Source organism: Pseudomonas proteolytica, assembly GCF_007858275.1.
In the GTDB taxonomy this organism is placed as follows: domain Bacteria; phylum Pseudomonadota; class Gammaproteobacteria; order Pseudomonadales; family Pseudomonadaceae; genus Aquipseudomonas; species Aquipseudomonas proteolytica.
On sequence record NZ_VFEV01000008.1, the window covers coordinates 57,452 to 112,956 of the forward strand.

The following is a 55,505-nucleotide window of genomic DNA, read 5'->3' on the forward strand; positions in this document are numbered from 1 at the left end:
TCCAGCATGAGCGTTGCGCAGTTCTGGGATGGACGCGCGGCGACCCTGCAAGAGCAGGCCGGCGGCCCGATCTCCAACCCGGGCGAAATGGGCTTCACCCACGATCTGGCCGTGGACGTGCTGCGCTCGATCCCGCAATACCAGGCCTCGTTCAAGAAAGTGTATGGCGATGACGGCATCAAGTTCGACGATGTGACCAACGCCATCGCGGCCTTCGAAGAAACCCTGGTCACCCCCAACGCCCCGTTCGACCGCTGGCTGCTGGGCGATAAAAAAGCCATCAGCGCCACGGCAGCGCAGGGCTACCAGTTGTTCAAGAGCATCGGCTGCGTGGCCTGCCATAACGGCGAGGCGGTCGGTGGCAGCACCTTCCAGAAAATGGGCATGGTCGAACCCTATGCCACCAAGAACCCGGCCCAAGGCGTGGCAGGCCTGACCGGCAAGGATCAGGACCGGATGATGTTCAAGGTGCCGACCTTGCGCAACGTCGCCCTGACTTACCCCTACTTCCACGACGGTGCCTACTGGAACCTGAGCGAAGCGGTAGACGTCATGGCCCGCCTGCAATTGGGGCGCAAGTTGAGCACCGATGAGGTCAGCCAGATTGTCGCGTTCCTCGACACCCTGACCGGCGACCAGCCGGACTTCAAGCTGCCGATCCTCCCGCCGTCCTCGGCCAAGACCCCGCGTCCTGCGCCGTTCAACTAAGCCAGTAGCGGGCCGGTCGTCATAAATCCGTCATTGCGACGACACAATGGCGACATGGCCCGCGCCGACACTGGCTGCATGACGACAGCTTTCCTGAATATCACCCTGATTACCGAAACCTTCCCACCGGAAATCAACGGCGTGGCCAACACCCTTGGCCGCCTGTGTGACGGCCTGCGCGCACGTGGACATCAGGTGGAACTGGTGCGCCCGCGCCAGACTGGCGACTTGAGTCGCCAGAGCGACGACGGCCTGCTGCTGTGTCGCGGCTGGCCTCTACCGGGTTATCCCGGCCTGCAATGGGGCCAGTCCTCCATGCACAAACTGCTGCGGCGCTGGAAACGCCAGCGTCCAGACGTGCTGTACATCGCTACCGAAGGCCCGCTGGGCTTGTCGGCTTTGCGGGCGGCACGGCGCCTGGGGATCAGCGTGGTCAGCGGTTTCCACACCAACTTCCAGCAGTATTCCAGCCAATACGGCCTGGGCATGCTCAGCCGCATCCTGACCCACTACCTGCGCTGGTTCCATAACCGCTCCAGCCTGACCCTGGTGCCCAGCGTCAGCCAGCGCCTGGAACTGGAACGCCGCCACTTCGAACGCCTGGACCTGTTATCGCGCGGCGTCGACAGCCAGCTGTTCCACCCAGCCAGACGTGACAACGTCCTACGTGAACAGTGGGGGCTGGGCACTGAGGACATTGCCGTCATGCATGTAGGCCGCCTGGCACCGGAGAAAAACCTCGGTGTGCTCAAACGCTGCCTCGAGGCCTTGCAGGCGACTTATCCACAGCGCCGACTGACGCTGATCGTCGTCGGCGATGGGCCGCAACGCGAGGCACTGGCCAAGGCCCTCCCCGGCGCAATTTTCTGCGGCACACAACGCGGTGAGGAACTGGCGCGCCACTATGCCTCGGGGGACCTGTTTCTGTTCCCCAGCCTCACCGAGACCTTTGGCAATGTGGTGCTCGAAGCGATGGCATCGGGATTGGGCGTGGTGGCCTACGACCAGGCGGCCGCCACCCAGCACATCCGCCATGGCTACAGTGGTGCCGTGGCGATGCCGGGGGATGAGGATGCGTTTTGCGATGCCGCCTGTTGGTTGCTGGAAGAACCCGAGAGCTTGCGTCGGGTGCGCCTGAACGCGCGCCAGCACGCCAGTCGCCAGGGCTGGCCGGCGATTATCGAGCGGTTTGAACAGCAATTGCGCGGGGCGTGTGGTGAGGATGTGATGGAGACGGGCGGTTCGAAGCTGACCTGACGAGCCCGCTCCCACATTGGAATGCAATCAACCTGTGGGAGCGGGCTTGCCCGCGATGGCGCCCGCCAATTCCCCCCTAAACCAGAGTGGTCAGCGCCTCGCGACTGAAGGGCAAGATATCCCCCTCACGGCCTTCACGCACCTTCACTGCCCAGTCCGGGTCGACCAGCAGCGCACGGCCCACGGCCACCAGATCGAACTCATCGTTGTTCAAGCGCTCCAGCAGTTTTTCCAGGCTCGCTGGCTGAGCGATTTTGTCGGTATTGACCATGAACTGCAGGAACTCACCATCCAGGCCCACACTGCCAACGGTGATGGTCGGCTTGCCCGTGAGCTTACGGGTCCAACCGGCCAGGTTCAGCTCGGAACCTTCGAACTCCGGCTCCCAGAAACGACGGGTAGAGCAGTGAAAAATATCCACACCGGCGTCGGCCAACGGCTTGAGGAACTCCCCCAGGGCTTCGGGGGTTTGCACCAGACGTGCGGTGTAATCCTGCTGTTTCCACTGGGAGAAACGGAAAATAATCGGAAACTCGGGGCCTGTGGCAGCCCGCACGGCCTGGATCAATTCAATGGCAAAACGCGAACGGTTGGCCAGGCTGCCGCCGTATTCGTCTGTACGCTGGTTGCTGCCTTCCCAGAAGAACTGGTCGACCAGGTAGCCGTGGGCGCCATGGATTTCCACACCGTCCATGCCAATGTCCTGGGCATCCTTGGCCGCCTGGGCGAAGGCGGCAATCACCTCCTGGATATCCTGGACCGTCATGCCGTGGACCAGCACGGTGCCATCCTTGAGTTTTTCCATCGGGCCGTAGGCCGGCACGCTAGCGTCCGGCTCGGTGCCGATACGCCGTACGCTGCCGACGTGCCACAACTGCGGGACGATCTTGCCGCCTTCGGCATGCACCGCATCGACCACTTTTTTCCAGCCAGCCAATGCAGCCGTACCGTAGAAATGCGGGACATTCGGGTAACCGTTGGAAGCCTGATGGCCCACTACCGTGCCTTCGGTGATGATCAGGCCTACGCCGGCCCCGGCGCGGCGACGGTAGTACTCGATCACTTTGGAATTGGGTACGCCGCCCGGGGAAAACGACCGGGTCATCGGCGCCATGACCACACGGGACGGCAGTTGCAGGGCACCGAGCTGGAAAGGTTTGAACAAGGCTTGGACAGGCATGGGAGCACTCCGCACGAGAGGGATTTTATGATGCGGATAATATGGAGTGCGGGCGGTGCTGGGTAGCACTATTGATTTCAGTGATTAACATTCAAAAGCCGCAAGCTACACAACACATTGCAGGACCCGGCAAGCCGGCTCCTACATGGGTCAGGCCAGGGCTTTTTCGATGGCTTGGACGATCGCGGTGTCTTCTGGCGCAGTGCGCGGGGAGAAACGCGCCAAAACCCGCCCATCCTTGCCCAGCAGGAACTTCTCGAAATTCCAGGTGATATCCCCGGGAAACTCGGCGCCCTCGCCCGCGAGCAAGCGATATAACTGATGGCGCTCGGGGCCGTTCACATCCAGCTTGCTGCCCAATGGAAAGGTCACCCCGTAGTTGAGGCTGCAAAATTCGCGGATTTCTTCCTCCGTTCCCGGCTCCTGGCCTGCAAACTGATTGCACGGCAGGCCCAGCACGGTAAACCCCTGATCCTTGTATAGCTGGTAGAGGTTTTCCAGCGCCGCATATTGCGGGGTCAGCCCACATTTGGAGGCGACATTGACCACCAGCACGACTTGCCCTTTATAGGGCGCCAGAGGCAGCTCCTGACCATCCAGGGCTTTGAGTTTAAGGTCGTGGAAAGCACTCATGACACACTCCAGGTTTCCCATATTCTGGTTAACGGCATTTCGAGATTACAGCCGCCAAGTCGGCAAGAATAGCCGCCAATCAAAAAAGGCGCCCGAAGGCGCCTTTCTTTTCAACTGACCGGCCGTAGCCCGTCAATCAATGGTGGTGACCACCTTCGCCGTGCACGTGGCCGTGAGCCACTTCTTCCTGGGATGCGTCGCGGATGGCAACGATCTTGACCTGGAAGTTCAGGCGCTGGCCGGCCAGCGGGTGGTTGCCGTCGACGGTGACGTCGTCGCCATCCAGGTCGCGGATGGTCACGATCTGCATCTGGCCGTCCGGCGCGGAGGCGTGGAACTGCATGCCCACTTCCAGTTCGTCGACGCCTTCGAACATGCTGCGGCTCAGGGTGCTGACCAGTTCGGCCGAGTACTCGCCATAGGCATCTTCAGGTTCGATGGCAACGGTCAGCTCATCACCAACCTCTTTGCCTTCCAGGGCCTTTTCCAGGCCCGGGATGATGTTACCTGCGCCTTGCAGGTAGACCAGCGGCGCGCCGCCGGCGGAGCTGTCGATGACCTCACCAGCGTCGTTGGTCAGGGTATAGTCAATGGAGACAGCCTTGTTGGCGGCGATCGGCATGGGGCGAGACCTTTTGCATAAGAATGAAGAACGGACAAGTCTAAACAAGGATTTGCCCGAAAGCGAACACAACCCGGACAGACGGAGTCGATCCAGTGACTCGACGGTCGTCGGATTTCATCAGGACGCGGACGGCCACTGGGTCGCCACGCTGTCCTGCGGCCATACGCAGCACCTACGGCACCAACCGCCCTGGCAATCCCGGGGCTGGGTGCTGGATGCGGCGCAACGCCTGGCAAAAATAGGCCAACCCTTTGCCTGTGGCTGGTGTGCGCAGCGCCCGGATAACGATACCCTTGGCAGCTGATTCCCGGTCGACGCGCAGCCATAGCGCATCACCGAAGCCATGCACCTTCAGAGAATTCGCATGCAGACTTTTTTTATCGCGCCCACCGACTTTGGTGTGGGTCTGACCTCCATCAGCCTTGGGCTGGTGCGTACCCTTGAACGGGCCGGGCTGAAAGTCGGGTTTTTCAAGCCCATTGCCCAGCCCCATCCCGGCGACACGGGGCCTGAGCGCTCCACCGAGTTGGTGGCCCGTACCCATGGCCTGAAACCACCGCAGCCACTGGGCCTGGCCCATGTCGAGCGGATGCTCGGCGATGGCCAGCTGGATGAGTTGCTCGAAGAGATCATCACCCTTTACCAACAGGCCGCCGTGGGCAAGGACGTGCTGATTGTCGAGGGCATGGTGCCGACCCGCAGCGCCAGCTATGCGGCACGGGTCAACCTGCACCTGGCAAAAAGCCTGGATGCCGAAGTCATCCTGGTCTCGGCCCCGGAAAACGAAGTGCTGACCGAACTGTCCGGGCGTGTGGAATTGCAGGCGCAACTGTTCGGTGGCCCGAAAGACCCGAAAGTGCTCGGCGTGATTCTCAACAAAGTGCAGACCGACGAGAGCATGGAGGCCTTCGCCGCCCGTCTCAAGGAGCATTCGCCGCTGCTGCGCAGTGGCGATTTCCGCCTGCTCGGCTGCATCCCGTTCCAGCCCGAGCTCAACGCCCCGCGCACCCGTGACGTGGCCGACCTGATGGGCGCGCAAGTGCTCAACGCAGGCGACTATGAAACCCGGCGCATGAGCAAAATCATCATCTGCGCGCGCACCATGCGCAACACCGTGGAGCTGCTCAAGCCCGGCGTGCTGGTGGTGACACCGGGGGATCGCGACGACATCATCCTCGCCGTCAGCCTGGCGGCGATCAATGGCGTGCCCCTGGCCGGCCTGCTGCTGACCAGCGACACCCTGCCTGACCCACGGATCATGGAGCTGTGCCGTGGTGCATTCCAGGCCGGGTTGCCGGTGCTGTCGGTGAGCACCGGATCCTATGACACCGCCAACCAGCTCAACAGCCTGAACAAGGAAATCCCGATTGATGACCGCGAACGTGCGGAGATCATCACCGATTTCGTCGCCAGTCACCTGGATGCGCGCTGGCTGCACCAGCGTTGCGGTACACCACGGGAGATGCGCCTGTCGCCGGCGGTGTTCCGCTACCAGTTGATCCAGCGCGCCCAGGCCGCCAACAAGCGCATCGTGCTGCCCGAAGGCAGCGAGCCGTTGACCGTGCAAGCCGCCGCCATCTGCCAGGCCCGCGGCATTGCCCGTTGCGTGCTGCTGGCCAAGCCGGCCGACGTCGAGGCCGTGGCCCGCGCCCATGGCATCGAACTGCCCGAAGGCCTGGAAATTCTTGACCCGGACCTGATCCGCCAGCGCTACGTCGAGCCGATGGTGGCGCTGCGCAAGAGCAAAAGCCTCAACGCGCCGATGGCCGAGCAGCAACTGGAAGACACCGTGGTGATCGCTACCATGATGCTGGCGCTGGATGAGGTGGATGGGCTGGTGTCCGGGGTGATCCACTCCACCGCCAATACCATCCGCCCTGCATTGCAGCTGATTAAAACGGCGCCGGGTTGCACCCTGGTGTCGTCGGTGTTTTTCATGCTGTTTCCCGAGCAGGTGCTGGTCTACGGCGACTGCGTGATGAACCCGCACCCCAGCGCCGCGGAGCTGGCGGAAATCGCCCTGCAAAGCGCCGACTCGGCCGCCGCCTTCGGCATTACCCCGCGCGTGGCGATGATCAGCTATTCCAGCGGTGACTCGGCCAGTGGCGAGGAAGTGGAAAAAGTCCGCGAGGCCACCCTGTTGGCCCACGAACAGCAAAGCTCGCTGCTGATCGACGGCCCGTTGCAGTACGACGCAGCGGCCAACGAAAACGTCGCCCGGCAACTGGCGCCCAACAGCCTGGTGGCGGGCAAGGCCACGGTTTTTGTGTTCCCCGACCTCAATACCGGCAACACCACCCACAAGGCGGTGCAGCGCAGTGCCGATTGCGTCAGCCTCGGCCCGATGCTGCAAGGCCTGCGCAAACCCGTGAACGACCTGCCCCGTGGGGCCCAGGTAGATGACATCGTCTACACCATCGCCCTGACCGCGATTCAAGCCGCCAACCGACCTATGGATGCCTAAATGCTGGACTTTCTGCCTGCCCCCCTGCGTGGGGTGATCGCCTCGCTGCTGTTGGCGTTGAACACCATCCTGTTGTGTTCATTCCTGTTTATCGTCGCATTGTTCAAGGCGCTGCCGTTCGCCAAGCGCTTCAGCGAATGGCTGATGAACCAGACCCACGAAGCCTGGATCAGCAATAACAACACCTGGATGAACCTGGTGCGCCGCACACGCTGGCACATCAAGGGCCTGGAAGGCCTGGACTACCAGCACTCGTACCTAGTGACCAGCAACCACCAGAGCTGGGTCGATATCATGGTGTTGCAGTACGTGCTCAACCGGCGGATCCGCCCGCTGAAGTTTTTCCTCAAACAGGAACTGATCTGGGTGCCGGTGATTGGCCTGGCCTGGTGGGCGCTGGGCTTCCCCTTCATGAAGCGCTACACCAAGGCTTACCTGGAAAAACACCCGGAGAAGAAAGGCAAGGACCTGGCAACCACCCGCAAGACCTGTGCAAAGTTCCGTGACAACCCGGTGGGCATTTTCAACTTTGCCGAAGGCACACGCTTTACCCCAGGCAAACATGCGCAGCAGCAGTCGCCGTTTCGTTACCTGCTCAAGCCCAAGGCCGGTGGCATTGCGTTTGTGCTGGATGCCATGGGCGAGCAGTTGAAGTCATTGGTGAACGTGACGATCCACTACCCTGACGGGCGTCCGGGGTACTGGGACTTGCTGTGCGGCAATGTCAAAGACGTGGTTGTGCAGTTTGAAGAGGTGCAGATCCCGGCCGAGTTCATTGGCAAGAATTATGAGCAGGATGGGGAGTATCGGCTGGCGTTCCAGGGATGGATCAATAACCTGTGGACTGAAAAGGACGCCCTTTTAGACCAGCTTCACACGGATTACCCTGCCCGTCGCTGAGCAAAAATGTGGGAGCGGGCTTGCTCGCGAATGCGGAGCGTCAGTCACCTTATTTGTTGATTGATACACCGCTTTCGCGAGCAAGCCCGCTCCCACATTTGGCCGAGTTGTTTACAAGAGCCCATAAAAAGCCCGCCACCGAGTGATCGGTGGCGGGCTTTTTATGGCGGCGAGGTTTAGATCGCGCCGCGCTGACGCAACAGTTCCAGCACTTGCTTGACGCTGTCTTCCAACGACAGGGCCTGGGTGTCGATCACCAGGTCGGCATTCAACGGCACGTCGTAGGGGAACGACTCGCCAGGGATGTTATCCCCACCGGCGGCGTACAGGCCTTGCGGGTCACGCTCGGCACATACCAGCGGCGATGCCTGCACGTATACGGTGAGCAAACGATCACTGCCGATCAACGCCTTGGCCTGTTCACGGCCTTCGGCGTCCGGCGCCACAAAGGCCGCCAGGGTGAGCAAGCCGGCTTCGTTGAACTGACGCGCCACGTGGGCGGCACGACGCCAGTTCTCGGTACGCCCGGCACGATCCTGCGGCAGACCTTTATTGAGGTCATGGCGCAGGTTCTGCCCATCGAGCACAAACACCGCACGCCCCATATCGAACAACTTGCGCTCGACCGCATAGGCCAGGGTGGTCTTGCCAGCGCCCGACAGGCCACTGAACAACACGGTGGCTGGCTGCTGGCCGAAACGCTGGGCGCGTTCCTCGGTGGCCACGTGGGCCAACTTGCCGTGCTGCGCTGCGCTGCCATGGCTGACCGGCGGCGCGATAATCATGCCCGCCGCCACGGTGCCATTGGTCAACCGGTCAATCACAATGAAGGCGCCGGTGGTGCGGTTGCTGGCGTAACCGTCCAGGGCGATGGCCGCATCGAGGCTGACCTTGACCCGGCCGATCTCGTTCAACTGCAAGGCACTGGCCGGGCCTTCTTCGAGCGTGTTCACATCCACACGGTGCACGATGCTGGTGATGGAACCCGGCACGTAGCTGGTGGCGCGCTTGATGTCGTATTTCTTGCCCGGCAGCATCGGCTCCTCGGCCATCCACACCAGCATGGCGTCGAAGGCGTCGGTGACTTGCGGCACGTTGTCGGCATGCACCAGCAGGTCGCCACGGGAGATGTCGATCTCGTCTTCCATGGTCAGGGTCACGGCCTGGCCGGGGCCTGCGTGTTCCAGTTCACCTTCGAAGGTGACGATGGATTTGACGCGGCTGCTCTTGCCCGACGGCAGCACCACGACTTCGTCGCCCTTGTGCACGATGCCGCTGGCCAGGGTGCCGGCGAAACCACGGAAGTTCAGGTTCGGACGGTTGACGTACTGCACCGGGAACCGCAGGTCGGTGTAGTTGCGGTCGTTGGCAATCTCGACGGTTTCGAGGATCTCCATCAGCGACTGGCCGGTGTACCAGGGCGAACGCTCGCTCTTGTTCACCACGTTGTCGCCCTTGAGCGCCGACATCGGCACAAAGGCCATGGTGCTCGGCTTGAACGCGATGCCATCGGCAAACTTCAGGTAGTCGGCCTTGATCGATTCGAAAATGCTCTCGTCGAAACCGTTGAGGTCCATCTTGTTGATCGCGATGACGATGTGCTTGATGCCCAACAGCGAAGCAATAAAGCTGTGGCGACGGGTCTGGGTCTGCACGCCGTAGCGCGCATCTACCAGGATGATCGCCAGGTCACAGGTGGAAGCACCGGTGGCCATGTTGCGGGTGTACTGCTCATGGCCGGGGGTGTCGGCGATGATGAACTTGCGCTTGGCGGTGGAGAAATAGCGGTAGGCCACATCGATGGTGATGCCCTGCTCACGCTCGGCCTGCAGGCCGTCGACCAGCAATGCCAGGTCGATGTCGTCACCGGTGGTGCCGACTTTCTTCGAATCGCGGGTGATGGCTTCCAGATGATCTTCGTAGATCATCTTCGAGTCGTGCAGCAGGCGCCCGATCAGGGTGCTCTTGCCGTCATCGACGTTGCCACAGGTCAGAAAGCGCAGCATTTCCTTGCGTTCGTGCTGGCCCAGGTAAGCGAGGATGTCCTCGCTGATCAAATCAGATACGTGCGACATGACAACCCCTTAGAAATAACCCTGACGTTTTTTGTCTTCCATGGAGCCGGCGCCATCGTGGTCGATGACACGGCCCTGGCGCTCGGAAGTTCGCGTCAGGAGCATTTCCTGGATGATGTCCGTCAGCGTCTCGGCTTCGGACTCCACCGCGCCCGTCAACGGGTAGCAGCCAAGGGTACGGAAACGTACTTTCTTTTTGACGATACGGGCTTTGTCTTCGTCGGACAGGTGCTCGAGGATGCGCTCGTCGTCGATCATGATCAGCGTACCGTTCTTCTCGATCACTTCCCGTTCGGCGGCGAAGTACAGCGGCACGATCGGAATGCCTTCGAGGTAGATGTACTGCCAGATATCCAGTTCGGTCCAGTTGGACAGCGGGAACACACGGATCGACTCGCCCTTGTTGACGTTGCCGTTGTAGACGTTCCACAGCTCCGGACGCTGGTTTTTCGGGTCCCAGCGGTGCTTGCTGTCGCGGAACGAGTACACGCGCTCTTTGGCACGGGATTTCTCTTCATCGCGACGGGCGCCGCCGAATGCTGCGTCGAAACCATACTTGTCCAAGGCCTGCTTGAGGCCTTCGGTCTTCATGATATCGGTGTGCTTGGCGCTGCCGTGGGTGAACGGGTTGATGCCCTGCGCGACGCCATCCGGGTTGACGTGGGTGATCAGTTCCAGGCCCAGTTCCTCGACCATGCGGTCGCGGAATTTGTACATTTCCTGGAATTTCCACTGGGTGTCCACATGCATCACCGGAAACGGCAGCTTGCCCGGGAAGAATGCCTTGCGCGCCAGATGCAGCATCACGGCGGAGTCTTTGCCGATGGAGTAGAGCATTACCGGGTTGTCGAACTCGGCGGCAACCTCACGGATGATGTGGATGCTCTCCGCCTCCAGCTGTTTCAGATGCGTCAGTTTGTCGACCATGGCTACTCACGGAAAAACGATTCTTTTTGGACGGCCTGCGGGCCGTGTTCGAGCGGGGCATGCTAGCACAGCACCTTCTTCTATTCAGGGAGCCAGCTAGATCGAAACGGTATATGGATATACCGCCTCGTTTGGCCGTACATCGCTCCGTAGGAGCCGGCTTGCCGGCGATGGCGTCCTTTGAAATCAATGCATGACTCAAGGGCCTCATCGCCGGCAAGCCGGCTCCTACAGTGGACGCAATGGAGGCTTAGATCGGGTTGGGGCAGTCGATGAACAGGTGTTCCAGGGCAAAGCGCCGGGCCAGGTAGTCGCCCAGGGCCTGCACGCCGTAACGCTCGGTGGCGTGATGGCCGGCGGCGATGAAGCTGATGTCGTTTTCACGGGCGCTGTGGAACGTCTGCTCTGAAGCTTCGCCGCTCAGGTACAAGTCGACTCCGGCCGCCACGGCCTGGTCGATGTAGCCCTGGCCGCCGCCGGTGCACCAGCCCACGCGGCGGATCATCGCGCTGCCTTCGATCAGCAGCGGCTCGCGGCCCATGGCTTCCTGCACACGACGGGCGAAATCGCGCGCCGACAGCGGCTCGGCCAGGGAGCCCACGAGGCCCACAACCTTGAGGTTGTCCGGGTCCAGCGGGCCTTCGACGGTGATGTCCAACTGACGGGCCAATTGCACGTTGTTGCCCACTTCCGGGTGCAGGTCCAGCGGCAGGTGGTAGGCCAGCAGGCTGATGTCGTGCTTGAGCAGGGTCTTGAGGCGGCGCTGCTTCATGCCGGTGATGCATGGGCTTTCGCCTTTCCAGAAATAGCCGTGATGCACCAGCACCAGGTCGGCCTTGGCCTCGACGGCTGCATCGAGCAGCGCCTGGCTGGCAGTCACGCCACTGACAATACGCAACACCTGCGGCCGCCCTTCGACCTGCAGGCCATTGGGGCAGTAATCGGCAATTTTTGCGCTGTTCAAGTAGCGATCCGCTTCTTCAACCAGGGTGCTCAGGGCGACGGCCATAAAAGACTCCTAAATATCCCGTTCAGAGGCGCTCGCGGCCTCGTATAATGCGCGACATTATGGGCGCTCCCGCGCCCCCTGCAACCTGTCAGGACTTACTTGATGCTCAAGGCGCTGCGTTTTTTTGGATGGCCATTGTTGGCCGGCGTGCTGATCGCGATGCTGATCATTCAGCGTTATCCGCAATGGGTCGGCCTGCCAAGCCTGGACGTCAACCTGCAACAGGCACCGCAAACCAACGCGGTGCAACAGGGCCCGGTGACCTATGCCGATGCGGTAGTGGTCGCGGCGCCTGCGGTGGTCAACCTGTACACCACCAAAGTCATCAATAAACCGGCGCATCCGCTGTTTGAAGACCCACAGTTCCGGCGTTTTTTCGGTGACAACTCGCCCAAGCAGCGCCGCATGGAATCGAGCCTCGGCTCCGGGGTGATCATGAGCCCGGAAGGCTACATCCTGACCAACAACCATGTGAGCACCGGCGCCGACCAGATTGTGGTGGCCCTGCGCGATGGCCGCGAAACCCTGGCGCGGGTGGTGGGCAGCGACCCGGAAACCGACCTTGCGGTGCTGAAAATCGACCTGAAGAACCTGCCCTCCATTACCATCGGCCGCTCCGAAGGCCTGCGCGTCGGCGATGTGGCGCTGGCCATCGGCAACCCGTTCGGCGTCGGCCAGACCGTGACCATGGGCATCATCAGCGCCACCGGGCGTAATCAGTTGGGCCTCAACAGCTACGAAGACTTTATTCAGACCGACGCAGCAATCAACCCGGGTAACTCCGGCGGCGCGCTGGTGGATGCCAGCGGCAACCTGACGGGCATCAACACCGCGATTTTCTCCAAGTCCGGTGGCTCCCAAGGCATTGGTTTCGCGATCCCGGTAAAGCTGGCGATGGAAGTGATGAAGTCAATCATCGAGCACGGCCAGGTGATCCGTGGCTGGCTGGGGATTGAAGTGCAGCCGCTGACCAAGGAGCTGTCCGAATCCTTTGGCCTGACCGGGCGCCCCGGCATTGTCATTGCCGGCATCCTGCGCGGCGGTCCAGCGGAAAAAGCCGGGATGCAGGTGGGCGATGTGATCCTCAGCATCGACGGCGAACCGGCTGGCGATGGCCGTCGTTCGATGAACCAAGTGGCGCGGATCAAGCCAACGGAAAAGGTCGCGATCCAGGTCATGCGCAACGGCAAAGAGATCAAACTCCTGGCCGAAGTGGGGCTGCGGCCGCCGCCAGCACCGGTTAAAGAGCAAGAATAAAGGGCGTTCTTAAAGAGATACACTCTCAACAGTCATGTTATATTATTTCAATATTGATATTGGAATGTTAGACCATGACGTCTCGAAAGTTTGCGCCCCTGGCCGGTCTCGCCTTGGGATTGCTGGTGGACCCGGTGTTTGCAGAAGACACCAACACCCTTGAGTTGGGCACCACCAGCATCACCGGTGAGGCGTATGAATCTGCCACCGGCCCGGTCCAGGGCTACCGCGCGACCCGCTCGGCCAGCGCGACCAAGACCGACACGGCCCTGCGCGATATCCCACAATCGATCAGTGTGATTCCCGCCACAGTGCTCAAGGACCTGGGCAGCAACAACGTCGAGCGCGCCCTGGAGTTTGCCGGCGGCGTGTCCAAGCAGAACAACTTCGGCGGCCTGACCCTTTACGAGTACAGCATTCGCGGCTTCACCACGTCACAGTTCTACCAGGACGGTTTCAGCGCCAACCGCGGCTACCCCAGTACGCCGGACACGGCCAATATCGAACGCATCGAAGTGCTCAAGGGCCCCGCCGCCAGCCTGTATGGCCGTGGCGACCCCGGCGGTACCGTAAACATCGTCACCAAGAAGCCCCAAGCCGAAGCCTTCACCACCGTACAGACCAGCGCCGGCAGCTGGGATCGCTACCGCACCGCCGTCGATATCAACACCCCGCTGGACAGCGAAGGCCAGGTGTTATCGCGGGTCAACCTGGCGGTGGAAGACAACCACAGCTTCCGCGATCACGTGCAGAGCAAGCGGGTGTTTGTTGCGCCCTCCTTCAGCTGGCAACTGGACCCGGACACCAGCCTGCTGGTGGAGAGTGAGTTCGTGCGCCACAGCTCGACCTTCGACCGGGGCATCGTGGCCCCCAACAACCGTTGGAGCGGCATGTCGCGCTCGACCTTCCTCGGCGAGCCCAACGACGGCGATATCGACAACCACAACAACCGTCTGCAAGCCACCCTCGAGCATCACTTGAACGATGCCTGGAAGCTGCGCCTAGCCAGCCATTACAAACAGGGCAGCCTGTGGGGCGAAGCCTCGGAGAGCCGTGCGCTGAATGCCGATGGCCATACCGTCAACCGCCGCTACCGCCAACGCTCCATGGGGTGGCACGACAGCATCACCCAACTGGAACTGCGCGGCCTGTTCGAGGTGGGCAGTTGGCAGCATGAACTGCTGATCGGCACCGAGTACGAGGACTACCGCAAGAAAGAACGGGTGACCGCCATCGCCGGCAGTTACCCGATTGATATCTACCGGCCGGTCTATGGCCAGCCCAAGCCCAATGGCCAGCGCTCGGGCAGTGATTTTTTCACCCAGGTGAAAAGCCAGGCGCTGAACCTGCAAGACCAGATCGTCTTTACCGAGCGCCTGCGCGGTGTGGTTGGCATGCGCCTGGAGCACGTCGAGCAACGTTCAGAGGACTTCACCCGTAACGGGGCCAAGAGCCAGAAAACCCACGACGTCATGACGCAACGGGCCGGCCTGCTGTATCAACTGACCCCGCAAGTGGGCCTGTTTGCCAACGCCTCCACCTCGTTCAAACCACAAAGTGAGCTGGATGCTGCCGGCAATTTCCTCAAGCCCGAGGAAGGCGTCGGTTATGAAGTGGGCATCAAGAGCGAGCTGTTCGACGACCGCCTGAGCACCACCCTCGCCGCCTTCCATATCGAGAAGGAAAACACCCTGGCCACGGACCCGGCCACCGACACCAAGCGCGCCATCGGCAAGGCCCGCAGCCAGGGTTTCGACCTGCAATTGACCGGGCAACTGACTGACGCCGTACGGGTGATTGGCGCCTTGCCTACATCGACGCAGAAGTAACCAAGGGCGACCAAGACGTGCCCGCCGGCAGCCGCATTCTCGGCGTGGCCAAGCGCAGTGGCAGCCTGTTGGGCGTGTATGAGTTCCAGGATGGCGCCCTGCGCGGCTCTGACGTGGGCGCGGCGTTTACTTATGTCGGCGACCGTTCGGGCGAGGCTGGCAAAAGCTTCGAGTTGCCGGCGTACCACACCGTCGACCTGCTGGCCCATTACAAAGCCAGCGATAACGTCACCGTGGGCCTGAATCTCAACAACCTGTTCGACGAAAAGTACTACGAGCGCTCCTACAGCAACTACTGGGTCAACCCCGGAGAGCCGCGCAACTTTACCGTCAGCCTGACCCTCAACCTGTAAAAGGACGTCCCCATGCAAGCGCTCAAATCATTGGCCGTGCTCGGTCTGCTGTTCGCCACCCAGGTCTCGGCCCATGGCCTGTGGACCGAGCAACGCCGGGGCCATATCGAGGTGATCTATGGCCACGGTGCCGAAGACGAAGCCTTCAAGGCGAAGAAGGTCAGCGGTGCCTGGGCCTATGACCCCAGTGGCCGGATGATCCCCGTGACGGTGCAACGCCTGGACGACCAGGCGCGCCTGCAACCGCTCAAGCCGCCTGCGGTGCTGGCGGTGGCGTTTGATAATGGCTTGTGGTCGCAAACCCCGGACAAGAAGTGGGTGAACAAGGGCCGCAGCCAAGTACCCGGCGCCCTCGAAACCACCCAGGCCCTGAAGTACAGCCTGGCGATCTATCAGGCCGGGGCCAAGTTGCCCAAGCTGGATCAATTGAGGATGGTGATCGTGCCCGAGGTCGATCCGCTCACCGTTGGCCCTGGCAAATCCCTGCCGGTGCGGGTGTTGATCGATGGCAAGCCTGCTGCGGGGATCAAGTTGATTGGCGACTACCGCAGCGCGCCGAACACCTTGAGCACCGAGACCGACAAGGATGGCCGGGCCCAGGTACTGGTGCGCAACGAGGCGTTGAATGTGATTGCGGCGCAGGTGGAAGTACCGGTCCAAGGTGATAGCGAGATCCAGACCCGTGCGCTGTTCAGCTCACTGACCTTCCTCGGCCAACCGCACCACGAATAACCCCCAGTGAACCCATCTGGGAGCTGGCTTGTGCAGGGGCTGGCTTGGGTGGGAGCTGGCTCCCACACAAGCCAGCTTCCACATCAGCTCCCACACCAGCCCGCTGCCACGCTAAAGGCTGACAGGCGCTCTTTCGCACAAGGTGTTGAGCGCCACCGCCCATTGCGGATCATCATTGAGGCACGGCACCAACACCAACTCCTCGCCCCCGGCTTCGCGGAACTGCTCCAGCCCGCGATCACCGATCTCTTCCAGGGTCTCGATGCAATCGGCGACAAACGCCGGGCACATCACCAACAACTTCTTCACCCCTTGCTGGGCCAGTGCCTCCAGGCGTGCCTCGGTGTAGGGTTCGATCCACTTCGCCCGGCCCAGGCGCGACTGGAACGCCACCGACCATTTATCGTCCGGCAGGCCCATGCGCGCAGCAAAGTCACGGGCGACGCTGAAGCACTGCCCGCGATAACACGTCGTACGCACCTCGGGCGAGGCATTGGCGCAGCAGTCACCACTGCCTTCAAGCGAATGCCCAGGGTTGAGTTTGTTCAGGTGCCGTTCCGGCAGGCCATGGAAGCTGAACAGCAGGTGATCGTAATCCTGCTGCAAGTGCGGCCTGGCACTGGCCACCAGGGCGTCGAGGTATTCCGGCTGGTCGTAGAACGGTTGCAGGATCGAGAACTGCAGGTTGAGTTGCTTATCCCGCACCACCCGCCGCGCTTTTTCAATCACCGTGGTCACGGTGCTGTCGGCAAATTGCGGATACAGCGGCGCCAGCGTGACCTTGCTGATGCCCTGCCCGGCCAGGCGGGTGAGTACACTTTCGATCGAGGGTTCGCCATAGCGCATCGCCAGCTCCACCGGACCCTGGGTCCACTGGGCGGTCATCTGCTGCTGCAGGCGGCGACTGAGGACTACCAGCGGCGAGCCTTCGTCCCACCAGATCGAGGCGTAGGCATGGGCCGACTGCGCGGGGCGCTTGATCAGGATCAGCGACACCAGCAAGCGCCGGACCGGCCACGGCAGGTCAATCACATAGGGGTCCATCAAAAACTGATTGAGGTAGCTGCGCACATCGGCCACCGAAGTGGACGCCGGTGAACCCAGGTTGACCAGTAACAACGCGTGATCCGTCATGCAACATCCTATCTCTAGAGGCGGCTGGACAAGTCGTCCAGGGCCGCGTGCAAATCAGTGAACTGAAAAATGAAACCGGCAGCCAACAGCCGCTCGGGTACTGCCCTCTGCCCCCCCAGCAATAACCCGGACAACTCGCCCAACCCCAGCCGCAAGGCGAACGCCGGCATGGGCATGAACGCCGGGCGGTGCAGGACCTGGCCCAGGGTCTTGGCGAACTCGCGGTTACGCACCGGCTGTGGCGCGCAGGCATTATAAGGACCGCTGGCGTCAGGTTTATGCAGAAGAAAATCAATCAGGGCGATTTGATCCTTGATATGCACCCACGGCATCCACTGCCGACCATTGCCGATAGGCCCGCCCAGCGCCAGCTTGAAGGGCAGCAACAGCCGCGACAAAAAGCCGCCCTCAGCCGCTAGCACCAAGCCAGTACGCACCAGCACCACCCGCAGGCCAAAAGCTTCGGCGCGCTGGGCGGTTTCTTCCCAGGCGATGCATAACTGGCTGGGGAAATCGTCCTGCACCGGGCCGCTGGCTTCGGTCAGCTCACGCTCACCGCCATCGCCGTACCAACCCACCGCCGAGCCGCTGATCAATACCGCAGGTTTGACTGCCAGGCCCTCGAGCCAGGCCAGCAGGGTTTCCGTCAGGCTGATCCGGCTGCTCCACAGCAACGCCTTGCGTTTGTGGGTCCAGAGGCGGTCGGCAATCGGCGCGCCGGCCAGGTTGATCACCGCATCCACCGGCTGCGTTACATCCTGCAAACGGGCGACGCCCTGCACTTGCGCACCGCACAGCGTGGCGACCTGCGTGGGGTTGCGGCTCCAGACCGTCAACCGATGCCCCTGGGCGCTCCAGTGTTGGCAGAGCTGGCGGCCGATCAGACCCGTACCGCCGGTCAGCAAAATGTGCATGAGATCTTCCTCCTGTAACGTTGGCCGAGCGTCGCTGGTCTATTTTATAAGCAGGGATCTTTTTAATCGGCGCAACCTAGGTTTAACCATAGGTCACGCGACACATTCAGGCATGCCGAAACTTATACCAAAAAACAATATTGTACAGCTATTGGTGTCGGCGTAGTCTGTACCCAACGGTAAAACGAGGCCTCCCATGACTGTTCCTATCGCGATCATCGGTACCGGCATCGCCGGACTTTCGGCCGCCCGAGCGCTAAAAGATGCCGGGCACGTTGTACAACTCTTCGATAAAAGCCGCGGCAGTGGCGGGCGCATGTCCAGCAAGCGCAGCGAAGCCGGTGCACTGGACCTGGGCGCGCAGTATTTCACCGCGCGCGACCGACGTTTCGTCAATGAAGTCCAACGTTGGCAAGCCAATGGCTGGGCTGCCGAGTGGGAGCCGCAACTCTACAATTGCCAATCCGGCCAACTGAGCCCCTCCCCGGACGAACAGACCCGCTGGGTCGGCACCCCGCGCATGAGCGCCATCACCCGCGCCCTGCTCGATGACCTGCCGGTAGAGTTTGGCTGCCGTATCACCGAAGTGTTCCAGGGCCAGCAACACTGGAACCTGCTGGACGCCGATGGCGGCAACCACGGCCCCTTCAGCCACGTGATCATCGCCACCCCGGCGCACCAGGCCACTGCCCTGCTGGCGGCAGCGCCGAAACTGGCGAGCACTGCCGCCGGGGTGAAAATGGACCCGACCTGGGCCATCGCCCTGGCCTTCGACACGCCGCTGGATACCCCTATGGAAGGCTGCTTTGTACAGGACAGCCCCCTGGATTGGCTGGCCCGCAACCGCAGCAAACCCGGGCGCGATGCCACGCCCGACACCTGGATCCTGCATGCCAGCAGTGCCTGGAGCAAAAAGCACCTGGACCTGCCCAAGGAAGCCATTATCGAATTGCTGCACGGCGCCTTTGCCGAATTGCTGCACTGCAGCATGCCGGCGCCCTCCTTCAGCCTCGCCCACCGCTGGCTGTACGCCCGCCCGGCGGGCAGCCATGAATGGGGCGTGCTGGCGGACGCCGACCTGGGGTTGTACGTGTGTGGCGACTGGTGCCTGTCCGGCAGGGTCGAAGGCGCATGGCTCAGCGGCCAGGAAGCGGCGCGGCGCCTGCTCGAACACCTGCAATGAACCGCATCAACCCGGCGAAATTGCTGCTCTCGAAATGGACAGCCACCCAACCTCGGCACAAGGAAAAACATTTCCTGGTCACCGAATTGTTTCGCGATGACGAAGGCAGCGTGCTGGAGATTGAACTGCAAGCCGTCCTCACCCGCCGGTCAGAGCGCCTGGCCTGGCAAAGCCTGCAAGATGCCGAGCGCTGGAAAATCGGCTGGGCGTAAAAACCTGTACAAATAATTTGACTTGTACAGCTTCGGACCTATGATGAGATTTAGTTGTACAGAAATTAAATTCTGTACAGGAATCTTGTAGAGGTTTTGCCATGTCCACCCCAGTGTCCGCCACCGGCAAACCCAAGATCGCCATCAGCGCCTGCCTGCTTGGCGAAAACGTGCGCTTCAACGGCGGGCACAAGCAATCCCCCCTGTGCAGCCAGACACTCGGTGAATACTTTGACTTCGTGCCGCTGTGCCCCGAAGTCGCCATTGGCCTGGGCATCCCCCGCGAGCCGATTCGCCTGGTGGGCGATCCGCAGCAACCGCAGGCCGTGGGCACCGTGCACCGTGAATTGAATGTAACCGCGCCCCTGGACGCCTATGGTCAACAAATGGCCGCCGAGCATACCGACCTGTGCGGCTACATCTTCATGCAGAAGTCGCCGTCCTGTGGCCTGGAACGGGTCAAGGTCTACCGCGACAACGGCACCCCGGTGGACGGCGGCGGGCGCGGCATCTATGCCCAGGCCTTCTGTGCCCGCCACCCCAACCTGCCGGTGGAAGAAGACGGTCGCCTGCACGACCCGGTGCTGCGCGAAAATTTCCTGACGCGGGTGTTTGTGTATGCCACCTGGCAGCAACTGCTGGCAGAGGGCTTGACCCGTCATCGCCTGCTGGCCTTCCACTCGCGCTACAAATACCTGCTGATGGCCCACAGCCCGGCCCACTACAAGAGCCTGGGTCATCTGCTGGGCAGCATGGGCAAGGGCTGCGACCTGCAAGCCCTGGCCAGCGACTATTTCACTGAGCTGATGAGCGCACTGAAAAAGTGCGCGACCCGTGGCACCCATTCCAACGTGCTGCAACACATCAGCGGCTACCTCAAGCAAGCCCTCAGCGCCGACGACAAACAAGAAATGCAGACCCTGATCGGCCAATACCGTCACGGCATCGTGCCGCTGGTGGTGCCGCTGACCCTGCTCAAACATCACTTTCGCCAACACCCGGACCGCTACATCGCGCAACAGGCGTACTTGCAGCCCCATCCGGAAAATCTCAGCCTGCGTAATGCGATCTAACCCATGAATGTTTCCCTGCAACACCCAACCCTACCCGTCGAAGACGTGGCCCAGGCCCTGGAACAAGGCTGGCTGCCGATTCGCGAAGTGGCGCGCCAGACCGGGGTCAACGCGGTGACTTTGCGCGCGTGGGAGCGGCGCTATGGCTTGATCGTGCCCCAGCGCACCCCCAAGGGCCACCGGCTGTTCAACGCCGAACATGTGCAGCGCATCCAGACCATCCTGACCTGGCTCAACCGTGGCGTGCCGGTCAGCCAGGTCAAGCAGTTGATCGACAACGCCCAGCCGGTGGACGACAGCATCGAAAACGAATGGCAGAGCCTGCGCCAGACGCTGGTGCAGGCCATCGCTCAACTGGCCGAACGCCGGGTGGACGATGTGTTCAACCAGGCCATGGCCCTCTACCCACCGCGCACTCTGTGCGAGCAGCTGTTGTTGCCGCTGCTCAAGGAACTGGAACAGCGCTGGCAGGGCCAGTTCGGCGCACAGATGGAGCGGGTGTTTTTCCACTCCTGGCTGCGCAGCAAATTTGGCGCGCGGATGTATCACAACAATCGCCAGCTCAATGGCCCGCCGCTGCTGTTGATCAATCATTCCGACCTGCCGCTGGAGCCACACCTGTGGCTGAGCGCCTGGCTGGCCAGCAGTGCCGATTGCCCGGTGGAGGTCTTCGACTGGCCGTTGCCCAACGGCGAACTGGCCTTGGCCGTTGAGCATTTGCAACCGCGCGCCGTGCTGCTGTACTCAAGCAAGGCCATCCATCTGGCGGCCCTGCCGAAACTCTTGAGCGGCACCAACTGCCCGACCCTTATCGCCGGACCAACGGTGTGCATCCACCAGGCCGAGTTGGCGGTATTAACCCAAGACATTCCTCAGTTGTTGCTGGCCGAAGACCCGTTGTCGGCTCATCAACTCCTGATCCAGCGTGGGCTTCTTTAAATGCACCTGATCTGGCTGCGCAGCGATCTGCGCCTGCATGACAACACCGCCCTCGCGGCCGCCTGCCAGCGTGGCCCGACGGCGGCGGTGTACTTGATCACGCCCGGGCAATGGCTGGCCCATGACGACGCACCGTGCAAAGTCGACTTCTGGCTGCGCAACCTCAAGTGCCTGGGCCAGGCCCTGGGTGAGCTGAACATCCCATTGCTGATCCGCCACGCGGATACGTGGGACCAAGCCCCACAGGTATTGCTGCAGTTGTGCCAGGAGTTGTCGGTCCAGACCGTGCACGTCAACGAAGAGTACGGGATCCACGAGAGCCGGCGTGACGCTGCAGTGGCCCAGGCCCTGGAAGCCCAAGGCCTGGGTTTTTACCGCTACCTGGACCAATTGCTGTTCCAGCCCGGCAGCGTGCTGACCAAGACGGGCACCTACTTCCAAGTGTTCAGCCAGTTTCGCAAGGTCTGCTACAACCGCCTGCACAGCGCCCTGCCACGTCGAGTGCCAACCCCCAAGGCCCAGGCCGCGCTGCCATTGGCCAGTGATGCGGTTCCCGAGCAGGTCAAGGGGTTTGCCCCGCCCAGCGACGCCCTGCGCGCACTTTGGCCGGCCGGTGAAGACGAGGCACAGCGGCGCCTTGCGCAGTTTGCCGACGCTCAGATCAGCTACTACAAGGACGAGCGTGACTACCCGGCCAAGCCCGGCACCAGCCAACTGTCGGCGTACCTCGCAGCCGGCGTGGTTTCGCCGCGCCAGTGCCTGCATGCGGCGCTGCAAAGCAACCAGGGTGAATTCGAAAGCGGCGATATCGGCGCCATCACCTGGATCAACGAGTTGCTGTGGCGCGAGTTCTACAAACATATCCTGGTGGGCTACCCACGGGTGTCGCGCCACCGTGCGTTTCGCCCGGAAACCGAAGCCGTGGCCTGGCGCCATGCCCCCGCTGACCTTGCAGCCTGGCAAGAGGCGCGCACCGGCCTGCCGATCATCGACGCCGCGATGCGCCAACTGCTGGAAACCGGCTGGATGCATAACCGCCTGCGCATGGTGGTGGCGATGTTCCTGACCAAGAACCTGCTGATCGACTGGCGCGAAGGCGAGCGCTTTTTTATGCGGCACTTGATCGACGGTGATCTGGCGGCCAACAACGGCGGCTGGCAGTGGAGTTCGTCCACCGGCACTGATTCGGCACCGTACTTCCGCATTTTCAGCCCGCTGAGCCAGTCCGAGAAATTCGACGGCGAAGGGCGCTTTATCAAACAGTGGCTGCCGCAACTGGCGAGCTTGAACAAGAAGGAAGTGCACAACCCCGACGCCGTTGGCGGGCTGTTTGGCGTGGCCGACTACCCGCGCCCCATCGTCGACCTCAAGCATTCCCGTGAGCGCGCGTTGGCGGCCTTTCGTGCCCTGCCCTCACGCCAGGCGGTGGGAGGCGTGTATGAGTGACTTCCTGCGCCAGTTCGCCCAGTCCTTCGCCCGCCTGGACAAGCACAACCTGCACCTGCTCGACAGCCTGTACAGCCAGGACATATCGTTTACCGACCCACTGCATCAGGTCCACGGTATCAGCGCGCTGCAAGCGTACTTCGCCGAGCTTTATAGCAACGTCGAGCAACTGCGTTTTGACTTCCACGCCTTCGACCACGTGGCCGATGGCGAGGGTTATCTGCGCTGGACCATGAGTTTCTGCCACCCACGCCTGGCGGGTGGCCGACAGATTCAGGTCGAGGGCTGCTCCCATCTGCTATGGCACGACAAGGTTTACCGGCACCGCGATTACTTTGATGCTGGCGCGCTGCTTTACGAACACCTACCGGTCCTTGGCCGGCTGGTCCGTTGGTTGAAAGGGAGAATGGCATGAGCCTGAAATCGCCACGGCGTTATTGGCTGACAGGGGCAAGCAGTGGCATCGGTGCCGCATTGGCCGAAGAGCTGCTCGGCAGTGGTGCGCAGGTGGCGCTGAGTGCGCGCTCCAAGGCGCCACTGGAACAACTGGCCCAACGCTACCCCGGGCAAGTGCTGGTGGTCGCCGGCGACTTGACCAACAGCCAGGTGGTACGGGAAATCGGCGAACAGATCGCGCAAACCTGGGGCGCCCTGGACACCGTGATCCTCAATGCCGGCACCTGCGAATATGTGGATGCCAAGCAGTTCGATGCCTCGATTATCGAACACGTGGTGCGCACCAACCTGCTGGCCAGCAGTTATTGCATCGAAGCCGCGCTGCCGCTGCTGCGTGCCGGGCAAACCCCGCATTTGGTGGGGGTCGCCAGTGCCGTCACCTACCTGCCGATGCCCCGCGCAGAAGCCTATGGCGCGTCCAAGGCCGGCCTGCGCTACTTGTTCGAATCCCTGCGCATCGACCTGTCGCCCGAAGGCATCGACGTCACGGTAGTGAGCCCCGGTTTCGTCGACACCCCACTGACCGAACGCAACGATTTCCCTATGCCTCTGAGCTGGCCGGCCGACAAAGCCGCACGGCATATCTTCGGCAAACTTGAAAAACGCCCACTGGAGATCGCCTTCCCGGCCCTGTTCATCGCCACCCTGTGGCCGCTGTCGAAACTGCCGAACCGCGCGCAACTGATTATCGGCAAACGCATGCTGCGCAGCCCGCCGCCGCACAAGGACAACCTGTGAAAGTCGCGATTATCGGCAGCGGAATTTCCGGGCTGACCAGCGCCTATCTGCTCAGCCGCCGCCATGACATCACGCTGTTCGAAGCCGCTGACCGGATTGGCGGCCATACCCACACGGTAGACGTGACCGTCGACGGCGCACAGTACGCGCTGGACACCGGCTTTATCGTGTTCAACGACTGGACCTACCCCAACTTCATCCGCCTGCTGCAGCAAATTGGCGTGCCGTTCAAGCCGACCCAAATGAGCTTCTCGGTCTGCGCCCCGGAGGAAAACGTCGAGTACAACGGCAATAACCTCAACAGCCTGTTCGCCCAGCGCAGCAATATCCTGTCTCCGGGTTTCTGGGGCATGTTGCGCGACATTCTGCGTTTCAATCGCCAGGCGCCCCTGGATTTGCAGGAACAACGCATCAGCGCGCAGATGACCCTGGGTGAATACTTGCAGGCGGGCAATTATGGCCCGCGGTTTATCCGCCACTACATCGTGCCCATGGGCGCGGCGATCTGGTCGATGTCCCTGGCGGACATGCTGGCCTTCCCGCTGCAGTTCTTCGTGCGGTTCTTCAAGAACCACGGCTTGCTGTCGGTGAATAATCGGCCGCAATGGTGCGTGATCGAAGGCGGGTCCAGCCGCTATATCGAGCCACTGACCCACTCGTTTCGCCAGCACATCTGCCTCAACTGCCCGGTACAGAAAGTCGAGCGCACGCCAGAAGGCGCAGTGATCTACAGTGCCGACGGCCGCGAAATCTTCGACAAAGTGATCTTCGCCTGCCACAGCGACCAGGCCCTGGCTTTGCTGGACGATCCCAGCCTGGCCGAACAGCAGATCCTGGGGGCGATAACCTACGCCGACAATGACGTGGTCCTGCACACCGATACGCGCTTGCTGCCCGACCGCCGCCTGGCCTGGGCCAGTTGGAACTATCGGCTGGACGCCAGCACGCACAAGCCGGCAGCCGTCACCTACGCCATGAACATCCTGCAAGGGATCGACAGCGACACCACCTTTTGTGTGAGCCTCAACCAGACAGCGATTATCAACCCACTGAAAATCCTTGCCCGCTACACCTATGCCCATCCGCAATACAGCCTGGCGGCGGTGGCGGCACAGGCACGCTGGGAAGAATTGCATGGCGCGCAGCACACCTATTATTGCGGGGCCTACTGGGCCAGCGGCTTTCATGAAGACGGCGTGGTCAGCGCCCTGCGCGTGGCCCAGGCGTTTGGGGAAACCCTGTGAACAGCGCCCTCTACAGCGGCTGGATTGCCCATCGGCGATTTACCCCCAAGGGCCATGCCTTTCGCTATCGCATCGGCCTGCTGTACCTGGACCTCAGCGAACAGGAGCAGGTGCTGGGGCTGTCACCGTTGGCCGGCAGTGGCCGCTTCGCGCCCTTTGCGTTTCGCCAGCAGGATTACCTGCGTGAGTTGACCCGCGATGGCACCTGCTTGAGCGACGCCGTGCGCCAACTGGTCGGCACGACCCTTGGGCATACACCCCAAGGCAATATCTGCCTGCTGACCCAGGCCCGCAGTTGGGGCCTGGCATTTAACCCGGTGAGTTTCTTCTACTGCTTCGAGGGCGACGGGCAACTGGCGGCGATTGTCTGTGAAGTGACCAACACCCCGTGGCGCGAGCGCTACCACTATGTGCTGCCCGCCCGGGCCCTGGCGGGCGGCGAGCATCAGCATTTCGCGGTGGCCAAGGCATTTCATGTATCGCCCTTCCTGCCCCGGGATCTGCAATACCGCATGAGCTTCAGCCCGCCCGGCCAACGCCTGGGGGTGCATATGGCCGACTGGCAAGGCGAGAGCAAGGTGTTCGACGCCACCTTGAGCCTGCAACGCGAAGCCCTCGACCGCGCCAGCCTGCATCGCTACTTGCGGCGCTTTCCGTGGATGACCGCCAAGACCTGCCTGGCTATCTACTGGCAAGCCCTGCGCCTGCTCCTTAAACGCACACCGATTTTCCCCCATCAGGCGGCCGATGACGCCTGTGCAATTGGGTATCCCAAGGATCGCCACCATGAAATCCCCTAGCTTATCGATCAAATCCCAGCGCCTGAACATCAACGGCCTGACCGGCGCGCTGTTGCGCAAAGCCGTGCTACGCCAACTCGGCAAGCTGCGCCATGGCCAACTGGTGGTGATCGAGGACGGTGAACGCCAGGTGTTCGGGGCACGGGAAGCGCATTTGTTGGGTGAGATCCAGATCCTCGACCCGGCCGTGTGGGGCCTGGTGGCTGCCAACGGTTCCATCGGCGCGGGCGAGGCGTTCATCCATGGTTTCTGGAGCAGCCCGGACCTGACTGCCGTGGTGCGCGTGATGGTCAGCAACCTTGATGTACTGGACGCCCTCGAGGGTGGCCTGGCCAAGCTGGCCCGCCCCTTCACCCAAGGCTTGCACTGGCTCAACCGCAATACCCGCAAGGGCTCGCAAAAAAACATCGCCGCCCACTATGACCTGGGTAACGACCTGTTCCAGGAGTTTCTCGACCCGACCATGATGTATTCGGCGGCGCAGTTCCTTAGCGCCGACGATACGCTGGAGCAGGCACAGCTCAACAAGCTGGAGCGCATCTGCCAGAAACTGGCACTCAAGCCCTCGGACCACTTGCTGGAAATCGGTACTGGCTGGGGCAGCATGGCCCTGTACGCAGCCCAGCAATACGGCTGCCGGGTTACCACGACTACCTTGTCCAAAGAGCAATTTGCCTACACCGAACAGCGCATCCAGGCCTTGGGTTTGCAGAATCAGGTGACGCTGCTGCTGCAGGACTACCGCGACCTGAGCGGGCAGTACGACAAGCTGGTGTCCATTGAAATGATCGAAGCGGTTGGCCATCGTTTCTTGCCCACCTACTTCAAGCAATGCGCACACTTGCTCAAGAGCGACGGGCTGATGTTGCTGCAGGCCATCACCATTCGCGAACAACGCTACGAGCAGGCCAAAAGCAGCGTCGACTTCATCCAGCGCTACATCTTCCCCGGCGGCGCCCTGCCCTGTGTGCAGAAAATGTTGCAGATCGTCAGCCGCGACACCGATATGAACCTGCTGCACATGGAAGACTTCGGCCTGCATTACGCGCGAACCCTGCGCTTGTGGCACGAGAACTTTCGCCGCGCCCATGGCCGGCTCACGGAATTGGGCTACGACGAATACTTCCTGCGGTTGTGGGAGTTCTACCTGTGCTACTGCGAAGGCGGCTTTATGGAGCGCACCATCGGCACTGCGCAATTGCTGCTGGCCAAGCCCAGCGCGGTGACACAACCGCTGCTCGGGCGTTTCAATGCTTAAAAACCTGGCCAACGCCGCGCTGTTCCAGTGCGGCTGGTTTGCCTGTGTGATGGGGGGCGACAGCCTTTGGTTATTGCTCGGGCTGGTCGTGCTGGCAATTCACCTGCTGTGGATAACTTCATGGGCCGCTGAGGGGCGGTTGATCTTGAGCGTGACCGTGCTCGGCACCCTGCTCGACACGCTATTGCGCACGTTAGGCGTGTTCGAGTTCAGTGAACACGGCCCTTTGATTCCTGGGTGGTTGATCTTGCTGTGGGCGTTGCTGGCGACCACCTTGCGCCATTGCCTGGCCTGGAGCGCCCGGCCCTGGTGGCGCGCAAGCCTGCTGGGGGGCGTGGGCGGGCCGCTGTCGTACTACGCCGGCAGCCAGTTGGCAGGCGTGAGCTTCGGATTTGCCACAGCCCCGACCCTGGTGGCAATCGCGCTGCTTTGGGCCGTGGTATTTCCCGGCCTGCACCGGCTCGCGCGCTGACGTCCGTCAGAGCTTTCACACGCATTCGACCGGCTTGCCTTACACTGCGCGTCTATGACCAACATCCCCCACACCCAAATCACCGAACCCGCCGTCACCTGTTCCACGTGCGCAGCCTGCTGCTGTCAATTGGAAGTCATGCTGATCACCGACACCGGCGTGCCTGATCGCTATATCGACACGGACGATTGGGGCGGCGAAGTCATGCTGCGCCTGGACGACGGCTGGTGCGCCGCGCTGGATCGCGACACGATGATGTGCACGATCTATGAAAAACGACCGCTGATTTGCCGGGAATTCGAGATGGGCGCGCCGGAGTGCCTTGAAGAGCGCCAGGGGATTGCAACGGTCTACCGTTGATTCTGAAAACGGTGGTGGTCAAATGTGGGAGCTGGCTTGTGTGGGAGCTGGCTTGCCTGCGATAGCATCACTTCAGTTTGCCTGAAGCACCGAGTCGTCTGCATCGCGGGCAAGCCCGGCTCCCACACAAGCCCGCTCCTACATGGGTCGGGCTGTGCTTGGGGAGTATCAGAGCGGCATGGTGTAGTTCAACGAATAGCTCTCGATACCATCGTTGTGGCTGCTGATGCCCGCGTTGGAATAGTGCGTGGCACGGATCCCCACCTGGTGCCCGCCAGCGAAGCGCAAGCCAAAGCCCAGCCGATCTTCGAACTGGAAAGCCCCGCCAATGTTGTTGTCTTCCACCTTTGTGCGTGAGAACAACGCCACGCCGATCCCCGCTTCGATATAGGGTTTCACCGACTCGCCGGCGAACTCATACACAAACACCGGGGAAAACGACAAGCTGCTGACACTGGCGCGTTCGTCACCATCCCAGAAGGTATAGGCGCCGCTCCAGTAGCCGGTCAGGCGCCCGACATCGCTCTGCAACCAGCTCTTGTCCCAGTCCGATTGCAGGCCCAGGCGATAGGTCATGGTCGAATCGCTTGTATGCCCCACCCCAAATTCCAGGCCGGCAGCCTGGGAAGAAACAGAGTGCCCTACCAAAACGGCCGCAATCGCGGCCAAACAGAACAAGCGCTTCATAAGAAACATCCTTTCCAAACGAAGTTGTATGGTTTTGTATTGCTCATCAAGAGCTATAGAAATCACGGACAACGCAGAAGTTCAGCTAAAAAACCCGCTATTTCACGAATTTTTCACAGGGCGAAGCTTCGCACAACGCCGCTGAATTTCCATAGTGTGGGTAGGATATTTCTGAGATGTTGCGGATCACCGCTGGTCCAGAATTGCGCCGCCCGAGGACTGCCCTCGGCCAGCAGTTGGCGTTCGCCCAGCAGGCGCTGCAACTGACGCGCCACTGCCGCGCCGGTGTCGATCAGGATGATTGACGGTGGCAGCAGCGTCGCCAGCAAGGGCTTGAGGAAGGGATAGTGAGTGCAGCCCAGAATAATGGTGTCGCACCCGGCCTCGATCAGCGGCGCGACATACCCTTGCAGCATCTGGCGCAGCGCCGGGCTGTTGAGGTCGCCGGCTTCGATCAGCTCTACCAGCCCCGGGCAAGGTTGCGTCACCACCCGCACATCGGTGGCGAAGCGATCCAGCAGCGCGGCGAACTTGGCGCTTTGCAAGGTGCCCGTGGTGGCAAGTACCCCGACCACACCACTGCGCGTCGCGGCAGCCGCAGGTTTGACCGCCGGCTCCATGCCCACCAGCGGCCAATCCGGATAATCACTGCGCAAATCCGCGACCGCTGCCACAGTGGCCGTGTTGCAGGCAATCACAAAGGCCTTGGCGCCCTGCTCGCGGAAAAACTCTGCAACCACCCGCGAACGTTCGCGAATGAATGCAGGGGTTTTCTCGCCGTAGGGGATATGCCCGCAATCTGCCACGTACAGCAGCGACTCATGGGGCAACAAACGATGAATTTCGTCGAGCACCGACAGGCCGCCGACCCCGGAGTCGAATACACCAATCGGTGCATCCTTAACCATGCTGGCGACCGCAGACGCTGCAAGCGGGGTCACGCTTGACCCGCAGCTCGCGAAAACGTGTGCCCAGGGCGTCGATCAGCAGCAGGCGGCCGACCAGGGGTTCGCCAAAACCGGCCAGCAGTTTCAGGGCTTCCAAGGCTTGCAGGCTGCCGACCAGGCCTACCAGCGGACCGGCGACGCCGGCTTCGCTGCAGGTCAGCTCGGTGTCGCTGCCGTGCCCATATAAACAGTGGTAGCACGGGCTTTCCGGGCGTCGCGGGTCGAACACCGAGAGTTGGCCTTCCAGGCGAATCGCCGCACCGCTGACCAAAGGCTTGCCAGCTTCGACACACGCCGCGTTCACCGCTTCGCGGGTCGCGAAGTTGTCGCAGCAATCGAGCACCAGGTCCACGCCGGCTACAGCAGCGGCCAACGAATCAACGTCCAGCGCAGCGCGGTGGGCAACCAGCCGGATCTCTGGGTTGATCGCGCTCAAGCGGCGGATAGCCGAATCGACCTTGCTCAGGCCGACGCTGTCGGTGTCGTGGATGATCTGGCGTTGCAGGTTGGTCAGGTCGACGGTATCAAAATCCGCCAGATGCAGCTCACCCACACCGGCGGCTGCCAGGTACAGGGCCACCGGAGCACCGAGACCACCCAGGCCGACGATCAATACACGGCTGTTTTTCAGGCGCAACTGGCCTTCGATATCGACCTGTTGCAACAGAATCTGTCGGCTATAGCGCAACAGCTCCTGATCGGTCAGCACGGCCGGCGTCCCAGGCTGATGCGCTCATGCCCGCCGAGGTCGATACGGCTGTGGACCTCGGCAAAACCTTGCGCCAGCAACAGGTCACGCACGGCCGGCGCCTGGTCGTAACCATGCTCCAGCAGCAACCAGCCACCGGCCTCCAGGTGCAGCGGCGCCTGGGCGATGATCAGGCGCAGGTCGTCCAGGCCATCGTGACCTGCGACCAATGCGCTGGCGGGTTCGAAGCGCACATCGCCCGCCACCAGGTGCGGATCGTTGTCGGCAATATAGGGGGGGTTGCTGATGATCAGGTGATAGGTGTGATCTTTCAGGGCACTGAACCAGTGGCTGTTCAGCACCGTGACGTTATCCAGGTGCAGGCGCTGGCGATTGCGCTCGGCCAGGGCCACGGCCTCAAATACGCGATCTACCGCCGTCACGCGCCAGGCCGGGCGCTCGCTGGCCAAGGCCAGGGCGATGGCGCCGCTGCCGGTGCCCAGGTCGAGGACGTTGGCCGGGCTGGCGGGCAATAATTCCAGGGCCGCTTCCACCAGCAGTTCGGTGTCGGGGCGCGGGATCAACGTGTGCGGCGCGACTTCCAGGTCGAGCTTCCAGAAGCCCTGCTGGCCGAGGATGTAGGCCACCGGCTCACCGCTGCGACGACGTTGCAGGTAGCCGGCAAAACGTAGCGCGTCTTCGCTGCTGACGATTTTTTCTGGCCAGGTGTGCAGGTAGCTGCGGGACTTGCCCAGGGCAGCCGCCAGCAGCAACTCCGCATCCAGACGGGCAGTCGGCGAGTCGGGCAGCTCGGCGGCGCGCAACAAGCTGGCAATAATGGTCATTTATTCACCTATCGCGGCCAGTTGGTCGGCCTGGTATTCGGCAAGCAACGGCTCGATCACTGCGTCCACGCCACCGGCAAGGATTTCGTCCAGGGAATACAGGGTCAGGTTGACCCGATGGTCGGTGACCCGGCCCTGGGCGTAGTTATAGGTGCGAATGCGCTCGGACCGGTCACCCGAGCCCACCAGCAACTTGCGCTCGCTGGCAATCGCGTTGGCGGCGGCGCTGGTCTGCTGGTCGTTGAGCTTGGCCGACAGCCAGGACATGGCCCGCGCACGGTTCTTGTGCTGGGACCGCTCTTCCTGGCACTCCACCACAATGCCGGACGGCAAGTGAGTGATGCGGATCGCCGAGTCGGTCTTGTTGACGTGCTGGCCACCGGCGCCGGACGAACGATAGGTGTCGACACGCAAATCTGCCGGATTGATTTCGATGGTTTCCTGCTCGTCCGGCTCGGGCAATACCGCCACGGTGCAGGCCGAGGTGTGGATGCGGCCTTGGGACTCGGTGGCTGGAACGCGCTGTACGCGGTGGGCGCCGGATTCGAACTTCAGCTTGCCGTAGACGTTCTCGCCTTCGACCCGGGCGATGATTTCCTTGTAGCCGCCGTGCTCCCCTTCGTTCTCGGAGAGGATTTCGACACGCCAGCCGCGACGCTCGGCATAGCGCGAATACATGCGGAACAGGTCGCCGGAGAAGATCGCCGCCTCGTCGCCGCCGGTACCGGCGCGGATTTCCAGGAAGACGTTGCGCCCATCGTTAGGATCCTTGGGCAGCAGCATGCGTTGCAGATCGCCTTCCAGCTCAACGAGCTTTTCCTTGGCTTCGCGGACTTCTTCCACGGCCATTTCACGCATGTCCGGGTCGCTGTCCTTGAGCAGCGCCTGGGCGCCTTCGAGGTCGGCCTGCACTTTGAGCAGTTGCGAGTAGGTGGTCACGATCGGCTCAACTTCGGCGTATTCCTTGGAATAGGCGCGGAACTTGGTTTGATCGGAAATAACCTCGCCATCGCCAAGCAAGGCGGTCAGTTCTTCGAAACGGTCCTGGAGCACGTCCAGTTTATTGAGCAGTGACGCTTTCATTGCAGTTTTTTATCCGAAGAGCTGTCTGACGCGCCCTCACCGAGGGCAAAGAGTTCCTGGGCCATGGCCAGCGCATCGAGGCGGCCTTCGGCTGTCAGTTTTTTAAGCTGTACGCTGGGAGCATGCAACAGCTTGTTGGTGAGGCCACGGGCCAATTGCATCAAAATATCTTCAGCGTTACCGCCATTGGCCAGCAGACGCTGGGCCTTGAGCAATTCCTCGTCACGCAAGCGCTCGCCCTGTTGGCGATAGGCCTTGAGCACATCCACGGCAGCCAGCTCGCGCAGACGCACCATAAAGTCATCGGCGCCGATCGCGACCATTTCCTCGGCAGCCTGGGCAGCACCCTGGCGGCTCTTGAGGTTTTCGGCGACCACTTCATGCAGGTCGTCGACGCTATAGAGGTAAACGTCGTCCAACTCGCCGACTTCTGGCTCGATATCACGGGGAACGGCGATATCCACCATGAAAATCGGCTTGTGCTTGCGCAGCTTCAAGGCGCTTTCCACCGCCCCCTTGCCCAGGATCGGCAACTGGCTGGCGGTGGAGCTGATCACGATATCGCTGCGCACCAGCTCGGCCGGGATGTCAGCCAGCAATACCGCGTGGGCACCGAACTCTTCGGCCAGGATGCTGGCGCGCTCCAGGGTTCGGTTGGCTACCACGATACGCTTGACGCCAAGGTCATGCAGGTGCCGGGCGACCAGGGTGATGGTCTCGCCCGCGCCGATCAGCAGGGCCTGGCTGCGCTGCAGGTCGCTGAAGATCTGCTTGGCCAGGCTGACGGCAGCAAAAGCCACGGAGACCGGGTTTTCACCGATCGCCGTATCGGTGCGCACCTGCTTGGCCGAATTGAAGGTGGCCTGGAACAAACGCCCCAGCAACGGCCCTACGGTCCCGGCTTCGCGGGCCACGGCGTAGGCCGACTTCATCTGGCCGAGGATTTGCGGTTCGCCCAGCACCAGCGAATCAAGCCCGGATGCAACACGCATCATGTGACGAACTGCCGCATCATCTTCATGCACATAAGCACTGGCGCGCAGGTCATCCAGGCTCAAATGATGGTAATCAGCCAGCCAGCGCAGCACGACATCCGCCGAAAGATGTTCCTGCTCTATATAGAGCTCACTGCGATTGCAGGTGGAAAGGATCGCAGCTTCGCGGCTGTCGGTGAGCCGGCACAGCTGCTGCAAAGCCTCAACCAATTGCTCCGGGGTAAACGCCACGCGCTCGCGGACGTCTACAGAAGCAGTCTTGTGGTTGATACCCAGAGCAAGGAAGGCCATTCAATATCGCTGATGATGTCGAGAAGCCGACAATTGTCCTACTTCGACTCATCCAGAACAACCACCGTCGTCTATTGTCCTAATGCCTTGTGTCTATAAAGACCCTTTGCAGGAGCGAGCTTGCTCGCAAAAATCGTCAACGAAAACGCTGGCACCTTGGGTAAACGCGGCGTCTTGGCGTTTTTCGCGAGCAAGCTCGCTGCTACATAGAAGGCATTTAAGGCAATACGAGTGCCCCGGTTATGTTTGGCCGAGGGCTTGTGTCATGATGATCCGACCGCAGGTTAGTCGTCCTCTTCCTATATGAATAGATCTTCCGCGTTGCTCCTTGCCCTTGCCTTCCTCGGGGGCTGCCAGTCCATGGCCCCCGTATCGTCGCAGAGTCCTGCGCCGGTGGAAGACAGCGCCCCCGCCCCTGAAAAGCCCAAGGTTTATTCCTCGTTCAGCGAAGAAACGGTGTTCAGCCTGCTGAGCGCGGAGCTCGCCGGCCAGCGCAATCGTTTCGACATTGCTCTGGATAACTACGTGACCCAGGCCATCAACACCCAGGACCCGGGGATCTCCGAGCGAGCGTTTCGCATCGCCGAATACCTGGGCGCCGACCAGGCAGCCCTGGATACCGCGTTGATCTGGGCGAAAAACGCCCCGGACGACCTGGAGGCCCAGCGCGCCGCGGCGATCCAGCTGGCGCGGGCCGGGCGGTACGACGACTCCATGGTCTACATGGAGAAAGTCTTGCAGGGCAAGGGCGATACCCACTTTGACTTCCTCGCCCTCTCCGCGGCCGATACCGACCAGGACACCCGCGATGGCCTGATGAAGAGTTTCGACCGCCTGCTGCAAAAGCACCCGAGCAACGGCCAGTTGGTATTTGGCAAGGCGCTGTTGTTGCAACAGGATGACGAACCGCAAGCCGCCCTCAAGCTGCTGGAGCAAAACCCGCCGGAAGAAGGTGAAATAGCCCCGCTGCTGTTGCGCGCACGCCTGCTGCAAAGCCTCAACCGGGGCAAGGAAGCCTTGCCGCTGCTGCAAAAGAGCATCAAGAAGTATCCGGACGACAAGCGCCTGCGCCTGACTTACGCGCGCATGTTGGTGGAACAGGACCGCATGGAAGACGCCAAGGTGGAGTTCGCCAGCCTGGTCCAGCAATACCCGGATGATGACGAACTACGTTACTCCCTGGCGCTGGTCTGCCTGGAAGCCAAGGCCTGGGAAGAGGCCAAGGGTTACCTGGAAGAACTGATCGCCCGGGAAAGCCACGTCGACTCGGCCCACCTGAACCTGGGGCGCATCGCCGAGGAACGGGATGACCCGCAAGGCGCGCTGATCGAGTACGCCCAGGTCGGCCCCGGCAACGACTACCTGCCGGCGCAACTGCGCCAGGCCGATATCCTGATGAACAACGGCCGCACCGACGAAGCCGAAAAACGCCTGGCCGCTGCCCGCGATGCCGAGCCGGACTATGCCATCCAGCTGTATCTGATCCAGGCCGAGACCTTGTCGGCCAACAATCAGGGGGAGCGCGCCTGGAAAATCCTCGCCCAGGCCCTGCTGCAATACCCCGACGACCTGAACTTGCTGTACACCCGCGCCATGCAGGCCGAGAAACGCAATGACCTGGCGCAGATGGAAAAGGACCTGCGCCTGATCATCAAGCGCGACCCGGACAATGCCATGGCACTGAACGCCCTGGGCTACACCTTGTCAGACCGTACAACGCGCTATGCCGAGGCCAAGGTCCTGATCGAACAGGCGCACCAGCTCAACCCGGAAGACCCGGCAGTGCTGGACAGCCTGGGCTGGGTGAATTACCGCCTGGGCAACCTCGACGAAGCCGAACGCCTGCTGCGCCAAGCCCTGGAGCGTTTCCCCGACCAGGAAGTGGCCGCACACCTGGGCGAAGTGCTCTGGGCCAAGGGCAACCAACGCGAAGCCCGACAAATCTGGGCCAAGTTCCTCAAGGAACAACCCGACAGCCCTATCCTGCGCAGCACCATCAAGCGCCTGACCGGATCCGAGACTCTTTAATTCTATGTTTTTGCGCCACGCCATCATTTTCAGTTTTATCGCCCTGCTCGCCGGTTGTGCGGGCTTCGGTGCCCGTGAATCCGTCGAAGGCCAGGGCAACCCGGCGCAATGGCGCCAGCACAAGGATCAGCTCAGCAGCATTGATGGCTGGCAGATCGAAGGCAAGATCGGCGTGCGTGCACCGAAGGATTCGGGCAGCGGCACCTTGTTCTGGCTGCAACGCCAGGATTATTACGACATCCGCCTCTCTGGCCCCCTGGGCCGTGGCGCTGCACGCCTGACCGGGCGACCGGGGCAAGTGAGCCTCGAAGTGGCCAACCAGGGCCGCTATGAAGCGCCATCACCGGAGGCGTTGCTTGAAGAGCAGGTCGGCTGGAAGCTGCCGGTCTCGCACCTGGTCTGGTGGGTTCGCGGCCTGCCCGCGCCTGACAGCAAGAGCCGCTTGAGCCTCAATGGCGATAGCCGCCTGGCCACCCTGGAACAGGATGGCTGGCAGGTTGAGTACCTCAGTTATGTGGAGCAAAGCGGCTATTGGCTGCCCGAGCGCATCAAGCTGCACGGCAGCAACCTTGACGTCACGCTGGTGATCAAGGACTGGCAACCGCGCAAGCTGGGGCAGTGACATGACCGAACGCCTGACCCTGCCCTCCCCGGCCAAGCTCAATTTGATGCTGCACATCCTCGGTCGTCGTGAAGACGGCTATCACGAGTTGCAGACGCTGTTTCAATTTCTCGACTACGGCGATGAGATGACCTTCGCCGTACGCGACGATGGGGTGATTCAACTGCACACCGAATTTGCCGATGTGCCCCATGACAGCAATCTGATCGTGAAGGCGGCAAAAAAGCTCCAGGAACAATCCGGCTGTTCGCTGGGTATTGATATCTGGATCGATAAAATCCTGCCAATGGGCGGCGGCATCGGCGGTGGCAGCTCGAATGCCGCAACCACCCTGCTCGGTCTTAATCACTTGTGGCAACTGGGCTGGGATGAAGATCGCCTGGCCGCGCTGGGCCTGACACTGGGCGCCGACGTCCCGGTTTTTGTGCGTGGGCACGCCGCATTTGCTGAGGGTGTGGGGGAAAAACTCACCCCCGTAGACCCCGAAGAGCCGTGGTATGTCGTGCTTGTTCCGCAAGTATCTGTAAGTACAGCAGAAATTTTTTCAGATCCGTTGTTGACACGTAACTCTTCTCCCATTAAAGTGCGCCCCGTTCCCAAGGGAAACAGTCGAAATGACTGCTTACCGGTGGTAGCAAGGCGTTATCCAGATGTACGTAACGCATTGAATTTGTTAGGTAAATTTACCGAAGCAAAACTCACCGGAACTGGAAGTTGTGTGTTTGGGGGCTTCCCAAACAAAGCTGAAGCTGATAAAGTCTCGGCCCTTCTTACAGAGACCCTTACAGGGTTTGTAGCAAAGGGAAGCAACGTTTCGATGTTGCATCGCAAGCTGCAAAGTCTGCTCTAAAGGAACCGAGTACTGGGTACTCGTTGCAACAGATACAGGGGCGTCGCCAAGCGGTAAGGCAGCAGGTTTTGATCCTGCCATGCGTTGGTTCGAATCCAGCCGCCCCTGCCATTTTCTATACTCATCCAGGTTACCCTCAGCCTCTAGGTACTGCGCGTGTCCAAGATGATGGTCTTTACGGGGAACGCTAACCCCGATCTGGCTCGGCGTGTTGTACGTCAGCTGCATATCCCTCTCGGTGACATCTCAGTCGGTAAATTTTCCGACGGCGAGATTACAGCCGAGATCAATGAAAATGTCCGCGGTAAAGATGTTTTCATTATTCAGCCGACTTGCGCTCCGACCAACGATAACCTGATGGAACTCGTCGTGATGGCTGATGCCTTCCGCCGCTCCTCAGCGACTCGAATCACAGCTGTAATCCCTTACTTTGGTTATGCCCGTCAGGATCGCCGTCCGCGTTCCGCACGTGTGGCTATCAGCGCGAAAGTCGTCGCTGACATGCTGACCGTGGTAGGTATCGATCGTGTTCTCACGGTTGACCTGCACGCTGACCAAATCCAGGGGTTCTTCGATATTCCGGTAGATAACATCTACGGCTCCCCCGTTCTGGTGGATGACATCGAAGACCAGCGCTTTGAAAACCTGATGATCGTGTCCCCGGACATTGGTGGCGTCGTGCGTGCACGGGCTGTTGCCAAATCCCTGGGCGTGGACCTCGGGATCATCGACAAACGCCGTGAGAAAGCCAATCACTCTGAAGTGATGCATATCATCGGTGATGTCGAAGGGCGTACCTGTATTCTGGTCGATGACATGGTCGATACCGCCGGCACCCTGTGCCACGCGGCTAAAGCCTTGAAAGAGCACGGTGCGGCTAAAGTCTTCGCCTACTGCACGCACCCTGTGCTGTCGGGCCGAGCGATCGAGAACATCGAGAATTCCGTGCTGGACGAACTGGTGGTGACCAACACCATCCCGTTGTCCGCCGCTGCTCAAGCCTGTGCGCGTATCCGTCAACTGGATATCGCACCGGTTGTTGCTGAGGCGGTTCGCCGCATCAGCAATGAAGAATCGATCAGTGCGATGTTCCGCTAAGGGTCAAACCTTGGTGGCATCAATCTGACGAAAAGCGCCCCGCCCCAGCACCATGCTGGGGCGGGGCTTTTTTGCCCATATCGCCTTTAGCGCTGGTCGCAAACGCTGGGGCGAATGTGGTTATTTTGGAGATACAACATGAACGATTTTACTTTGAATGCTGAACTGCGTTCCGACCTGGGGAAAGGTGCGAGCCGCCGCCTGCGTCGTCTCGCAAGCCTGGTTCCAGCTGTAGTTTACGGTGGCGAAAAAGCCCCTGAATCCATCAGCATGCTGGCTAAAGAAGTTGCCAAACTGCTCGAAAACGATGCTGCCTACAGCCACGTTATCGAACTGAACGTTGGCGGCAAAAAGCAGAACGTTATCATCAAGGCTCTGCAACGCCATCCGGCCAAAGGTCACGTACTGCACGCTGACTTCGTACGCGTTGTTGCTGGTCAGAAACTGACCGCTATCGTGCCTGTGCACTTTGTCGGTGAAGAAGCTCCGGTCAAGAAAGGTGGCGTTGTTTCCCACACCACTACCGAGCTGGAAGTAAGCTGCCTGCCGAAAGATCTGCCTGAGTTCATCGAAGTCGACCTGTCGGCTGCTGAAATCGGCACCATCATTCACCTGTCCGACCTCAAGGCCCCTAAAGGCGTTGAGTTCGTTGCACTGGCTCACAACGACGACAAGGCTGTTGCCAACGTCCACGCGCCACGTGTTGTAGCAGAAGATGAAGCTGGCGAAACCGCTGCCGAGTAATACTCTCTGCAGCGTCGGAGCTTGAGGAAACATCGCGGACCGAAACGTAGCGAGAAAGCGGGCGATAACGCGAAGTTTATCTCTGGATAAGTGAGCTCCTGTCGTCCACTTTCGCCGCAACGAGGTTGCGGCGATGTTATCCACAACTCCAAAGGAAGGGCCCCTGTCGTGACTGCCATCAAACTGATCGTTGGCCTGGGAAATCCAGGCGCCGAATACGAACAGACCCGGCATAACGCGGGGGCCCTTTTTGTTGAGCGCATCGCCCACGCCCAAGGCGTCAATCTTGTGGCCGATCGCAAATATTTTGGCCTGACCGGACGCTTCTCGCATCAGGGTCAGGATGTTCGTCTGCTGATTCCCACCACCTACATGAACCGCAGCGGCCAGGCTGTCGCGGCGCTTGCGGGGTTCTTCCGGATCAAACCCGAAGAAATCCTGGTGGCCCATGACGAACTGGACCTGCCACCCGGCGTTGCCAAGCTCAAGCAAGGCGGCGGCCATGGCGGTCATAATGGCCTGCGCGACATCATTGCGCAGTTGGGCAATCAGAATACCTTTTACCGTCTGCGGCTCGGCATTGGCCACCCAGGCGTTGCCAGTATGGTTTCAAATTTCGTCCTGGGTCGTGCGCCACGCGCCGAACAGGAAAAACTCGATGCCAGCATCGATTTTGCCCTCGGCGTGCTGCCGGATATCTTCGCCGGTGAATGGAACCGTGCGATGAAAAACCTGCACAGCCAGAAGGCCTGACTTTTTTCCGAGGGGAAACACCATGGGATTCAATTGCGGCATCGTCGGCCTACCTAACGTCGGCAAGTCCACCCTGTTCAACGCCCTGACCAAGTCCGGTATTGCGGCGGAGAACTTCCCCTTCTGCACCATCGAACCCAACACCGGTATCGTGCCGATGCCCGATCCGCGCCTGGAGGCCCTGGCCGCCATCGTCAATCCCAAGCGCATCCTGCCGACCACCATGGAGTTCGTAGACATCGCAGGCCTGGTAGCCGGTGCGTCGAAAGGTGAAGGCTTGGGCAACAAGTTCCTGGCCAACATCCGTGAGACCGATGCCATCGCTCACGTGGTCCGCTGCTTTGAAGACGAGAACGTGATTCACGTCTCCAACAGCGTCGACCCGAAACGCGACATCGAGATCATCGACCTGGAACTGATCTTCGCCGACCTCGACAGCTGCGAGAAGCAACTGCAAAAGGTTACGCGCAATGCCAAAGGCGGTGACAAGGACGCCGTGGTGCAGAAGGCCCTGCTCGAGCAACTGATTGCTCACTTCACCCTGGGCAAGCCTGCACGCAGCCTGATGAAGAACATGAGCGTCGACGAAAAGGCCGTGATCAAGGGCTTCCACCTGCTGACCACCAAGCCTGTGATGTACATCGCCAACGTGGCTGAAGACGGCTTCGAGAACAACCCGCTGCTCGACGTGGTCCTGGCCATTGCCGAAGAAGAAGGCGCAATGGTTGTTCCGGTGTGCAACAAGATCGAAGCGGAAATCGCCGAACTGGAAGACGGCGAAGAAAAAGACATGTTCCTCGAGGCCCTGGGCCTGGAAGAGCCCGGCCTGAACCGTGTGATCCGTGCAGGCTACGAAATGCTGCACCTGCAGACCTACTTCACCGCTGGTGTCGAAGAAGTCCGCGCCTGGACCGTCAAGGTCGGCGCCACCGCGCCACAGGCTGCCGGCGTGATCCACACCGACTTCGAAAAAGGCTTTATCCGCGCCGAAGTGATCGCCTACAACGACTTCATCCAGTTCAAGGGTGAAGCCGGGGCCAAGGAAGCCGGTAAATGGCGCCTGGAAGGCAAGGAATACATCGTCAAAGATGGCGATGTAATGCACTTCCGATTCAACGTGTAACGCTCCTGCCGCCCACAAAAAAGCCGATGCCCTGCATCGGCTTTTTTGTGGGCGCTTCATTTACACCAGGGACTTTCCAGCGGGGGAAATATTAAGACACTGTTATGTATTTTAATAACATGAACAGGCAGAGCAGAAAACTGACACTTCAAGCGCGCAGCCCGCCAATTAAATAACAATCATAAAATATTTAGGATTGCTCCTACGCGCTACAGCAAATACCACTCCTACAAAAACTTGAATATTTTTCCAATTCAAGTTCTTTAACAACGCCGGCGAAACAGTGAACAATCCCAACATCCTTTCGCAATGACATCATGGGCATTTTCCGGTCTACTGATCCCTATCACTAGAAAAATCAAACAATAGTGACGCGACAACTCTAATGGAATTGGAGCAATAGCAACATGTCGGCCTCCTATCAAAGTGAAGTTGAAACAGACACCCCGTTCAATGATTGCCCAGACATAGAAACAACCATCAATAACACTGCCGCGCTCAACATCGACATTCTGCTGCTTGGGGAAACAGGCACCGGCAAGGACACTTTAGCGCAACGTATTCATTGCCTGTCAGGACGACGGGGGAACTTCGTCGCGGTCAACTGTGCGGCGATACCGGAGAGCCTTGCCGAAAGCCAGCTCTTTGGAGTCAACAGCGGCGCCTACACCGGGGCCATGCAATCGCGTGCAGGTTCTGTCGAAGCTGCGCACCTGGGCACGTTGTACCTGGACGAAATAGACAGCATGCCGCTTCCCCTGCAAGCCAAGTTGCTCCGGGTATTGGAGTCCCGTGGCGTCGAACGCTTGGGCTCGACCCGGTTTATCCCCGTAGACATGCGCGTCATTGCCTCTGCCCAGCAGTCCTTGCATGAGATGGTCGCTCAAGGGGCCTTCAGGCGCGACCTGTACTTTCGCCTGAATGTGGTCAACATCAACCTGGCGCCACTCAGGCAGCAACCAGAGCGCATCATCCCGCTGTTCGTGAAAATGATCCGGCAGGAGGCTGAGTACTTCAAGTGCCCAGCACCCTCGCCTCCCAACGCTCTGCTTTCACAATTGCTTTGCCATCCCTGGTCAGGGAATGTGCGCGAACTGCGCTCGACAGCCAAGCGTTTCGTCCTGGGGCTCCCTCCCCTCTGTGCTGCGGTAAAAGAACGCCAGGACTGGGAGATGCCGCTCAAGGAACGTTTACAGCAAATCGAGAAAGTTCTGATTGAAGAGTCGCTGAACCGACATGCCCATAATGTTGATGGCGTCGCCATCGAGTTAGGCGTGCCCAAGCGCACCCTCTATTACCGAATGAAGCAACTGGAAATATCACTGACATAACTTGCGCACTATAAAGATCTGGCAACGAACTGAAAAATTACATCTTTTGAAACATACCCTGTAGACACAATTGGAACGCATACATTTCCTGCGCCACATAAATTATGGAACGGCGAAACTGCATGTGATAAATGCGTCTCTCAGCATCGCTAGTCCAGTGAAATCAACGTTAAATACGGAGTAAACAATATGAGTATTGGTTCAGTTGGCTCTTCCGGCTCCAACCCTTACGGTAGCAGCGCTGGTGGTATGAGTGCAGAGCAGGCAGACGCAGGCCTTGAAGCCGCAGAAGCGAAAAAGAGGGCTGACGGTGTGAAAAACGCATGGAAAACTGCGGTAAACCAAAATACCGCAGGCATCAAAACCGCGTCTGACGCACTCCGTTTGTAATCAGCCTGGCCCTCTCTGACCTTCCTGCCACTGGGTGGCGGGAAGGTCACTTCGCCAATCTAACAACGAATGGCCTCATCAATAACAAACCCTCCCCGCGATACTTACGTAATAGGCGCCATATGTTTATAGGAAGAGTACGCTCTGCTGAACATGAGGATCTCAATGGGTCCTCCAGCGCACAGGAGTCCTCGATCTCCCACACCGATGTCAATTATTTCGCCTCAATCATGGACTCGTCAGCCCAGCCCAGCCCAGGGAGCAATTACACGACGCCACAGAGCATGCTGTCCGAAGCATCCGAGCGGCTGACTTCTGTCACCCAGCGCATGACCAAAAGTCTGCGAGCCTTGAGCAGCGAGAATAAGTTTGATGAAGCGCGAAAGTATCCTGAGCAACTGTCCGATACGTTATTGCTGACGCAAATGCTCGTTAAAAGTGTCGGTAAAACCGCACAAGGCATCGATAAAATCTGCAACCTTCAGTAGATAAAAATGACTCGCCTACGGTTTATTACGTTAACGCTAGTGTTGTCATTCATGCTCAATGCCTGCAGTGACCGCGTCGAACTTCACCGCCAACTCTCCGAGCAGGAAGCCAATGAAGTCATCGCGGAGTTGGCAGACAAGCATATACGCGCCACCAAAGTCCCCGCCAAAGACGGTGTGGTCGTCGTGGTCAACGCCTCCGATATCGGGCGGGCCGTACGCACCCTGGAAGCCGTTGGATTGCCCAAGACCGCCCGCGCCACCCTGGGCGACACCTTTCGCAAGGAAGGGGTTATCTCAACTCCGCTTGAGGAGCGCGCGCGCTATATCTATGCCTTGTCCCAGGAACTGGAAACCACGTTATCGAACATCGACGGCGTGATTGTCGCCCGCGTACACGTAGTGTTGCCCGAGCGTGTTGCACCGGGCGAACCGGTACAACCGGCCTCCGCGTCCGTGTTCATCAAGCACGATCCCAGGCTTGACCCCGACAACATCCAGGCCCGTGTGCGCCGGATGGTCTCCAGCAGTATTCCTGGCATGACCAACGCCGTCGAAAATCCGCAAAAACTGACGGTGGTATTCGTTCCCGCAACGGCCTATCTGGAGCAGCAACGCCTGGCCTATTTCGGTCCGTTCCTGGTGCCAGGCGATGACATTGGCTTTTGGCGGGCCAGCGTCACCTTCACCATGATCGTTTTAGTGGTGCTCATTATCGCCGTGACATTCTGGCGGATCAGGGGCCAGCGAGCGCTGCCGCATGCCCAAACGGCCGGGCCATCCTCGCACGATGAGTAACCTGGCATGGGTCCAGTGGTGGGCAACCCCCTGGCTGCATTCACGCGAAGGCTGGAGAACGGTTGATGAGCACGCAGCACTGACTGCGCTTGGTCACAGTCGACACCTGTGGGTAGCCAGACTCTATGGGATCACGCCCTGCCTGCCGCCCACGCCTCAGCCCACATTGCTGCAACTGGCGCTCGCCTCGCCGGAGCAACTGGACCTGGTGCTGGCGTTGATTGACAGCGCGTGTCGCCCGGCCTACGCAAGCGCGTTGAATGAAAACCTCCACCAGTGGTGCAACAGACTGTCCAAGGCATTGCCCCCAGATATGCTGCAGCCCGATGAGGACCCCTTGCAGCTGCTACGCACCTGGGTCAGCCCCGCCACCTGGCAACGCATCAGGTTGAGATTCCCTCGCCAGCGCGTTCTGGAACTGGAAAAAAAAGCCCTTTCGCTTGGGGACTCCTACAGCCGCCTCGATACCCTTTGGCATGCCGTGGTCTGGCGTATTGCGACAATCCACAGCGACGCTCAAGCACCTTGCGCCAAGGACCATGGAGACTGAACACGATGTTTTGCCGACATAAAATCGACTTGCCCAAAGGCTCCACCGCCTTTGCCGAAACCCTGATCCCCCGCGAAACCCTGGCCAATTACGCCCATGCCCACAACACACTGGAGCATGCCAAGGCCCAGGCCAGGCAATTGCTGAAGCGGGCAGAAAAGCAGCGGGAAAAGCTGCTGGAGCAGGCCGGCCTTGAAATCTGGCGGCGTGCCGACGCGCAGTTCAAACGCTGGGAAGGCGAACGCCAGGCGATGTACGACAACCTTGAACGATATGCCTCTTCAATCGCCAACCAGGCGATTCGTCTGCTGCTGGAAGATACGCCCCTGCCACAACGCATGGCCGCGTTGGTCAGACAGTTGATGGCCAGCCAGATGCCGATGGTCAAGGCGGCATTGCTATGCCATCCCCAGGAGCTGGAGGCCGCACGCCAGGCTCTCGCCGACCACAACACCACGCTCTGGGCGCTACGCGCCGACGATACCGTCAAACCCCAGACGTTGCTGTTACAAACCGAAGAGGGCGACTTTTGCATTGATTGGGCCGCCATGCGCGACACCTTTCTAGAGCCAGGCAGCAAGCGGTTGGATGCCTGATTTTCCACCACGCACACGCGCCAAATAAACGGCTACACATGGAACCAATTCGACATACAAAACCACAGAGAGGAAACACAAAAAAGGAGCAAATCCATGAACTACTACTCAGGTTACAGAGAGCAACTTCTTAGCGATGCGAAGCGCAGCAGAAACGATGTCAGCGACTTGATGGAGCAGAACTCTGGATCCGAGGCGGACATGGACTTGTTCTATGAACTGGTGATGACCAACCGTAAATCCGAATACGCCTTCACTGAACATATCAGGGCCAGGCATATGCTACTGAAGTCCGGCCTGGACAGCGGACAATAACGTGAAGGCGCTCATTACCAACTGGTTGAACAGCCGCGCCGAAGAATTAAGGCTGATCGAAGACAATGACGAAATACTCCTGCGCCACGGCCCTGACACCCTCTTGTTGCAGGTCCAACTGACCCAGGGCCGCCCTGACAAATCACAGCTCAACACCTGGATGCTCCTGGGTAACGCAAGCCTGAGTCACTTTCAAGGTGCACTCGCACAGGCGCCTGCAACGGGTGCGCTCTGGTTGACTCAGTGTCTACAGCAAAGCACCAGCGAGAAGCCTTTGCTGGACAGTCTCCAAGCCCTGCTCAACCAGCGCGATACCTGGCGCGCAATGATTACGCGCCTTGCAAAACAGGCCCCACGGTTCCAACCCACGTCACTGCGCTCGCTGCCGCACTAATCAGAGAACACCCCATGCCCAACAAGAATCACGAGCGCTCCCGCTTGCGCTCCGTCTCGCCCGCGGCCCTTCAAAAAGGCCCTCATTGGCGCTACCTGCTGGTACTGCCCTGGTTGCTTTTGCCCATGCAAAGCTCGCTCGCCGCGATCCCCGCCGAATGGAAAAATACCGCCTACGCCTATGAGGCTGACCACAAGCAGGTGCGTGAGGTGCTGGAGGATTTCGCCCAGACCTTTGGCACGCAGATTCAATTCGACGGCCACCTGGAAGGCACCGTCAACGGCAAGATACGCGCCAATACCCCGCAGTCGTTGCTTGACCGGCTGGCAGTAGAGCATCGCTTCCAGTGGTACATGTACAACAACATGCTGTACATCAGCACCCTGGACCAGCAGCAGTCCGCGCGCCTGGAGGTCTCATCGCAAACCGTTGCGGACCTCAAGCAGGCATTGACTGACATTGGCCTGCTCGACAACCGTTTCGGTTGGGGGGAACTCCCTGACGATGGCGTGGTGCTGATATCCGGCCCCAAGCGTTACATCGAACAGATCAGGCAATTCAGCAGCCAGCGAAAATCCCCCGATGAAAAACAGAGCGTGCTGACGTTCCCGCTGAGATTCGCCAACGCGGCGGACCGCCCGATTGATTATCGCGGAGAAAAGCTGGTCATCGCGGGTGTTGCCAGCATGCTACGCGGGCTGTTGGAGCCCCGGGACAACTCTGTCCTGTCGTCGATGAGCCCACGCCCGGCCTCGGCAGCGCAGCCCTCGCCCATCACCCCGATCCTTCCCCGGCTGGGCAACCCGATGCTGAACCAGTTGCTCGGCGCACAGGCGCCCCTGGGGCAGACGGAGCCCGGCATGTCGCTCACCTCCAGAGCCCCCACTGCAAGAGGGCGAATTCGGGTCGAGGCGGATGTGCGCAACAACGCCGTCTTGATCTATGACTTGCCAGAGCGCCAGGCAATGTACCGCGAGCTGATCGCCCAACTCGATGTGGCACGCAAACTGGTGGAGATCGACGCAATCATCCTGGATATCGAGCGCACCCAACTGCAAGAGTTCGGGGTCAACTGGGGTTTTCAGAACAGCCGCTTTCTCGGCGGTGTGAACATGGCGCCTGGGACATCGGCGCAACTGTCGATCGAAAAGCGCGACCGTTTCTACGCCGATGTACGGGCCCTGGAGGCCAAGGGCCTGGCGACCATGGTGTCCAACCCTTCGGTGCTGACCCTGGAAAACCAACCTGCGGTGATTGACTTCAACCGCACTCAATACCTGACGGCCGGCGTCGAAAACGCGACCATCCTGCCGATCACCGTGGGCACCAGTTTCCAGGTGGTGCCACGGGTCATTACCACCCGTGGCAGGCACCAGGTCCATCTGGCGGTGGATATCGAAGACGGCAACTTCGACGAGTCCAACCCCGAACGCATAGGCCCCGATGTACGCCGGGGCAAAGTCAGCACCCAGGCGGTGATGGCGGAAAAACGTTCGCTGGTGGTCGGCGGGTTCCATGTCACCGAAAGCACCGATAAAAGAAGCAAGGTGCCGTTGCTGGGCGATATACCGTTGCTGGGCAAGGCACTGTTCTCTTCCACCGAGCGGCAGAACAACCGACGTGAACGCCTGTTTATCCTCACCCCTCGCGTTATCGGCGACCAGGCCGACCCGTCACGCTACTTGCCACCGGACGACCAGGTAGAACTGCAGGCGGCCCTCAAACCGTTGGCCAGGCGCTATGCCGAGCACCCGCCGGTGATCAAGCGCAGCGCGATCACCAGCGCCCTCGCCCACCTCGTCACCGGGCAAGTACCTGACGCCTTCAAAGCCGCCCCCATGCCGCTGGGCCTGGACACCTTGTGCAAAACCCGTGACCTGCTGGCGCTCAACACCGAACGCAGCCAGTGGTACGCCGGCCCGCAGTTCAACGTGGCGGTGGTGGTGATGCGCAATCAGTTCAATCGCAACGTGCGCATTGACGAGAACGAATGCAGCAATTCCCAGACCCTGGCCGTCAGCGTCTGGCCACGGGCCTGGCTCAAGCCGGGTGAAGAGGCGGAGGTGTTCATCGCCATGCGCCCGGTGGTGAAGGATGAACATATCGGTGTAACCCGCCCCTCCCTGCTCACGCCAACACGGAAGACCGCGCCATGAAACAGCGACTCTCCTGCATCACCCTCCTGGGCCTAGTGCTGCTTATGGCCGGCTGTACCCCGACGTGCAAAGGCAACTCCTGCTCCCGGCCGCAATCGAGCGCTAGCAAGCTGGTGGTCTGGTGGCCGCCGCAAATGCGCGTCGAACCCGGCCCATCAGGCGAAAGGGCGGACTATCAGACGATCTCGTTGGAACAGTGACCGCCATGGGCTTACCCGACACTGATGCGCCTCGCCAGGTGCCTCTGGACAAACTGATGAGCGGCGACGTCGCTCACCACACGTTGTGCCCGGGCATCAGCCTGTGCCGGTTGAGCGCCGGCCAGAAACCCGGCCTGGCCCTGCAGATTGCACCTGAGGCGCTGCAGGCCGGCCAGGTGCAGCGGGTGCTGGAGCGGCGCTTTGTCCACGCCATGGTGTTCGATGGATGCTTTCTGTACCTCGATGCCAAGGGCAACCTGGTGATCTGGCATGCGCTGGTGCCCAACGGCCAGCCGCTCGATGACATCGTCAGCCGCCTGCTCTCACTGGCCAAGCTCGAAACCCTGGATGTACAACGCGCGCCCTAGCGGCGCGCAAGCTCCGGTAACTCAAGGGTCTGGCGCTTGGATTCATCATCCAGCTCACGCAGGGTGCGATAGATCAGCGCTACCGCCTGCAAACTCTCCCGTGGAATCGGCGCCCCCAGCTTTCGCTCATACAGCATGCGCGCCAGCCACACACACTGGATCACCGGCACGTCGGCGGCCTTGGCCCGGCCAATCAACTGGCGCGCCTGGGCGTCTGTGCCTTTGTCGACCAACATCGGCAGCGGCGTTTTGCCGGGCCGGTAGTACAGCGCCACGGCAAAGTGTGTCGGGTTGACCACCAGCATGTCGGACTCTTCCAGCTTGGGCAGCTTGACCTTTGGCTCTTCCTGGGCGAGTTGGTAGGCCAGGGAGCGACGCTGGCCCTTGACGTGAGGGTCGCCCTCCATGTCCTTGTACTCCTTGACCACCTCCACCTGGGTCATGCGCATGCGCTTGGCAAAGAAATACTTCTGCATGCTCCAGTCGATCAGCGCGAGCACCAGCAGCAGCCCCAGGCAGGCATGCAGCAAGTGGCGGAACAGGGCGATCAGCGCCACGATGTAGCTTTGCAGATCGCTGGTGGCCAGGTCGATCAGCACCTGTAGCGAGGGGGTGATCACCACATAGAGGATCAGCGAGAGCAACAACGCCTTGCCCAGTCCCATCAAGAGATTGATCACCGACTGCGCAGAGAACATTTGCTTGAGCTGGCTGAGCGGGTTGAGGCGATTGAAGTCCGGCTTCAGGCTTTCCGGGGCGAACAACAAGCCGAACTGCATCCAGCTGCTTATCAGCTTCACCGCGATCGCCACCCCGCACATCAACAGGCCGAACGAAAAAAACACCACCAGGCCATCCATCAGCACTTCTTCCAGGGCGCGCACAAACGGCTGGCCGAGGCGCGCAAAAGGCAATGCCATCATCTGCTGGAAGCGCTGCAGGCTGGTTTCGGCGGTGAACAGAGCGATCTCGCTGATCGCGGTGAGCACCAACAGTTTGGCCACGTCCTGGCTTTGGGCAACCTGGCCTTTCTTGCGTTGGTCCTTGAGTTTCTTGGGGCTCGCCGCGTGTTTTTTCTCGCCGGAGTCACTCATTGCCCCGGGCCCCGAACCATCAGGCCAAGAGCATGCTTGAGGTCCGTCAGCAAGCCCATGCGCCCGACGATCAAATCCTCCAACAGGGCAAAGTACAGCAACAGGAAAGCCAGGCCCGCCAGGCTCTTGGCCGGCATGGCCAGGGTGGACACCTGTAGCTGCGGACTGTAGAGCCCGAGCAAGGCGAAACCGAACTCCAGCAGCAACAGCACCGCAATAAACGGCGCCGCGTAGAGCATCATGTGCACGAAGGTATCGCCGAGCAGGCCAAGGAACTCGCTGAAGCCATTGACCGCCGGCAGCGGCACCCACGCCGTGGGTGGCCAGATCAGGTAGCTGTCCCAGATCACTTGCGTCAGCACGCCCAACCCAAGGGTCGAGATCAGCAGAAAAATCGCCAACTGCTTGAACAGGTGCCCGACCGGTGTCGCATCCGGCCCCAGCGAAGGGTTGAGTTGCCCGCCCGCCAGGGCGCCACGCTGGTTATCGAGCAACGCGCCTACCGACTCGAACATCCAGAACGGCATGAACAGCAAAACCCCGAGCAAGAACCCCAGGGCCGCCTCCTTGAGCACCAGCCCGCCCAGCATCAATGCGGAGTAGTCCTTGCCCATCAATGCGGCATGAATGCCGGGTGTGGGAAACAGGGCCACGACCATCACGATCGTGTGCCGGGTCATCCCGCGCACATGCTGGAAACAGAAGGCCGGCACCAGGAACATGCACGGGTAGATGCGCGCCATGCTGATCAACAGGCTGGGCAAGAACTCAAGGTAAAGGAGCAATGCGTGTGCCTCAGTTCAGTGCCGAGCGGGCAATCATGTCGAATGTCATGTTGATCAGTTGAATCAACTCCACGCCAATCCAGCGCCCGGTCAGGATCAGGGTGATGCCGACGGCCACCAGCTTGATGCCAAAGGGCAATGTCTGGTCCTGTACCTGCATCAGGGCCTGCACCAGGGAGGTCAGCACCCCGACGATCACCGCGACAATCAGCGGCGGCGCCGAGAGCACCACCACCAACAGCATGCCTTGCTTGAACAGTACGATCGGTTCCATAGGTCACTCACAGATAAGAAAGGAACAGACTGTCGAGCAGCCGCGACCAACCGGAAACCAAGACGAACAGCAGCAACTTGAGGGGCAGGGAAATGGTCATCGGCGAGACCATCTGCATGCCCAGGGCCAGCAGCAGGTTGGAGACAATCAGGTCGATGACGATAAAGGGGATATAGATCAGGAAACCGATTTCGAACCCCGCCTGCAATTGTGAAATCACGTAGGCCGGAATCAGCAAGATGAGGTCGTCGCGCTGGGCGTTCTGCGCCATTTCCGGCGGCCACATGCGTGCGGTGTTTTCCAGCAGGTGCGTGAGGACGTCCGGGTCGGTATTGCGGGTCATGAACAGGCGCAGCGGCTCGATGGCCACCAGCCCCGTTTCCTGGAAGCGTTGCACGCTGCTCAAGTCCACCGGGGCTTGCTTGACGTTCTGGGCGATGGCATACCCTACCGGCGCCATGATAAACAGGGTCGCCGCCAGGGCGATGCCGTTGAGCGCCATGCTCGGCGGCACCTGCTGCACGCCGATGGCGTTACGGGTGATCATCAGCACGATGATAATTTTCAGAAAGGCCGTGCAGACGATCAACAGCATCGGCATCAAGGCCAGTGCGCCGATGAATAACGCGAGGATTACGGGCTCGACCCCCTGGAACGTCATCGCGCAAAAATCACACGGGACAGCTGCAAGCCCAGGCGTCCGTCCATCTCCACCAACTGGCCCTGGCCAATCGGCCGATCGCCATAGTAGAGCCCCGCCATGCCGGGGGCGTAGCCCGCGATGCTCAACACCGCACCGGGCGCAAGGTTGCGCAGTTCCCCGAGCGTCAGGTTCAGGGTGCCACAGCGCACATTCAAGGCCATGCTCAACTCATCGAAAGGCTCATGGCCAAAAACATCCACCACGGGTTCATCAAGGTCATGCTCTTCATACCCCGAGTAGTGTTGTGCTGAAAGATCCTCGTCCACAGACGTTTCCTCAGTAGATATAAGTGTCAGGCCCATTGGCCCTGATTCATCGTCAATGCGCCCATGCAGGCGATGCTTGCCAATCCGTAAATGGCCATTGCCATGCACATCAAAAAAAGCCTGCTCCAGCATCACCACATCACCGGCACGCAGGCCGCGAACTTGGCTCAGGGGCAGCTTCAAACGCCCCAACGTCGCGGCAATCGTCAGTTGAAACGAGGGCGGTAATGGCTGGGCCGTGGGTTGCCAGCGCCCCGCATCACACAATGCCAACAGACTTTCGGGAGCCAGCAACAGGTAGCCCACCACCCTGGAGGCACCCAATGTCACCGTGAGCCGGCAGCCGAAATTCAGTTTTCCAGGGGAGGCCCGCAGCCGCAGATAACCAAACAACGCGCGTACCTGAGGGCTCAAGTGGTGCTGGAACAGTTCCCAGAACCAGGAATCCGGATCATTGCCGGCCTCGGCCAGCGTCACCGGGCACTCCCCCAGAAGACTGAACATCGGCCCTGGCTCGCTGAAAGCCAACAGCCCACAGGCGGTTTCGAAATACAGAGGCGCGGCACTCCTGGGCGCACGACCAGGCTCAAGCAGCAGCTCACCGTGCTGGCCTGTGACCTGAAACGGCATACGCAGGCCCCGCCCCAGGCGCAGGCGTGCCGCAACCGTGGCGCTTTTGACCAAGGGAATCGCGAGTGCCGGCATGATCATGCCGCGCCCACATGGACCAGGTGTAACGCGACAGGCGCGCCCAGGGCATCGGCCAGACGCTCCTCACAGCGCTCGCGCACACCGCCCAGCCAACGCGCGGCAAGCTCCTGCTCGGCCGCCAGCTCGATGTTCCACAGCCCCTGCTCACGGCGCACACTGGCGCTGATCCGCCCCAGGCGCGGCAAGTAAAGTACCGCCTGCAGCGGCCATTGCGCGCTGCCATGAATCCGGGGGGCCAATTGCGCCGTCATCGCCTCGATCATCAAGGAATCGCCCGCCACCCCGGCGGCCGTTGCCGAGGTGCCGTAGCCTGCCCCCTCGCCATCACTGTCCAGCAGTTGCGCAAATAACCGCCCCTGCTCCCAAGGTACGACCCCCGACGGTTGAGGCTCCTGTTCCGCTCGTGGATCGCGCGGGCGCGGGCGTTCAGGTTTGCTTGCTTGGACTTGGGTCATAGTTCTTCCTGTACCTCTTCCTGCCTCAATAAAACCGACAACTCCTGGAGTTTCTCGACCTCTCGCAAGCATTGGCTCACCTGTTTCTGCGCGCTGGCGATCTGCACCACGTGCTCCTCCCGCTGGTCATGCAATTGACCCAACTGGCCTTCTTCGCGCCGGGTCCCAGCGGACAAGGTGCGCTCTTGGAGGCTCCAGGCCTTGAGTTGCTGCAACGAGAGCACCTGGCCTTGATGCTTATCCAGCAACTCGGCGGTTTTCTCGATCTCCTGCAGGCGCGTTTGCTCAAGCGCCGCCTGTGCCTGCTGGATTTGCACCAACAGGGCTTGCTGATGCCGCTTGGCTTCACGCAACGCGCGCTCGGCGCGGTCTGCCCGATGCCGACGTAGTCGCCGCAAGGTGTCGATTTCAGAAAGGGACATGGGTGGTCAGGCTCATCAGTTGCTCGAGTGTCAACGGCATCGGCGCGGGTTCGCGCAAGTCCTGGCGCAGAAAGCCGTCTACCGCCTGGCGACTGTCCACCGCCATATCAGTCAGGGCATCGCTGCCCGGTTGGTACTCGCCCAACTTGAGCATCAACTCAATCTGCTGATACGCCGATAACAAGCGGCGCAGCGCGGTGCCGGCCTGGATGTGCGCGGGCTCGGCGACGTTGCTCAGAATCCGCGACAGGCTGGCCAGCACATCCACCGCCGGGTAGTGGCCGCGCTCGGCCAGTTTGCGCGACAAGACGATATGGCCATCAAGCAGCGAGCGCACTTCATCGGCCACCGGATCGCTCATGGAGTCCTGCTCGATAAGTACGGTGTAGATCGCCGTGATCACCCCTTCGCGGGTCAACCCGGCACGTTCCACCAGACGTGGCAGCAAGCTGTATACCGAAGGCGGCAGACCGCCACGCCCCAGCGGTTCGCCAGCGGCCAGGCCGATTTCACGCTGGGCCCGGGCAAAACGGGTCAGGGAGTCGATCAGCAGCAGGACCCGTTTGCCCTGGCGTCGATAGCCTTCAGCCAATGCCGTGGCGGTGAAGGCGGCGCGGGCGCGCTCCATGCTTGAGCGGTCGGACGTCGCGCACACCAGCACCGCCTTGGCGCGCAGTTGATCGTCCAGTTCGTGATCGAGAAACTCGCGCAGCTCGCGGCCACGCTCACCAATCAGGCCGAACACAATCACATCACAGTCAACGTTACGCGCGATCTCCGCGAGCAAGGTGGTCTTGCCACAACCGGCGCCCGCAAACAAACCAACGCGCTGGCCTTCGCCCAGGGTCAACAGACCATCGATCGAGCGCACCCCGGTGGCCAGTGCCCGGTGGATACGCGGCCGCTCGGTGGGCAAGGGCGCCTCGCACAACACCAGGCTGGTGTCATCGGCGTGCGCCTCGACGAAGGCGCTGGCGCCCTCCCCCGTAATCGGGCGCCCAAAGCCATCCAGCACCTGGCCCAACAGTTCATCACTGACGCGTACCCGGTGCGAGACGCCCAACTGTTCGACACTGGCGCCCACCCGCACGCCTTCAAGATTGCCCAGGGCACTGAGCACCGCATCCTGCTGATCGAAACCGATGATCTCGGCCAGCATGTAATCGCCGGTGGACTTTTCAACCTGGCACAAATCACCGATACGCGCCTGGGGCAAACGGCATTGCAGCAACATGCCGTTGACGCGCTGGATACGCCCGCGCACCGAGACCGGCGCAAAGCTGGCCAGCGCCTGCGCCCGGTCCTGCTGCCAGGCCTCCAGGCGCGCCTGCAGGTCGGCACTCACCAACGCACCTCATAACGCTGTACGCCGTCGAACACCACCTTGGTGTTATCGATCAGGACCAATCGCAAGCCATCCACTTCGTCTCCCACAAACAGCCGATTGCCTTCATCCAGGACCACATGGCCATTGGGCCCGCCGACGATCTGCAGAATCTTGAAAGGGAGTGCCGTGCTACGCTCCTTGACCCGGCTGATCACTGGCACAGACGTATCGAACTGCTCACCAAAACGATTGAGCATGCGCGACACCAATCCCATCTCTTCCTGGGCCACGTCCCCTTCCAATGTCACCTGGTCATTGATCACCTGCAGGCGGATGCGATTGCCCAGTTCACGTTCGTTGAGCATTTTCAGCAGTTGCTGGCGTACTTCGTAGGCCGAACCCAGCTCGTTTTTCTGAGTTGGCGCGGCCATCAACGACGCCTGGGCCTCATGCTCTCCAGTGGTCGCCAGGCCCACCACCATGATGATGGCTGCGATCACCAGCACCAGGCTGATCAGGCGCTTCTGCTGCGCCCCGGATATCGACGACAACATCAGCGCCGGTGCAGCCTCATTCACCGACCTGGCCGCTGGCGCGATGGGCATGGCAGCCGGGGCTTGCGGCCAGGGCTGATCGGCCAGGGTGACGCACAGTCGAACATTGCCCAGGGCAAAAGGAACGCCCAGTGCCAGGTCGGCAATCTGTGCCAGGAGCTGACCGTCACTGGCCCGCACCAACCCTTCTTGAGCCTGGACCGACCAGTGCTGCTCAATACATCGCAGCAGCACATGGCGCTCGGCAATCCCTTCGTCATACAGCGAAAGGTCGGCATCCGGATGCGCACCAATACTCCATTGCCCGCCGAACAACGGCAACGCCGCGCCCTGGCGCGAACCATCAAGCACACGTAGCTCAAACATCGCCAGGCCTCATGAACGTTGCAATGACAG

Annotated in this window: 60 protein-coding genes, 1 tRNA gene and 1 pseudogene (1 of these 62 cut by a window edge); 39 read left to right on the top strand and 23 right to left on the bottom strand. The window is 60.7% G+C overall.

The window, feature by feature from the left end; genetic code table 11:
- Nucleotides 1-708: the 3' portion of a cytochrome-c peroxidase gene (locus FIV38_RS07795; protein WP_029295589.1), read on the top strand. 285 nt of this gene lie to the left of the window's left edge; the window shows 708 of its 993 coding nt (coding positions 286-993); its start codon lies beyond the left edge, outside the window; the stop codon is at nt 706-708.
- A 78-nt stretch (nt 709-786) separates the two neighbouring features.
- Nucleotides 787-1,965 carry a glycosyltransferase family 4 protein gene (locus FIV38_RS07800; RefSeq protein WP_169852056.1) on the top strand — a complete coding sequence of 393 codons (1,179 nt, stop codon included), beginning with the start codon at nt 787-789 and terminating at the stop codon, nt 1,963-1,965.
- Between the two features lie 76 nt (nt 1,966-2,041).
- Here the strand turns inward: FIV38_RS07800 and FIV38_RS07805 are convergent, their stop codons facing one another.
- The 3 genes from FIV38_RS07805 to FIV38_RS07815 all read right to left on the bottom strand — a co-directional run bounded on the left by FIV38_RS07805 (nt 2,042) and on the right by FIV38_RS07815 (nt 4,400).
- A complete protein-coding gene (locus FIV38_RS07805) occupies nt 2,042-3,145 on the bottom strand; it encodes an NADH:flavin oxidoreductase (protein ID WP_092233588.1) in 1,104 nt (367 codons plus the stop codon).
- 150 nt (nt 3,146-3,295) lie between these two features.
- A complete protein-coding gene (locus FIV38_RS07810) occupies nt 3,296-3,778 on the bottom strand; it encodes a glutathione peroxidase (RefSeq protein ID WP_092233585.1) in 483 nt (160 codons plus the stop codon).
- 136 nt (nt 3,779-3,914) lie between these two features.
- Complete coding sequence (locus FIV38_RS07815; protein ID WP_092233582.1) at nt 3,915-4,400, bottom strand: FKBP-type peptidyl-prolyl cis-trans isomerase; 486 nt, start codon at nt 4,398-4,400, stop codon at nt 3,915-3,917.
- Here FIV38_RS07815 and FIV38_RS07820 point away from each other — a divergent pair.
- The 3 genes from FIV38_RS07820 to FIV38_RS07830 are packed head-to-tail and all read left to right on the top strand — an operon-like array spanning nt 4,369 to nt 7,767.
- On the top strand, nt 4,369-4,707 hold the full coding sequence (locus FIV38_RS07820; RefSeq protein ID WP_071610070.1) for a DUF3565 domain-containing protein: 339 nt from the start codon (nt 4,369-4,371) through the stop codon (nt 4,705-4,707). The two genes, FIV38_RS07815 and FIV38_RS07820, sit on opposite strands and share 32 nt — an antisense overlap.
- Before the next feature lie 60 nt (nt 4,708-4,767).
- Entirely contained in the window at nt 4,768-6,867 is a 2,100-nt protein-coding gene (gene pta / locus FIV38_RS07825; protein ID WP_092233580.1) for a phosphate acetyltransferase, read from the top strand.
- Complete coding sequence (locus FIV38_RS07830; RefSeq protein WP_092233577.1) at nt 6,868-7,767, top strand: acyltransferase; 900 nt, start codon at nt 6,868-6,870, stop codon at nt 7,765-7,767.
- A 176-nt stretch (nt 7,768-7,943) separates the two neighbouring features.
- On the opposite strand, the gene cysN is transcribed toward FIV38_RS07830, so the two are convergent.
- The 3 genes from cysN to FIV38_RS07850 form a co-directional block, all read right to left on the bottom strand.
- A complete protein-coding gene (gene cysN / locus FIV38_RS07840; protein WP_092233574.1) occupies nt 7,944-9,842 on the bottom strand; it encodes a sulfate adenylyltransferase subunit CysN in 1,899 nt (632 codons plus the stop codon).
- Between the two features lie 9 nt (nt 9,843-9,851).
- Nucleotides 9,852-10,769: a sulfate adenylyltransferase subunit CysD gene (gene cysD, locus FIV38_RS07845; protein WP_029295601.1), complete on the bottom strand. Its 918-nt coding sequence runs from the start codon at nt 10,767-10,769 to the stop codon at nt 9,852-9,854.
- A gap of 250 nt (nt 10,770-11,019) precedes the next feature.
- Complete coding sequence (locus FIV38_RS07850) at nt 11,020-11,778, bottom strand: Nif3-like dinuclear metal center hexameric protein (RefSeq protein ID WP_029295607.1); 759 nt, start codon at nt 11,776-11,778, stop codon at nt 11,020-11,022.
- 102 nt (nt 11,779-11,880) lie between these two features.
- On the opposite strand from FIV38_RS07850, the gene algW reads away from it, so the two are divergent.
- The 3 genes and pseudogenes from algW (at nt 11,881) to FIV38_RS07865 (ending at nt 15,949) form a co-directional block, all read left to right on the top strand.
- Entirely contained in the window at nt 11,881-13,035 is a 1,155-nt protein-coding gene (algW, locus tag FIV38_RS07855) for a Do family serine endopeptidase AlgW (protein ID WP_092233571.1), read from the top strand.
- 74 nt (nt 13,036-13,109) lie between these two features.
- Nucleotides 13,110-15,217: pseudogene (locus FIV38_RS07860) on the top strand (TonB-dependent siderophore receptor).
- A gap of 12 nt (nt 15,218-15,229) precedes the next feature.
- Complete coding sequence (locus FIV38_RS07865; RefSeq protein ID WP_092233568.1) at nt 15,230-15,949, top strand: DUF4198 domain-containing protein; 720 nt, start codon at nt 15,230-15,232, stop codon at nt 15,947-15,949.
- Between the two features lie 111 nt (nt 15,950-16,060).
- On the opposite strand, the gene hemH is transcribed toward FIV38_RS07865, so the two are convergent.
- Nucleotides 16,061-17,083: a ferrochelatase gene (gene hemH, locus FIV38_RS07870; protein WP_092233565.1), complete on the bottom strand. Its 1,023-nt coding sequence runs from the start codon at nt 17,081-17,083 to the stop codon at nt 16,061-16,063.
- Nucleotides 17,084-17,097: 14 nt separating this feature from the next.
- Nucleotides 17,098-17,997 (bottom strand): TIGR01777 family oxidoreductase, encoded by a 900-nt coding sequence (locus FIV38_RS07875; RefSeq protein ID WP_029295618.1) that lies wholly within the window; start codon nt 17,995-17,997, stop codon nt 17,098-17,100.
- 196 nt (nt 17,998-18,193) lie between these two features.
- Between FIV38_RS07875 and FIV38_RS07880 the strand changes: the two genes are divergently transcribed.
- From FIV38_RS07880 to FIV38_RS07935, 12 genes are all read left to right on the top strand, one after another.
- Entirely contained in the window at nt 18,194-19,180 is a 987-nt protein-coding gene (locus FIV38_RS07880; RefSeq protein WP_029295620.1) for an NAD(P)/FAD-dependent oxidoreductase, read from the top strand.
- Nucleotides 19,177-19,392: a TIGR02450 family Trp-rich protein gene (locus FIV38_RS07885; RefSeq protein ID WP_092233562.1), complete on the top strand. Its 216-nt coding sequence runs from the start codon at nt 19,177-19,179 to the stop codon at nt 19,390-19,392. Before FIV38_RS07880 ends, FIV38_RS07885 begins: the two co-directional genes overlap by 4 nt.
- A gap of 113 nt (nt 19,393-19,505) precedes the next feature.
- A complete protein-coding gene (locus FIV38_RS07890) occupies nt 19,506-20,465 on the top strand; it encodes a YbgA family protein (protein WP_083335493.1) in 960 nt (319 codons plus the stop codon).
- Nucleotides 20,466-20,468: 3 nt separating this feature from the next.
- A complete protein-coding gene (locus FIV38_RS07895; protein ID WP_092233559.1) occupies nt 20,469-21,404 on the top strand; it encodes a MerR family transcriptional regulator in 936 nt (311 codons plus the stop codon).
- Complete coding sequence (gene phrB, locus FIV38_RS07900) at nt 21,405-22,850, top strand: deoxyribodipyrimidine photo-lyase (protein WP_092233556.1); 1,446 nt, start codon at nt 21,405-21,407, stop codon at nt 22,848-22,850.
- Complete coding sequence (locus FIV38_RS07905) at nt 22,843-23,265, top strand: nuclear transport factor 2 family protein (protein WP_092233553.1); 423 nt, start codon at nt 22,843-22,845, stop codon at nt 23,263-23,265. The genes phrB and FIV38_RS07905 overlap by 8 nt, the downstream gene beginning before the upstream one ends.
- Nucleotides 23,262-24,044, top strand: a complete 783-nt coding sequence (locus FIV38_RS07910) for an SDR family NAD(P)-dependent oxidoreductase (protein ID WP_029295635.1) — start codon at nt 23,262-23,264, stop codon at nt 24,042-24,044. The genes FIV38_RS07905 and FIV38_RS07910 overlap by 4 nt, the downstream gene beginning before the upstream one ends.
- Nucleotides 24,041-25,288, top strand: coding sequence for an NAD(P)/FAD-dependent oxidoreductase (locus tag FIV38_RS07915; RefSeq protein WP_092233550.1), 1,248 nt, complete (start codon nt 24,041-24,043; stop codon nt 25,286-25,288). The genes FIV38_RS07910 and FIV38_RS07915 overlap by 4 nt, the downstream gene beginning before the upstream one ends.
- Nucleotides 25,285-26,088 carry a DUF1365 domain-containing protein gene (locus FIV38_RS07920; protein WP_070996784.1) on the top strand — a complete coding sequence of 268 codons (804 nt, stop codon included), beginning with the start codon at nt 25,285-25,287 and terminating at the stop codon, nt 26,086-26,088. Before FIV38_RS07915 ends, FIV38_RS07920 begins: the two co-directional genes overlap by 4 nt.
- The gene (locus tag FIV38_RS07925; protein ID WP_092233548.1) at nt 26,075-27,346 is read left to right on the top strand and encodes an SAM-dependent methyltransferase; all 1,272 of its coding nucleotides are present in this window, start codon (nt 26,075-26,077) and stop codon (nt 27,344-27,346) included. The genes FIV38_RS07920 and FIV38_RS07925 overlap by 14 nt, the downstream gene beginning before the upstream one ends.
- On the top strand, nt 27,339-27,818 hold the full coding sequence (locus FIV38_RS07930) for a DUF2878 domain-containing protein (protein ID WP_092233545.1): 480 nt from the start codon (nt 27,339-27,341) through the stop codon (nt 27,816-27,818). Before FIV38_RS07925 ends, FIV38_RS07930 begins: the two co-directional genes overlap by 8 nt.
- 54 nt (nt 27,819-27,872) lie before the next feature.
- The gene (locus FIV38_RS07935; RefSeq protein WP_029295648.1) at nt 27,873-28,178 is read left to right on the top strand and encodes a YkgJ family cysteine cluster protein; all 306 of its coding nucleotides are present in this window, start codon (nt 27,873-27,875) and stop codon (nt 28,176-28,178) included.
- A 168-nt stretch (nt 28,179-28,346) separates the two neighbouring features.
- On the opposite strand, the gene FIV38_RS07940 is transcribed toward FIV38_RS07935, so the two are convergent.
- From FIV38_RS07940 to hemA, 6 genes are all read right to left on the bottom strand, one after another.
- A complete protein-coding gene (locus FIV38_RS07940; protein WP_092233542.1) occupies nt 28,347-28,865 on the bottom strand; it encodes an acyloxyacyl hydrolase in 519 nt (172 codons plus the stop codon).
- Nucleotides 28,866-28,978: 113 nt separating this feature from the next.
- A complete protein-coding gene (gene murI, locus FIV38_RS07945) occupies nt 28,979-29,773 on the bottom strand; it encodes a glutamate racemase (protein ID WP_092233539.1) in 795 nt (264 codons plus the stop codon).
- On the bottom strand, nt 29,766-30,521 hold the full coding sequence (locus tag FIV38_RS07950) for a molybdopterin-synthase adenylyltransferase MoeB (protein ID WP_092233535.1): 756 nt from the start codon (nt 30,519-30,521) through the stop codon (nt 29,766-29,768). The genes murI and FIV38_RS07950 overlap by 8 nt, the downstream gene beginning before the upstream one ends.
- Nucleotides 30,515-31,345 (bottom strand): peptide chain release factor N(5)-glutamine methyltransferase, encoded by an 831-nt coding sequence (prmC, locus tag FIV38_RS07955; protein ID WP_029295656.1) that lies wholly within the window; start codon nt 31,343-31,345, stop codon nt 30,515-30,517. The genes FIV38_RS07950 and prmC overlap by 7 nt, the downstream gene beginning before the upstream one ends.
- The gene (gene prfA, locus FIV38_RS07960; RefSeq protein WP_029295658.1) at nt 31,346-32,428 is read right to left on the bottom strand and encodes a peptide chain release factor 1; all 1,083 of its coding nucleotides are present in this window, start codon (nt 32,426-32,428) and stop codon (nt 31,346-31,348) included.
- The gene (hemA, locus tag FIV38_RS07965) at nt 32,425-33,714 is read right to left on the bottom strand and encodes a glutamyl-tRNA reductase (RefSeq protein WP_029295660.1); all 1,290 of its coding nucleotides are present in this window, start codon (nt 33,712-33,714) and stop codon (nt 32,425-32,427) included. Before hemA ends, prfA begins: the two co-directional genes overlap by 4 nt.
- Before the next feature lie 303 nt (nt 33,715-34,017).
- Here hemA and FIV38_RS07970 point away from each other — a divergent pair, with 303 nt between their 5' ends.
- The 19 genes from FIV38_RS07970 (at nt 34,018) to FIV38_RS08060 (ending at nt 48,518) form a co-directional block, all read left to right on the top strand.
- On the top strand, nt 34,018-35,742 hold the full coding sequence (locus tag FIV38_RS07970) for a tetratricopeptide repeat protein (protein ID WP_092233532.1): 1,725 nt from the start codon (nt 34,018-34,020) through the stop codon (nt 35,740-35,742).
- A gap of 4 nt (nt 35,743-35,746) precedes the next feature.
- The gene (lolB, locus tag FIV38_RS07975; protein WP_092233529.1) at nt 35,747-36,364 is read left to right on the top strand and encodes a lipoprotein insertase outer membrane protein LolB; all 618 of its coding nucleotides are present in this window, start codon (nt 35,747-35,749) and stop codon (nt 36,362-36,364) included.
- 1 nt (nt 36,365) lies between these two features.
- Nucleotides 36,366-37,214: a 4-(cytidine 5'-diphospho)-2-C-methyl-D-erythritol kinase gene (gene ispE, locus FIV38_RS07980; RefSeq protein WP_092233525.1), complete on the top strand. Its 849-nt coding sequence runs from the start codon at nt 36,366-36,368 to the stop codon at nt 37,212-37,214.
- Nucleotides 37,215-37,250: 36 nt separating this feature from the next.
- A tRNA-Gln gene (locus tag FIV38_RS07985) sits at nt 37,251-37,325 on the top strand.
- 45 nt (nt 37,326-37,370) lie between these two features.
- Entirely contained in the window at nt 37,371-38,312 is a 942-nt protein-coding gene (locus FIV38_RS07990; RefSeq protein ID WP_003171603.1) for a ribose-phosphate pyrophosphokinase, read from the top strand.
- Nucleotides 38,313-38,450: 138 nt separating this feature from the next.
- Nucleotides 38,451-39,056, top strand: a complete 606-nt coding sequence (locus FIV38_RS07995) for a 50S ribosomal protein L25/general stress protein Ctc (protein WP_029295688.1) — start codon at nt 38,451-38,453, stop codon at nt 39,054-39,056.
- Nucleotides 39,057-39,224: 168 nt separating this feature from the next.
- The gene (gene pth / locus FIV38_RS08000) at nt 39,225-39,809 is read left to right on the top strand and encodes an aminoacyl-tRNA hydrolase (RefSeq protein WP_003208389.1); all 585 of its coding nucleotides are present in this window, start codon (nt 39,225-39,227) and stop codon (nt 39,807-39,809) included.
- Nucleotides 39,810-39,831: 22 nt separating this feature from the next.
- Nucleotides 39,832-40,932, top strand: a complete 1,101-nt coding sequence (ychF, locus tag FIV38_RS08005; RefSeq protein ID WP_029295691.1) for a redox-regulated ATPase YchF — start codon at nt 39,832-39,834, stop codon at nt 40,930-40,932.
- Nucleotides 40,933-41,339: 407 nt separating this feature from the next.
- The gene (locus tag FIV38_RS08010) at nt 41,340-42,263 is read left to right on the top strand and encodes a sigma-54-dependent Fis family transcriptional regulator (protein ID WP_029295693.1); all 924 of its coding nucleotides are present in this window, start codon (nt 41,340-41,342) and stop codon (nt 42,261-42,263) included.
- Nucleotides 42,264-42,452: 189 nt separating this feature from the next.
- A complete protein-coding gene (locus tag FIV38_RS08015; RefSeq protein ID WP_139273549.1) occupies nt 42,453-42,653 on the top strand; it encodes a hypothetical protein in 201 nt (66 codons plus the stop codon).
- A gap of 284 nt (nt 42,654-42,937) precedes the next feature.
- Nucleotides 42,938-43,141 carry a type III secretion system rspB gene (locus FIV38_RS08020; RefSeq protein WP_224791186.1) on the top strand — a complete coding sequence of 68 codons (204 nt, stop codon included), beginning with the start codon at nt 42,938-42,940 and terminating at the stop codon, nt 43,139-43,141.
- A 6-nt stretch (nt 43,142-43,147) separates the two neighbouring features.
- Nucleotides 43,148-43,939 carry a type III secretion system inner membrane ring lipoprotein SctJ gene (gene sctJ, locus FIV38_RS08025; protein ID WP_029295697.1) on the top strand — a complete coding sequence of 264 codons (792 nt, stop codon included), beginning with the start codon at nt 43,148-43,150 and terminating at the stop codon, nt 43,937-43,939.
- The gene (locus FIV38_RS08030; RefSeq protein ID WP_092233522.1) at nt 43,932-44,489 is read left to right on the top strand and encodes a type III secretion protein; all 558 of its coding nucleotides are present in this window, start codon (nt 43,932-43,934) and stop codon (nt 44,487-44,489) included. Before sctJ ends, FIV38_RS08030 begins: the two co-directional genes overlap by 8 nt.
- 5 nt (nt 44,490-44,494) lie before the next feature.
- Entirely contained in the window at nt 44,495-45,085 is a 591-nt protein-coding gene (gene sctL / locus FIV38_RS08035; protein ID WP_070996761.1) for a type III secretion system stator protein SctL, read from the top strand.
- A 96-nt stretch (nt 45,086-45,181) separates the two neighbouring features.
- Nucleotides 45,182-45,400, top strand: a complete 219-nt coding sequence (locus FIV38_RS08040) for a hypothetical protein (protein ID WP_029295703.1) — start codon at nt 45,182-45,184, stop codon at nt 45,398-45,400.
- A 1-nt stretch (nt 45,401) separates the two neighbouring features.
- Complete coding sequence (locus FIV38_RS08045) at nt 45,402-45,794, top strand: type III secretion protein (RefSeq protein ID WP_092233518.1); 393 nt, start codon at nt 45,402-45,404, stop codon at nt 45,792-45,794.
- 14 nt (nt 45,795-45,808) lie between these two features.
- A complete protein-coding gene (gene sctC, locus FIV38_RS08050; RefSeq protein ID WP_092233515.1) occupies nt 45,809-47,950 on the top strand; it encodes a type III secretion system outer membrane ring subunit SctC in 2,142 nt (713 codons plus the stop codon).
- Nucleotides 47,947-48,150 carry an HrpT family type III secretion system protein gene (gene hrpT / locus FIV38_RS30295; protein WP_092233512.1) on the top strand — a complete coding sequence of 68 codons (204 nt, stop codon included), beginning with the start codon at nt 47,947-47,949 and terminating at the stop codon, nt 48,148-48,150. The genes sctC and hrpT overlap by 4 nt, the downstream gene beginning before the upstream one ends.
- A 56-nt stretch (nt 48,151-48,206) precedes the next feature.
- Nucleotides 48,207-48,518, top strand: a complete 312-nt coding sequence (locus FIV38_RS08060) for a transcriptional regulator (RefSeq protein WP_236299118.1) — start codon at nt 48,207-48,209, stop codon at nt 48,516-48,518.
- On the opposite strand, the gene sctU is transcribed toward FIV38_RS08060, so the two are convergent.
- Genes sctU through FIV38_RS08105 form a run of 9 tightly spaced genes read right to left on the bottom strand, consistent with a single transcriptional unit; the run spans nt 48,515 to nt 55,475 of the window.
- Entirely contained in the window at nt 48,515-49,612 is a 1,098-nt protein-coding gene (sctU, locus tag FIV38_RS08065) for a type III secretion system export apparatus subunit SctU (protein WP_092233506.1), read from the bottom strand. The genes FIV38_RS08060 and sctU overlap by 4 nt on opposite strands.
- A complete protein-coding gene (sctT, locus tag FIV38_RS08070; protein ID WP_070996751.1) occupies nt 49,609-50,397 on the bottom strand; it encodes a type III secretion system export apparatus subunit SctT in 789 nt (262 codons plus the stop codon). The genes sctU and sctT overlap by 4 nt, the downstream gene beginning before the upstream one ends.
- 10 nt (nt 50,398-50,407) lie before the next feature.
- On the bottom strand, nt 50,408-50,671 hold the full coding sequence (sctS, locus tag FIV38_RS08075; protein ID WP_029295719.1) for a type III secretion system export apparatus subunit SctS: 264 nt from the start codon (nt 50,669-50,671) through the stop codon (nt 50,408-50,410).
- Nucleotides 50,672-50,678: 7 nt separating this feature from the next.
- Entirely contained in the window at nt 50,679-51,332 is a 654-nt protein-coding gene (sctR, locus tag FIV38_RS08080; protein ID WP_029295721.1) for a type III secretion system export apparatus subunit SctR, read from the bottom strand.
- Nucleotides 51,329-52,351 (bottom strand): FliM/FliN family flagellar motor switch protein, encoded by a 1,023-nt coding sequence (locus FIV38_RS08085; protein WP_092233504.1) that lies wholly within the window; start codon nt 52,349-52,351, stop codon nt 51,329-51,331. Before FIV38_RS08085 ends, sctR begins: the two co-directional genes overlap by 4 nt.
- A complete protein-coding gene (locus tag FIV38_RS08090) occupies nt 52,348-52,806 on the bottom strand; it encodes a type III secretion system HrpP C-terminal domain-containing protein (protein WP_029295726.1) in 459 nt (152 codons plus the stop codon). Before FIV38_RS08090 ends, FIV38_RS08085 begins: the two co-directional genes overlap by 4 nt.
- Nucleotides 52,803-53,228: a type III secretion system stalk subunit SctO gene (gene sctO, locus FIV38_RS08095; protein WP_092233501.1), complete on the bottom strand. Its 426-nt coding sequence runs from the start codon at nt 53,226-53,228 to the stop codon at nt 52,803-52,805. The genes FIV38_RS08090 and sctO overlap by 4 nt, the downstream gene beginning before the upstream one ends.
- On the bottom strand, nt 53,215-54,573 hold the full coding sequence (locus tag FIV38_RS08100; protein ID WP_092233499.1) for a FliI/YscN family ATPase: 1,359 nt from the start codon (nt 54,571-54,573) through the stop codon (nt 53,215-53,217). Before FIV38_RS08100 ends, sctO begins: the two co-directional genes overlap by 14 nt.
- Nucleotides 54,570-55,475, bottom strand: a complete 906-nt coding sequence (locus FIV38_RS08105) for an FHA domain-containing protein (RefSeq protein ID WP_092233497.1) — start codon at nt 55,473-55,475, stop codon at nt 54,570-54,572. The genes FIV38_RS08100 and FIV38_RS08105 overlap by 4 nt, the downstream gene beginning before the upstream one ends.
- Between the last annotated feature and the right edge of the window lie 30 nt (nt 55,476-55,505).

What these genes read in the sequence shown, in the direction of transcription:
- FIV38_RS08030 (WP_092233522.1), top strand. Translation starts at nt 43,932, where the DNA reads ATGAGTAACCTGGCATGGGTCCAGTGGTGGGCAACCCCCTGGCTGCAT.
- sctC (WP_092233515.1), top strand. Translation starts at nt 45,809, where the DNA reads ATGCCCAACAAGAATCACGAGCGCTCCCGCTTGCGCTCCGTCTCGCCC.
- FIV38_RS08040 (WP_029295703.1), top strand. Translation starts at nt 45,182, where the DNA reads ATGAACTACTACTCAGGTTACAGAGAGCAACTTCTTAGCGATGCGAAG.
- FIV38_RS07805 (WP_092233588.1), bottom strand. Translation starts at nt 3,145, where the DNA reads ATGCCTGTCCAAGCCTTGTTCAAACCTTTCCAGCTCGGTGCCCTGCAA.
- FIV38_RS08060 (WP_236299118.1), top strand. Translation starts at nt 48,207, where the DNA reads ATGAGCGGCGACGTCGCTCACCACACGTTGTGCCCGGGCATCAGCCTG.
- FIV38_RS08020 (WP_224791186.1), top strand. Translation starts at nt 42,938, where the DNA reads ATGCTGTCCGAAGCATCCGAGCGGCTGACTTCTGTCACCCAGCGCATG.
- FIV38_RS07970 (WP_092233532.1), top strand. Translation starts at nt 34,018, where the DNA reads ATGAATAGATCTTCCGCGTTGCTCCTTGCCCTTGCCTTCCTCGGGGGC.
- FIV38_RS07925 (WP_092233548.1), top strand. Translation starts at nt 26,075, where the DNA reads ATGAAATCCCCTAGCTTATCGATCAAATCCCAGCGCCTGAACATCAAC.
- FIV38_RS07905 (WP_092233553.1), top strand. Translation starts at nt 22,843, where the DNA reads ATGAGTGACTTCCTGCGCCAGTTCGCCCAGTCCTTCGCCCGCCTGGAC.
- sctJ (WP_029295697.1), top strand. Translation starts at nt 43,148, where the DNA reads ATGACTCGCCTACGGTTTATTACGTTAACGCTAGTGTTGTCATTCATG.
- phrB (WP_092233556.1), top strand. Translation starts at nt 21,405, where the DNA reads ATGCACCTGATCTGGCTGCGCAGCGATCTGCGCCTGCATGACAACACC.
- hemH (WP_092233565.1), bottom strand. Translation starts at nt 17,083, where the DNA reads ATGACGGATCACGCGTTGTTACTGGTCAACCTGGGTTCACCGGCGTCC.
- lolB (WP_092233529.1), top strand. Translation starts at nt 35,747, where the DNA reads ATGTTTTTGCGCCACGCCATCATTTTCAGTTTTATCGCCCTGCTCGCC.
- cysN (WP_092233574.1), bottom strand. Translation starts at nt 9,842, where the DNA reads ATGTCGCACGTATCTGATTTGATCAGCGAGGACATCCTCGCTTACCTG.
- FIV38_RS07850 (WP_029295607.1), bottom strand. Translation starts at nt 11,778, where the DNA reads ATGGCCGTCGCCCTGAGCACCCTGGTTGAAGAAGCGGATCGCTACTTG.
- FIV38_RS07935 (WP_029295648.1), top strand. Translation starts at nt 27,873, where the DNA reads ATGACCAACATCCCCCACACCCAAATCACCGAACCCGCCGTCACCTGT.
- hemA (WP_029295660.1), bottom strand. Translation starts at nt 33,714, where the DNA reads ATGGCCTTCCTTGCTCTGGGTATCAACCACAAGACTGCTTCTGTAGAC.
- hrpT (WP_092233512.1), top strand. Translation starts at nt 47,947, where the DNA reads ATGAAACAGCGACTCTCCTGCATCACCCTCCTGGGCCTAGTGCTGCTT.
- FIV38_RS07880 (WP_029295620.1), top strand. Translation starts at nt 18,194, where the DNA reads ATGACTGTTCCTATCGCGATCATCGGTACCGGCATCGCCGGACTTTCG.
- FIV38_RS08085 (WP_092233504.1), bottom strand. Translation starts at nt 52,351, where the DNA reads ATGATCATGCCGGCACTCGCGATTCCCTTGGTCAAAAGCGCCACGGTT.
- FIV38_RS07895 (WP_092233559.1), top strand. Translation starts at nt 20,469, where the DNA reads ATGAATGTTTCCCTGCAACACCCAACCCTACCCGTCGAAGACGTGGCC.
- sctR (WP_029295721.1), bottom strand. Translation starts at nt 51,332, where the DNA reads ATGACGTTCCAGGGGGTCGAGCCCGTAATCCTCGCGTTATTCATCGGC.
- sctL (WP_070996761.1), top strand. Translation starts at nt 44,495, where the DNA reads ATGTTTTGCCGACATAAAATCGACTTGCCCAAAGGCTCCACCGCCTTT.
- FIV38_RS07830 (WP_092233577.1), top strand. Translation starts at nt 6,868, where the DNA reads ATGCTGGACTTTCTGCCTGCCCCCCTGCGTGGGGTGATCGCCTCGCTG.
- ychF (WP_029295691.1), top strand. Translation starts at nt 39,832, where the DNA reads ATGGGATTCAATTGCGGCATCGTCGGCCTACCTAACGTCGGCAAGTCC.
- FIV38_RS07865 (WP_092233568.1), top strand. Translation starts at nt 15,230, where the DNA reads ATGCAAGCGCTCAAATCATTGGCCGTGCTCGGTCTGCTGTTCGCCACC.
- FIV38_RS08010 (WP_029295693.1), top strand. Translation starts at nt 41,340, where the DNA reads ATGTCGGCCTCCTATCAAAGTGAAGTTGAAACAGACACCCCGTTCAAT.
- FIV38_RS07995 (WP_029295688.1), top strand. Translation starts at nt 38,451, where the DNA reads ATGAACGATTTTACTTTGAATGCTGAACTGCGTTCCGACCTGGGGAAA.
- FIV38_RS07815 (WP_092233582.1), bottom strand. Translation starts at nt 4,400, where the DNA reads ATGCCGATCGCCGCCAACAAGGCTGTCTCCATTGACTATACCCTGACC.
- FIV38_RS07885 (WP_092233562.1), top strand. Translation starts at nt 19,177, where the DNA reads ATGAACCGCATCAACCCGGCGAAATTGCTGCTCTCGAAATGGACAGCC.
- murI (WP_092233539.1), bottom strand. Translation starts at nt 29,773, where the DNA reads ATGGTTAAGGATGCACCGATTGGTGTATTCGACTCCGGGGTCGGCGGC.
- FIV38_RS07800 (WP_169852056.1), top strand. Translation starts at nt 787, where the DNA reads ATGACGACAGCTTTCCTGAATATCACCCTGATTACCGAAACCTTCCCA.
- algW (WP_092233571.1), top strand. Translation starts at nt 11,881, where the DNA reads ATGCTCAAGGCGCTGCGTTTTTTTGGATGGCCATTGTTGGCCGGCGTG.
- FIV38_RS08015 (WP_139273549.1), top strand. Translation starts at nt 42,453, where the DNA reads ATGAGTATTGGTTCAGTTGGCTCTTCCGGCTCCAACCCTTACGGTAGC.
- FIV38_RS07940 (WP_092233542.1), bottom strand. Translation starts at nt 28,865, where the DNA reads ATGAAGCGCTTGTTCTGTTTGGCCGCGATTGCGGCCGTTTTGGTAGGG.
- sctU (WP_092233506.1), bottom strand. Translation starts at nt 49,612, where the DNA reads ATGAGTGACTCCGGCGAGAAAAAACACGCGGCGAGCCCCAAGAAACTC.
- prfA (WP_029295658.1), bottom strand. Translation starts at nt 32,428, where the DNA reads ATGAAAGCGTCACTGCTCAATAAACTGGACGTGCTCCAGGACCGTTTC.
- prmC (WP_029295656.1), bottom strand. Translation starts at nt 31,345, where the DNA reads ATGACCATTATTGCCAGCTTGTTGCGCGCCGCCGAGCTGCCCGACTCG.
- cysD (WP_029295601.1), bottom strand. Translation starts at nt 10,769, where the DNA reads ATGGTCGACAAACTGACGCATCTGAAACAGCTGGAGGCGGAGAGCATC.
- FIV38_RS08090 (WP_029295726.1), bottom strand. Translation starts at nt 52,806, where the DNA reads ATGACCCAAGTCCAAGCAAGCAAACCTGAACGCCCGCGCCCGCGCGAT.
- FIV38_RS07910 (WP_029295635.1), top strand. Translation starts at nt 23,262, where the DNA reads ATGAGCCTGAAATCGCCACGGCGTTATTGGCTGACAGGGGCAAGCAGT.
- FIV38_RS07930 (WP_092233545.1), top strand. Translation starts at nt 27,339, where the DNA reads ATGCTTAAAAACCTGGCCAACGCCGCGCTGTTCCAGTGCGGCTGGTTT.
- FIV38_RS07810 (WP_092233585.1), bottom strand. Translation starts at nt 3,778, where the DNA reads ATGAGTGCTTTCCACGACCTTAAACTCAAAGCCCTGGATGGTCAGGAG.
- pta (WP_092233580.1), top strand. Translation starts at nt 4,768, where the DNA reads ATGCAGACTTTTTTTATCGCGCCCACCGACTTTGGTGTGGGTCTGACC.
- FIV38_RS07875 (WP_029295618.1), bottom strand. Translation starts at nt 17,997, where the DNA reads ATGCACATTTTGCTGACCGGCGGTACGGGTCTGATCGGCCGCCAGCTC.
- sctS (WP_029295719.1), bottom strand. Translation starts at nt 50,671, where the DNA reads ATGGAACCGATCGTACTGTTCAAGCAAGGCATGCTGTTGGTGGTGGTG.
- FIV38_RS08105 (WP_092233497.1), bottom strand. Translation starts at nt 55,475, where the DNA reads ATGTTTGAGCTACGTGTGCTTGATGGTTCGCGCCAGGGCGCGGCGTTG.
- FIV38_RS07820 (WP_071610070.1), top strand. Translation starts at nt 4,369, where the DNA reads ATGGAGACAGCCTTGTTGGCGGCGATCGGCATGGGGCGAGACCTTTTG.
- sctO (WP_092233501.1), bottom strand. Translation starts at nt 53,228, where the DNA reads ATGTCCCTTTCTGAAATCGACACCTTGCGGCGACTACGTCGGCATCGG.
- ispE (WP_092233525.1), top strand. Translation starts at nt 36,366, where the DNA reads ATGACCGAACGCCTGACCCTGCCCTCCCCGGCCAAGCTCAATTTGATG.